The organism is Streptomyces sp. NPDC007095 (assembly GCF_040634475.1).
In the GTDB taxonomy this organism is placed as follows: Bacteria; Actinomycetota; Actinomycetes; order Streptomycetales; family Streptomycetaceae; genus Streptomyces.
In genome coordinates this window covers 1-54,714 of record NZ_JBEYFS010000036.1, presented here as the reverse complement: position 1 = coordinate 54,714, position 54,714 = coordinate 1, and the positions used below count along the sequence as shown (strand labels likewise).

Below are 54,714 nucleotides of genomic sequence, written 5' to 3'. Positions count from 1 at the left end.
TCGGCCTCTCCACCCTCGTACGCCGGACGCTCTCCGTGGACGACGCGCCCGGGGCCGAAACCCTGGAGAGGTACGCCGGGGCAAAAACCCCCTCTCCCGTCCGGCTGCATCCGCGCGAGCCCGCCCTGATCACCCACAGCTCGGGCACCACCGGCCTGCCCAAGCTCGCCGTGCACTGCGCGAACACCATGTGGAACCGGCTCGTCCCGCAGAAGGCGATGGGCTGGCCCACCCGCGGCGAGACCGCCGCGCTGCACATGTCGTTCGTGCATTCGCGCTTCTACCATCTGCTCGGCGTCCTGCTGCACTTCGGCAGCCCGCTCGTGCTCATCACCGACCCGGACCCGGCCACGGTGGGACCGCTGCTGACCCGGCACCGCCCCGGCATCGTCGAGACCCACCCCAACACCTTCGTGCTGTGGGAGGAGCTGGCCGACGCGCCCGGAGCGCCGTTGTCCCGGGTCCGCTCGTACGGCTCCACGTTCGACGCGATCCATCCGCGCACCGTACGGCGGCTGCTGGACGCCTCGAAGCGGCGCACGCCGTGGCTGATCCAGCTGTACGGGCAGAGCGAGACGGGTCCGGTGGCCTTCCAGTGGTTCACCCGGCGCAGCGCCGCCCGCGCGGACGGGCGCCGGGTCGGGATCGGGATCCCCGGCTTCACCCGGGTCCGGGTCACTGACGACTCCGGCGGGCGTGCCAGGCCCGGCACGCCCGGCCGCATCGAGGCCCGCACCCGCGGGCGGATCCTCACCTACCTCGGCGCCCGGGAGCAGTACCTGCGCCAGCTCGACCGCGGCGGCTGGTGGCAGATGGGCGACATGGGGTACCAGGGACGGCTGGGCGGGCTGTATCTGATCGACCGTGAGATCGATCAGATCGACTCGGTGCACAGCAATCTGGAGGTCGAGGACGCCCTGATGGACCGGCTGGAGGAGCTGCGTGAGGTGGTCATCGTGCCCGGCGCGGACCGGGAACCGGTGCCGGTGGTGTGCGTACGGGGCGAACGGCCGCTGGACCCGGCGCGCTGGCGGGAGGCCACGGCCGATCTGCCGCCCATGGCCGAGCCCCGTCAGTGGCGCTTCGAGGAGCTGCCGATGACCGCGACCTGGAAGGTGAAGCGGGTGGAGATCACCCGCATGCTGGCCGAGGGCGCGCGCACGTGAGCGGCGCCTTTGGCCATCCGGTCCTCGTGGTGGGTGCCGGGCCCGTGGGGCTGTCGGCGGCGCTCGCGCTGCGCGCGCACGGGCTGCCGGTCGTGCTCCTGGAGGCGGACCCCCAGGAGCGCGAACGCCCGGGCAGCCGGGCCCTGTTCGTACACCGGGAGACTCTGCGGCTGCTCGACGGGATGCGCCCGGGGCTGGCCGCCGAGATCACGGCGTACGGGCGCACCTGGCACACCAGACGGACCCTGTACCGGGGCCGTGAGGTGTACGCCCGCACCTTCCCGCCGCCGTCAACGCCCGGCTTCCCGCCCTTCACCAGCCTGCGTCAGGTGGACACCGAGCGCTTCCTGCGCACCGCGTGCGAGTCGGCCGGAGTGGAGTTCGCGTGGGGGGCGCGGGTGACGGGGGTGCGCGTCGCACCGACGCAGGTCGTGCTCACCGGCGCGGACGGCCGCGTCTGGACCGGAACGTACGCCGTCGCCGCGGACGGGGCACGCTCGGCGGTCCGGGGCGAGCTGGGCATCCCGATGGAGGGGACGCGCGCGGACGGCTTCCACGTCGTCGTTGACGTCGCCGATCTGCCGGGCGCCGAGCTGCCGTTGGAGCGGGTCTTCCACTACGAGCATCCAGGGGTGGGCGGCCGCAGTGTGATGCGGGTGCCGTTCACCGGGGGCTTCCAGGTCGACCTGCAGTGCCGTGACGACGACACGCAGGAGGCGTACGGGACCGAGGAGGCCGTACGGGAATGGCTGCCCGCGGTGGTGGGCGACGGGTACGCCGAGCGCGTCCTGTGGGTGTCGACGTACCGCTTCCTGCGCAAGGTCGCCGCCTCGTTCAGCGACCCGCAGCGGCGGGTGCTGCTCGTCGGCGAGGCCGCCCACCTGTTCCCGCCGTTCGGCGCGCGCGGGATGAACAGCGGGATCGCGGACGCGGCGGCGGCCGCGCGGGCGATCGCCGACGGGACGGCCGCCGCGGTCGCCGGGTTCGCCGAGGTCCGGCGGGCTGCGGCCCTCTTCAACAGCGCGGCCGCCGGCAGCGCGCTGGACCATCTACGACCGCACCGCCGGATCGTCCGCGTCAAGCAACGGGCGGCGGCGGCGCTCGCACCCGTGCTGCCGTGGTGCGGTTCCTGGCTGGAGCACGCGCCGTACGGGCCACGGAACGGTTCGCCCGCTGTCGCGGGCCGCAAGTACTGAGACCGAGAGGGGTACGCAGTGACACAACCGGCCATCGCGGAGGAGCTGTTGGCGTGGTCACCCGGCCGTGGGCTGACCTCCGGACCGGCCCCCGGCACGTCGCCGGGCGGGCGGCTGCTCGTCGCGGACTCGTGGCTGCTGCGCGACGGCCGGATGCGCGGCTTCGACCGGCACCGGGAACGCTTCCTGCGGGCCTGTGGCGACTGCGGCGGCCCACCGCTGGACCGGCTCGTCGCGTTCTGGCGGGACATGACCGCCGCGCTGCCGCGCACCGGGGAGTGGTTCCCCCGGGTCGAACTCGCCTCGGGCTCCATGGAGTTGCGGCTGCTGCTGCGGCACGCGCCGCCGCTCGGCACGGGCGTGCGGGTCTGGGCGGCGGGGCAGAGCGATCCACGGACCGTCCCCCGCCGCAAGGGGCCCGACCTGGACACCCTGGCCCGGGTGAGGCGGCGGGCCTCCGGGGAGGGCGCGGAAGAAGCGGTGCTGATCGCGTCCTCCGGTGTGGTGCTTGAGGCGGCCACGGCCAGCGTGCTGTGGTGGGAGGACGACACCCTGTGTTCGCCCTCGCCGCAGCTGCCCGTCCTGGCCGGAGTGACGGCCGGCCTCGTCCAGGAGCGGGCCCACCGGACCGGGATCCGTGTCGCCCACCGCGAACGGACCGTGGCCGAGCTCGACGGCCGTGAGGTGTGGCTCGTGAACGCGCTGCACGGGATCCGGCCGGTGACCGCCTGGACGGCGCGGCCGATGAGCCCGGCGCCGGCCGTGCGCGCCCCGGAATGGCGGCAGTGGCTGGACGACGTCATGGAACCGCTGCCGGTGGACTGAATTCCGGAGTCGACTGGATTCCGGTCGGGATCGCCGGAACAAAAGACGGGATCGCCGGGACAAAAAGCGCCGGGTCGAATTCAATTCGACCCGGCGCTCTCCCCCGTACCCGAATTCAGCTTTTCTTCTGGGCGGGCTGGTAGGCGCCCGGCACCATACGGGTCGCAATCGCGATCCGGTTGTACGCGTTGATGACGGTGGCCGCCCAGATCAGCGCCGCGATCTGGGCCTCGTCGAAGACCTCCGCCGCCGCGGCGTAGACCGCGTCCGGCACGTGTCCGTCGTGGACCAGCGTCACCGCCTCGGTCAACGCCAGTGCGGCACGCTCCCGTTCGGTGAAGAACGGGGTCTCCCGCCAGGCGTTCAGGGCGTAGATCCGCTGCTCGGTCTCACCCCCGGCGCGGGCGTCCTTGGTGTGCATGTCGAGGCAGAACGCGCAGCCGTTGAGCTGCGAGGCGCGAATCCTGATCAGCTCCAGGAGTTCCGGTTCGACCTTGGCGTCCTGGGCCGCGGAAACGGCGGCTCCGTGCAGGGCGCCCATGGCGCCGGACGCCTCGGGAGTAATCTTCTTCAGGGCCACACGGGACAGGGCTTCACTATTGCTCATGAGGCGACTCTATTCCATGAAAAGGGCCGCCGACTCCCTCGTTGTGGAAAGTACCGTTGAAAGTGCCGTCGAAAGCTCTGTTGAAGGTTCCGTTGAAAGTGCTGTCGAAAGGCAGTGCCGCGCACAATGCGTCCAGCGCCCCCGACCACCCGTGGTCCGGCGGTGTCCCGTACCCCACCACCAGCGCGTCGGTCCGCTCGGCGGACGACTCCGGGTGGCGGTAGCGGTCGAGTCCGTGCACCGCGAGGCCCTGCCAGGCCGCCGCCCGCAGCGTCGACTGCTCGGTGCCGGGCGGCAGGCGCAGCACCACGTGCAGGCCCGCCGCGATGCCCGTGGCCCGGACTCCGGGGGCCTGTTCGGCGAGCCGCGCCACCAGGGCGTCCCGGCGGCGCCGGTAACGCAGCCGGGACGCGCGGACGTGGCGGTCGTAGGCGCCCGACGTGATGAACTCCGCCAGGGTGAGCTGGTCCAGCACCCCGCACGACCAGTCCACCCCGCCCTTCGCCGCGACCACCTCCGGGGCGAGCGACGGCGGCAGCACCAGCCAGCCCACCCGCAGACCGGGGGCCAGGGACTTGCTGACCGTGCCCACATGGACCACGTGATCGGGGTCGAGGCCCTGGAGGGCGCCGACCGGCTGGCGGTCGTAGCGGAACTCCCCGTCGTAGTCGTCCTCCAGGATCAGACCGCCGCCACGGCGCGCCCAGTCCACCACCTGCGCCCGCCGGTCGGGGTGCAGCGGTACGCCCATCGGGAACTGGTGGGCGGGTGTCATCAGCACCGCCCGTACGCCTCCCAGTGCATCCCCGCCCTGCGAACCGGCCGCCAACTCCTCTGTACGCGTGCCGAGTTCGTCGAATCCGAGCGGCACCGTCCGCAGCCCGGCCCGCTCCAGCAGCCGCCAGTGGACGTCGAGCCCGTACGACTCCACGGCCAGCGAGGTCAGTCCCCGCCCGCGCAGCACCTGGCCGAGCAGCATCAGGCCGTGCACGAAGCCTGAGCAGATGACGATGTGCTCCGGCTCCGTGCGGACGCCCCGGGCACGGGCCAGATAGCCGGCCAGGGCGGTGCGCAGTTCCACCCTGCCGCGCGGGTCGCCGTAGTCGAGGGCCTCGTTCGGGGCGGCGGCCAGGGCGCGGCGGGAGGCCTTCAGCCAGGCCGCGCGGGGGAAGGAGGACAGGTCGGGGGAGCCGGGGACCAGGTCGTACGCCGGGCGGGCGTGGGCCGGGCTGCCGGGCGCGGAGGTGGTGGAGGGGGCCTGCACCGGGCGGCGTGCGACGCTCGTGCCCGAGCCTTGGCGGGCGGTGAGCCAGCCCTCCGCCACCAGGTCCGCGTACGCCTCCGCGACCGTGTTGCGGGCGATACCCAGGTCGGCGGCGAGGGAGCGGGAGGAGGGCAGCCGGGTGCCGGGGGCGAGGCGGCCGCTGCGGACCGCCTCGCGGAGGGCTTCCGTCAGACCTCTGCGGACACCGGGTCCGGTCGGCTCGACGTGCAGGTCGACTCCGAAAGTGGCCCAAGGTTTCACCATGTAAATGGACCATACTCCTGGGCTGCTTCGCTCGTAGGGTCGAGAACATGACGACGAACGACACCACCGCCGACACGACCGCCGCCACCGCCGATCGCGCCCCCGAGCACAGCCCCCGCCTGAACTGGGCCAAGCACGCCCCCGAGGTCTACAAGGCCATGCTCCGGCTGGAGACGGCCGCACAGCGGGGGCTGGAGCCGAAGCTGCGCGAGCTGGTGAAGATCCGGGCCTCGCAGCTCAACCACTGCGCGTTCTGCCTCGACATGCACACCAAGGACGCGCTGGCGGCCGGGGAGAGCGTGCAGCGGATCGTCCAGCTCAGCGCGTGGGAGGAGTCGAAGCACTTCTACACGGAGAAGGAACTCGCGGCGATCGAGCTGACCGAGGCCGTCACCGTCCTCACCGAAGGGTTCGTACCGGACGAGGTGTACGAGAAGGCGGCACAGCACTTCGAGGAGGCCGAGCTGGCGCAGCTGATCGCCGCGATCACGGTGATCAACGCGTGGAACCGGTTCGGCGTGAGCACGCGGATGGTCCCGGGCCACTACGAGGCGGGCCGGCACCAGTGACGGAGCGCGCCGAACTCACGGGGGAGCGCACGAAGGTGCTCGACCCGGCGGTCGGGCGGGCCCTGTCCGCGTTGAGCTCCGCCGCGAAGAAGGGGCTCGGCGAGCCCGCGCTCGCCGAACTCGTCATGATCCGCGCCTCCCAGCTCAACCACTGCGCGTTCTGCCTCGACATGCACCTCGAACTGGCCCGCGAGAACGGCGAGTCCGAGGACCGCATCCAGCTCCTCAACGCCTGGGAGGAAGCGGAGGGCCTCTACAGCGGGCGCGAGCGGGCGGCGCTGGCGCTGACGGAGGCGGTGACCGTCCTGACGGAGGGTTTCGTGCCGGACGAGGTGTACGCGCGGGCGGCCGAGCACTTCGACGACGTCCGGCTCGCGCACCTCATCGCCCTGATCACCGCGATCAACGGCTGGAACCGGGTGATGGTGAGCCGTCGGATCCCGCCGGGGGGATACGCGCCGTGAGCGGGGTCGAGGTCTTACGGGCACTGCATCGCCATCGCCTCCCCGACGATCCCCTCGTCCTGCCCGGCCCCTGGGACGCCGTCTCCGCGCGGGTGTGCGTGGACGCCGGGTTTCCCGCGCTCGCCACGCCCAGCGCGGGGATCGCCGCCTCGCTCGGGTACGAGGACGGGGCCACGCCCGCCGCCGAGATGTTCGCGGCGGTCGCGCGGATCGCGCGGGCCGTGGAGGTGCCGGTGTCGGCGGACGTCGAGGACGGGTACGGGCTCGCGCCGAAGGAGCTGGTGGAACGCCTGCTGGAGGCGGGAGCCGTGGGTTGCAACCTTGAGGACTCCCACGGCGGAGCCCTCAAGGACCCGGCCCGGCACGCCGACTGGCTGGCCGAGGTGCGCTCCGCCGCGGGCGACCGGCTCTTCGTCAACGCCCGCGTCGACACCTTCGCCCGCGGGGACGGTGATCCGGAGCGGGCGATCGAGCGGGCCGCGCTGTACGTCGCCGCGGGCGCCGACTGCGTGTATCCGATCGGCGCCCCCGTCGACGTACTGCCGCTGCTGCGGGCGGGGATCCAGGGCCCGATCAACGTGTTCGCACGGCTCGACGGCCCCCGGGCCGCCGAACTCGGCGAGCTGGGGGCCACCCGGATCACCTTCGGGCCGGGCCTCCAGCGCCGCGCGACCGGGGCACTGCGGGAGATCGCCGCGCACCTGAGGTAGCCGGGGTCACGACAGCCACGCGCGCCACGTCGACGCGTGGCTGTCGACCCACTTCTTCGCCGCGTCCTGCGGCGACAGCTTGTCGTTCGCGATCATCAGGGAGACCTCGTTCTGGTCCTCGGTGGTCCACTTGAACTTCTTCAGGAAGGCGGCCGCCTTGCCGCCGCTCCTCGCGAAGTCGGCGTTCAGGTACTTCTGGAGCGGTGTGTGCGGGTAGGCGCAGGCGACCTTGGCCGCGTCGGCGTCGCAGCCCTCCTTGTACGGCGGCAGCTTCACCTCCGTCATGGGGACCTTCTTGAAGAGCCACTGGGGCGAGTACCAGTAGGTGAGGAAGGGCTTCTTCTCCTTGGCGAACTGCTTCATCTGGGTGATCTGCGCGGCCTCCGAACCGGCGAAAACCACCTGGTAGTTCAGCTTCAGGTTGGTCACCAGGGCCTTGTCGTTGGTGACGTAGGAGGGTGAGCCGTCCATGAGCTGGCCCTTGCCGCCGCTCTCCGCGGTGCGCAGTTGGTCGGCGTACTTGTTGAGGTTCTTCCAGTCGGTCACGTCGGGGTGCTGCTCGGCGAAGTACGTCGGGACGTACCAGCCGATGTGCCCGGTGACGCCCAGGTCCCCGCCGGGGACGATCGTCTTCTTGTCCTCGACGTACCGCTTCTCCTGGTCGGGGTGGCCCCAGTCCTCCAGGATGGCGTCGACCCGGCCCTGGCTGAGCGCGTCCCACGCGGGGACCTCGTCGACCTGGACGGTGTCGACGCGATAGCCGAGCTCGTGCTCCAGCAGGTACTGAGCGACGGCCACGTCCGCCTGCGCCCCCACCCAGGACTGGACGGAGAGGGTCAGGCTCTTCGAGCCCCGCGCGTTCGCGAAGGGCGAGGCCTGCTTGGTCATGTCGACGGCGCCGCAACCGGTCAGCGTCAGCAGCGCGGCCGCACCGGCCATCACCGAAGTCGTACGAAGGCGCATGTCACGCTCCCTTCTTCGTGGTCCGCGCAGTCGGCTGGGTCACCCGGTCGAGCATCAGGCCGAGGCAGACGATCGCCGCGCCGGCGACGAGACCGGTCGCCAGGTCGCCCTGCGCGAGGCCGAACACGACGTCGTAACCGAGCGCGCCACCGCCGACCAGACCGCCGATGATGACCACGGCGAGGACGAGCACGACGCCCTGGTTCACGGCGAGGAGCAGCGACTGGCGGGCCAGCGGCAGCTGGACCTGGCGCAGTTGCTGGGCGCCGGTGGCGCCCAGCGAGCAGGCCGACTCCAGCGCGGCCGGGTCGACGGCGCGCAGGCCCTGGGTGGTGATGCGGACGACGGCGGGCAGCGCGTAGACGACCGCGGCGGCCACGGCGGGCGCGCGGCCCACGCCGAACAGCGCCACCACCGGGATCAGGTAGACGAACTGCGGCATCGTCTGGAAGACGTCCAGCACCGGCCGCAGCAGCCGCTCGACGCGCTCGCTGCGCGCCGCCGCGATGCCGGTCGCGAAGCCGAGCACGAGGGTCACGGCGACCGCCGCGAGGACCTGCGACAGCGTGTCCAGGGACGGCTTCCACACGCCGAGCACCCCGATCGCGGCCATCGCGAGGACCGCGGTGAGGGCGGTGCGCCAGGTGCCGATCAGCCAGGCCAGGGCGGCGACGATCAGCATGACCGACCACCAGGGCAGCCACTGGAGGCCGTCCCGGACGGGGTCCAGGACCCAGGTGGTGAAGTGGCCCGCCCAGTCGGCGGTGCCGCCGATGTAGGGGACGCCCGAGTAGAGGTGGTTGGTCATCCAGTCGACGACGCGGTTCACGGGCTCGGCGATGGAGAGGGTCCAGGAGGCGGGCCAGTCGAGACGGCCGGTGAGGTGTCCGGCCAGCGCCACGACGAGGGCCACGGCAGCGGCGTACACCCAGCGCATTGCCGTCGCCCCGGAGTCCGAGCCGAGCCGCTCCCCGGCCGCTCCCGTCACCCGGTCCAGGACCACCGCGAGCAGCACGATCGGGACACCGGCGGCGAGTGCGGCGCCCACGTCCACGGAGGCCAGGGCCTGGTAGACGCGGTCGCCGAGGCCGCCCGCGCCGATCACGGAGGCGATGACCGCCATGGACAGGGCCATCATGATCGTCTGATTGAGGCCGAGGAGGAGTTCCTTGCGGGCCAGTGGGAGGCGGGCGGTCAGCAGGCGCTGACGGGCGGTGGCGCCGAGCGAGGTGACGGCCTCCATCACCCCGGCGTCGGCGTCACGCAGGCCGAGCGCGGTGAGGCGGGCCATGGGCGGGGCGGCGTAGACGACGGTGGCGAGGACGGCGGCGGGGACACCGATGCCGAAGACGAGGACGACGGGGAGGAGGTACGCGAACGCCGGGAGCACCTGCATGGTGTCCAGGACGGGGCGCAGCGCGCGGTAGGTGCGGTCGGAGAGCCCGGCGGCGAGGCCGAGCAGCGCGCCCAGCAGGACGGACGCGAGGACGGCGACCACCATGAGCGCGAGGGTCTGCATGGTCGGCACCCACATGCCGAGCAGTCCGCAGGCGAGGAACCCGGCGGCCGTGCCGAGCGCGAGCCGTACGCCCGCCGTGCGCCAGGCGACGAGTGCCGCGACGGCTGTCACACCGGCCCAGCCCGCCGCGAGCAGCACCACGTAGACGGCGCGCACGGAGAGGACGACGGCGCTGCTGACGTACCCGAAGAAGTACAGGAACAGGGGGTGGCTGTCCCGGTTGTCGATGATCCACGCGCTGGCCCGGCCGAGGGGTGCGGAGAGGTCGACGGTGAGGGCGCCCGGCCAGGTGCCGCTCGCCCAGTGGGAGTCGAGGACCGGGACGACCACGGCCGCCGCGACGGCGAGCAGCAGCAGCTTGCCGACGGCCCGGTGTCTGCCGAGGTTCTTGAGCAGCGCGGCGACGCCGGAGTGACCGACGGTCGCGGTGACGGTGGCCATCAGGCGGCCTCCCCACGGGGGCCGTCCGGCGCCCCGACGGCGGGCGTGTCCGCGCCGACGGGCGTGTCCGCGCCGACGGGCGTGTCCGCGCCGGCCACCACGCCGAGCAGCGCCGCCGGGTCCACGACGCCGACGCAGCGTCCATGGTCCATCACGCGGGCGGGGTCGCCCGAGCGGGCCACCGCCTCGATGGCCTCGGATACGGTCGCGTCGGGAGCGAGCGCCGGGCCCCGGGCTGCCTCCGCGGCGGACGCGGCCCGCATGGCCGTACGGACGGTCATGACCTGTTCGCGCGGTACGTCCCGGACGAACTCGCGGACGTAGTCGTCGGCGGGCGAGCCGACGATCTCCTCGGGGGTGCCGAGCTGGACGACACGGCCGTCGCGCATGAGCGCGATGCGGTCGCCGAGGCGCAGCGCCTCGTTGAGGTCGTGGGTGATGAAGACCATCGTGCGGCCCTCGTCGTGGTGCAGCCGGATGACCTCCTCCTGCATGTCGCGCCGGATCAGCGGGTCGAGCGCGCTGAACGGCTCGTCGAAGAGCAGGACTTCGGGGTCGACGGCGAGCGCGCGGGCGAGCCCGACGCGCTGCTGCTGGCCGCCGGACAGCTGGCCGGGCCTGCGCTGCTCCATGCCCTCGAGGCCGACCTTGGCGACGACCTCGGCGGCCTTCTCGCGGCGCTCCGCCTTGCCGACACCCTGGATCTCCAGGCCGTAGGCCACGTTGTCGAGCACCGAGCGGTGCGGGAGCAGGCCGAAGTGCTGGAAGACCATCGCGGCGCGGTGGCGGCGCAGTTCCCGCAGCCGGTTCTTGTCCATGGCGCGTACGTCCTCGCCGTCGATGACGATCGCGCCCGCGGTCGGCTCGATCAGCCGGGTGAGACAGCGGACCAGCGTGGACTTGCCGGAGCCGGACAGGCCCATGACGACGAAGACCTCGCCCTTGCGGACGTCGAAGCTCACGTCCCGGACCGCGGCCGTGCAGCCGGTGCGGGAGCGGAGTTCGGCGGGGGTGAGGGCGGCGAGCTCGGGGTCGGCGGGGACGCGCTCGGCCTTCGGCCCGAACACCTTCCACAGGCCGTCGACAGAGAAGACGGAGGAGGCGGAGGAGGCGGAGGAGGCGGAGGAGGCGGAACCAGTGGTACTGGCGGGGGTGCCGGTGGTCGTACTCATCACGCACCGCCCCCGATCAGCTCGGCGCATTTCTCCCCGACCATGAGCACTCCGATCATCGGGTTCACGGCGGGCATCGTCGGGAAGACGGACGCGTCGGCGATCCGCAGGCCGTCGAGGCCGCGCACCCTCAACTCGGGGTCGACCACTGCCAGTTGATCATCAGTGGCGCCCATCCGGCAGGTGCCCGCCGGGTGGTAGACGGTGTGCGCGACCTGACGGGCGTACGCGCTCAGCTCCTCGTCGTCGGTGACCTCGGGCCCGGGGCACACCTCGCGCTTGAGCCAGCCGGCGAGCGGCTCGGTGCGGGCGATCCGGCGGGCGATGCGGATGCCGTCGACGAGGGTGCGGCCGTCGTAGTCGTCCTCGTCCGTGAAGTAGCGGAAGTCGAGGGCGGGCTTGACCGATGGATCGGCGCTGGTCAGGTAGAGCCGGCCGCGGCTGCGCGGCTTGGGGATGTTGGGGGTCATGGAGACGCCGTGCGCCGGGCGTTCGTAGCCCAGCCGCTCCGGGTTGTCCGTGAAGGGGATCTGGTAGAAGTGGAACATCAGGTCGGGGCCCGCCTGTTCGGGGTCGCGGCGCACGAACAGGCCCGCGTCGGAGTCCATCGCCGAGTTCTCCGGGATCGGCCCGTTGGTCTCCCAGACGATGACCGACTCGGGGTGGTCGAGCAGGTTCTCGCCGACGCCGGGCAGGTCGTGGGCGACGGGTATGCCGAGCTCCGCCAGGTCGTGGGCGGGTCCGATCCCGGAGTGCAGCAGCAGCCGCGGCGAGTCGACCGCGCCCGCGCACAGCAGGACCTCGCGCCGGGCCCGTACGAGGCTCTCCGTGCCGTCCTTGGCGCGTACGCGCACGCCCGTGGCGCGCGTCCCCTCCAGCTCGAGCCGGTACGCCCAGGTCTCCAGCAGCAGCGTGAGGTTGGGCCGTTCGTCCATCACCGGGTGCAGATACGCGACCGACGCGCTGGAGCGCTTGTTGTTCTCGGGGTGGTAGGCGAGGTCGAAGAAGCCGGTGCCCTCGGTGAACGGCTTCTTGTTGAAGCCCTCGACGCGGGGCACGCCCAGCGCGCCCTGGGCGGCCTCGACGAAGTCGCGGGCGATGGCGTTGCGGTCCTTCTCGTCGACCGGGACGATGTTGTTGAGGAGCCGCGCGAAGTACGCCTCCATCGGCACCGCGCCCCAGCCCTTGGCGCCCGCCGTCTCCCACTCGTCCCAGTCGGACGGCAACGGCTTGAACGCGATCAGCGTGTTGTGGGACGAACAGCCGCCGAGGACGCGGGCCCGGCTGTGCCGGATGTGCGAGTTGCCGCGCGGCTGCACGGTCGTCGGGTAGTCGTAGTCCAGTTCGCCGCCGAGCAGGCCCATCCAGCGGCGCAGGGTGAGGACGTCCTCACGGCCGACGTCACTGGGACCGCCCTCGATGACGGCGACCGTCACGTCGGCGTTCTCGGTGAGACGGGAGGCGATGACGGAGCCTGCCGTGCCGCCGCCGATGACGACGTAGTCGTACGTGTTCTCGGACGCGTTCTCGTGCGTGCTTTCGTGCATGGGGGTGCTCCAGGGTGCAAGGGGCAAGTGCTGTGTGGGGTGGTGGGGTTACGTCACTGGGGTCGGCCCGCGAACCAGCGGACCGGCTTCGGCGCCAGGTTCTGGTAGACGTGCTTGGTCTCGCGGTACTCGGCGAGTCCCGCCGGGCCCAGTTCGCGCCCCACGCCGCTCTTCCCGAAGCCGCCCCACTCCGCCTGCGGGAGGTAGGGGTGGAAGTCGTTGATCCAGACGGTGCCGTGCCGCAGCCGTCCCGCGACGCGGCGGGCGCGGCCCGCGTCGGTGGTCCAGACGGCGCCCGCGAGCCCGTACTCGGTGTCGTTGGCGAGCGCGACGGCCTCGTCCTCGGTGCGGAAGGTCTCCACGGTCAGGACGGGCCCGAAGACCTCCTCGCGGACCACCTTCATCTCCCGGTGGCACTGGTCGAGGACGGTCGGCTCGTAGAAGTACCCGGTGGCGGGCCGTTCGGCGGACGGCTCGGGGCGCCGGCCGCCCGCCCGCAGCACCGCGCCCTCCGCGAGCGCGGAGGCGACGTACGCCTCGGTCTTCTCGCGCTGTCCTTCCGACACGAGGGGGCCGCACTCGACGCCGTCCTCGGTGCCGCGTCCGAGCCTGATCCTGCTTGCCCTGCGGGCCAGTTCGGCGACGAAGCGCTCGCGCACGGACTCCTCGACGATGAGCCGGGATCCGGCCGAGCAGACCTGGCCGCTGTGGATGAAGGCGGCGTTGAGAGCCTGGTCGACGGCGGTGTCGAAGTCCTCGTCCGTGGCGCAGGCGTCGGCGAAGACGACGTTGGGGTTCTTGCCGCCGAGCTCCAGGGCGACCTTCTTGACGCTCTCCGCTGCGGCCCGCGCCACCTTCGTGCCGCTGACCAGGCCGCCGGTGAAGGAGACGAGGTCGACGTCGGGGTGCTCGGCCAGGCGGGCGCCCACCGTGTGCCCAGGACCGGTCACGAGGCCCGCGACCCCGGCGGGGAGTCCGGCCTCGGTGAGCAGCCGTATCAGCGCGATCGTCGTCAGCGGGGTGATCTCGCTCGGCTTGACCACGAAGGCGTTCCCGGCCGCGAGGGCGGGCGCGATCTTCCAACTGGCCTGCAGAAGCGGATAGTTCCAGGGGGTGATCAACGCGCAGACACCGACGGGCTCGTGCACGACGACGCTGTGGATGTCGTCGGACCCGGCGTCGACGACCCGGCCGCCGCCCTCCCCCACGACGAGGTCGGCGAAGTACCGGAAGGCGTCCGCGACACAGTCGATGTCGACGCGCCCTTCTTCGAGGGTCTTGCCCGCGTCCCGGCTCTCCAGCAGCCCGAGCTCTTCCCGGTCCCGGACGAGGAGGTCGGCGACACGGCGCAGCAGCGCGGCGCGCTCGGCGACGGGGGTGCGGGGCCACTCCCCCGTGTCGAAGGCGAGGCGGGCGGCGGCGACGGCCGCGTCCGCGTCCCGCTCGTCACCCTCCGCGACCACGGCGAACGGCTCGGCATCCGCGGGATCGAGGATCTCGCGGGTGGCACGGGAGACGGACTCCCGCCACTCTCCACCCACATGAAGCGTCTGTTGTGCCTGCTGAGCCTGGTGCGCCTGGTGTCCGGCCATGGTCGGTGTTGCCTTCCGTTCCTGTTCCGTGCCCCTGCGTGTCCGTATGTGACACGCGTGTCGCTCTCGGGGACCGGGAGCGCATGCCCCTCGACCCGGAATGCATGCACAACCAGTGACCAAAAGTGCCCGGCGTCACTGAAAAATAGGAAGAAATACGACCAGAAACTGCAAAACGCGGGCTGAGAGTGATCGGCACCCCGGAGGTGGCTTTCTTTGACTAGAGTCAAAGGATGACTCTGTCAGTGTCAGCGGAGGATGTGCGGGCGCTGCGGCGCTTCAACCGGTACTTCACCCGGCGCATCGGAGCCCTCGACGACCACTACCTCGGACAGGACCGGCCGCTCGGCGAGGCGCGGCTGCTGTTCGAGATCGGGGACGGGGCCTCGCTGCGGGAGCTGCGCGGCCGGCTCGGCCTGGACGCCGGGTACTTGAGCCGGATGGTCCGGGCGCTTCAGGCGCAGGGGCTGGTGCGGGTGAGCGTGCCGGCCGAGGACAGCCGGCTGCGGGTCGCGAAGCTGACGCAGGCCGGGCGGGTCGAGGTCGAGGAGCAGAACCGGCGGGCCGACGCGCTGGCCGAGGGACTGCTCGGCTCCCTCGACGAGCGCCGGCGCGGCGAACTCACCGCCGCCATCACTGCCGCCGAACGGCTGCTACGGCTGGCCGCGATCACCGTCGAGCCCGTCGGCGGTGCCTCGCGCGACGCGCGCGACTGCCTCGCCGGGTACGCCGCCGACATCGACGCGCGGTTCCCGGAGGGTTTCGACCCCGCCGCCCTCGTACGGCCCGACGAGGTGTCCGGGGACTCGGGCGCCTTCCTGGTCGCGTACGAGGAAGGGCGTCCCGTGGGGTGCGGGGCGCTGCGGCGGCTCACACCGGACACCGGCGAGATCCGGCATGTGTGGGTGCGGCCCGAGGCCCGGCGGCTCGGCCTCGCCCGCCGGATCCTCGACGGACTGGAACGGGCGGCCGTCGCGCGCGGGTACGGCGTCGTACGCCTCGACACCCACGCGGTGCTCACCGAGGCACGGGCGATGTACCGGGCGTGCGGCTACACCGAGATCCCGCGCTACGACGACAACGTCTACGCCGCCCACTGGTTCGAGAAGCGGCTGCCCCGCCCGTCGGAGGATCCGAACGACAGGCCCTAGGTGTATTGATCACGAGCGTTGTTGACACCGCACTCGGCGGCCGCCCGCCAATCAGCCGCGTCGACAACGCTGCGGGTCAGTACACCTAGGTACTGCTCGCGCAGTTCGTGCCGGTGGGGCAGAAGGAGTTCAGGGCCGTGGTGAGCGGGCCGGTCATGTCCACGCCCTCGGGGCCGCTCGCGTTGATCGCGTAGAGCGTGCCGTCGGCGGCGCGGAAGCGGTGGTCGACCACGTGCGTGGCGCCCTTCTGCGGGCTGTCGTAGCGGTAGGTGACCTCCGTCCAGTCGGACCCGTTCTGCCGCTCGATGAGCCGGTACCCCGGGAGCTTCTGTGAGATCTCCTCGGCCTGGGACGACGACTCGGCCAGGGAGCTCTCCTTGACCTCGAACAGCATGAGCCTGCTGCTGCCCCCGGGGGCCGTGTACGTGACGACCGGCGCCAGCTTGCCCTGCACCTCCTCGCGCACCCAGCCGTCCGGCACGTCCACCGTGTAGCCGACCGAATCCACCGACCTGCTGTAGCCGGGCAGCGGCTCCGGGGTCGTGGGCTGCGTCGCCGGGTCGCTGGACTCGCCGGGGCCGGCGTAGGTGTCCGGACTCCCGGAGGTGTACCCGGTGTCCGGGGAAGGAACGCTCTGGGTCGCCGTGACGGTCACCGCCGGGCGCGACGGGTCCGCGCCGGTGTGCCCGGACGAGTCGTCCCTGGTCAGCGCCCACACCGCGCCTCCGACACCGCCCGCGAGGACGGCGACGGCCACGATCACCACCAGCAGCCGGCGCGAGTCCGTGGGGGCCGGCCCCCGGCCGCCGCCGGGACTCCCTCCGGGCCCGGACCACGACGGCGGCGGCAGAGGCGTCTCGGGCGGGCGCGGCGCCCCCGCCTGGGTCGCCGTCGCCCACCACTGCTGCTCCGCGTCCGGCGGCACCCCGCCACCGCCGGCCCCGCCCCTGCCCTGCCCGCCCGCACCGTCGTCGTCGACCCACCGCTGGCGGTCCTCGTCCCACCGTTGCGCCACCTCGTCACCCCGTTCCCACTAGGTCCTGTCGTCAAATTCCCGTCGTCGCCCGGAGGGCGGCTCCGCGGCGTCAGGTGCGTGCTCTCGGCGTGCCGGGCCCTGACCCTCGTACTGGATGTACTCGGGTCTGGGCCCGGTGCGGCGAGAGTGCGTGCATGGCGTCGCGGGGCAGGCGGGAATTTGACGACAGGGCCTAGACCGATCCCGCCCCGACCGCTGGGACCTGTCGTTCGGATCAGGCCTGGGCCGCGGGGTCTGGCACGCACACCGGCACCGATCAAGCCCCGTCTCCTGAAACGACCTGATCCAAACGACAGGCCCTATCCGGCCAGCTGCGCGATCACCTGCACCACGGCCGCCGTCGACGCCAGCCCCGCCACGGCCGCGGCGGCGGTCTCCAGGCGCATCCGCAGCCGGCCGAGCCGCGCCTGGTCCGCCTGGCCCGATCTCTCGATCTCCCCCTGCACCACGGCCAGTTCGCCGTCGAGCCCGGTCGTGTCGTCGGTCTCCGTGAGCAGCCGCAGATGCTCACGCAGTGTGCGGACGGCCTCCAGGAGCGCCACGGTCGTCTCGTCGGCGCCGGCCGCGGGCGGCGCCTCGTGATAGTTCGCGGTGCCGTGGTCGCCGAAGTTCACCGCACTGCGCGTGATCCGGTCGACCCGCCCGCCCGAGCCCTCAGTCATCCCTGTTCCCCTCGTTGTACGACGCGCCCCCACTGCCCATGGAGACGGCGCTCTTGCTGATCCGGCCCACCGCGGTGCCACCGCTCATCTGCCCGATGAACTGGCCGCCCGCGGCCACGTTGAAGATGTTCTGCTCGAAGCTGCCCGTCTCGCAGCCGCTGCGCCGCAGCGCCTCACGCACCCCGCTCGCGATGCGGTCCTCGACGGTCTTGATGTAACGGCTGACGTCCATCTCCTGGAACAGGGACAGCCGGTCGGTGCTGCCCATCTCCCGCACGGACACCAACGGGGCGTCCGGCGGGGCCTGTTCGGGCCGGGCCAGCCAGGTGCGCAGGCACTGGGCGAGGGTGCGCAGCATGGAGAACCCGGCCACCACACCCGTCGACGGGGCGGACAGCACCGTCCGCAGCACCTCGCGCCCCGTCGCGCCTTCGCCGGAGGCCGCGATGAAGTCGACGCGCCGGTACTCCTCGAAGATCGGCCCCAGCACGTGCGGTACGACTTCCAGGACCAGCATCCCGCCCTGCGTGTGGACGCGGACCAGCACCGAGACCACGACCTGCTCGTCCCAGGCACCGACCCTGACGCGCAGGAAGTGACGGCGCGCCTCGCCGCCCTCGTCCACCGCCCCGTCCAGGTGCAGCCGGGCCGACGACGGCTCGTACACGCCCTGGTTGCGGCCCACGCCGTACGGCAGGTAGACGAACTCCTCGACCTCCAGGTCCTTGAGCCGGTCCCGGCTGGTGCGCGCGGCGGACTCCCGCAGCGCCTCCAGCTTCGGTACGACCAGGTCGAGGATCTGCCGGTTGGTCAACTGCACCGGCGGGCGGTGCCCGTTCGCCGAACCGTCGCCTGTCTGCTCGGGCAGCTTGCCGTTCAGGCCGTCGAACGGCTTCTTGGCGGGGGTGATCTCCATCGCGAACGACCAGGGCTCGTACGGCTTTCCCGCGCCGACGAACGGCCGGTGGGCGTCGTAGAGCGCCACGGACGCGTGCTGCTCCCAGGTGACGGCCCGCGCGACCCGGAGCTGACGCTCACTGCCCATGGGCAGTGCCACGGACGTACGGGCGAAGGCGTCCCTGGAGAGTTCGACGCTCATGACCGCGGCCACCTGGGAGCGGTGGGCACCGATCACGAAGGTGAGCAGGAGCGGGAAGATCACCAGAAAGGGGTCGTGCAGCAACTGGGTGAGGGCGTAGACCCAGTAGGCGATCTCCGCGGCGCGCGCCATGAAGGTGAGTCCCCAGGCGGTCGCCCTGCGCGGCAGACGCAGCCGGGCGGACTCGTCCCGGCTCGCGGCGTACATGCTCATGCCCCACCCGGACGCGGCCCGCGCGGACCACAGCAGAAAGCAGACGGCGGCGTAGAAGAACACCGCGAGGGCGCCGAACGCCTGCGCGAAGCCCTGGGCCCCCGCGTCCGCGACGCCGGTGGCCGCCCGGACCATCTCCACCAGGAAGAACACGATCCAGATGGCCAGCAGCCCGAGCCCGGTCAGGGCCTCCCTGCGGCGCGCCCGCAGCGCGTGCGCCAGCACGGCGACGACGTCGACACCGAGGGACGGCGCCGCGGGCCGCTCCTCGTGCCCTATGAGTTCGTCGATGACCCGTGCCCGGAACACGGTGTCCAGATGTACTCCGGCACACAACAGCCGTGTCGCCTCGCTGTGTGCGTACCGTCTCTCCGATTCCGTCACTGGGACCACCCCCGTGTGTCTCCCCCGGTCGCGCCCCAGCTCTCTTGAGCAGCCCTGCGCTCCCCTACCGGACCGTACGTCACGACGATAGCGAGAGTTACTCCCCGTGCACCCTCGCATACAGCGAGAAAGCACGTACGTTCGATGCGTACTTTCTGTACGCATGCGTCGGCCCCGCCCGGGACACTTCCCGGACGGGGCCGATGAGTTGCGAGTGACTCAGGTGAGTCGGGTACGTCAGATCAGACCGAGACCGCGGACCGCGTCGCGCTCCTCCTCGAGCTCCTTGACGGAGGCGTCGATACGGGCGCGGGAGAACTCGTTGATGTCCAGGCCCTGGACGATCTCGTACTGCCCGTCCTTGGTGGTGACGGGGAAGGAGGAGATGATCCCCTCGGGCACGCCGTAGGAACCGTCCGACGGGATACCCATGGAGGTCCAGTCACCGTCGGCGGTGCCGTTGACCCAGGTGTACACGTGGTCGATGGCGGCGTTGGCGGCGGAGGCGGCGGAGGACGCGCCGCGGGCCTCGATGATCGCGGCACCGCGCTTGGCGACGGTCGGGATGAAGTCCTCGGCGAGCCACTTCTCGTCGTTCACGACCTCGGCGGCGTTCTTGCCGGCGACCGTGGCGTGGAAGATGTCCGGGTACTGGGTGGCGGAGTGGTTGCCCCAGATGGTGAGGCGCTTGATGTCCGCGACCGTGGTACCGGTCTTCTTCGCGAGCTGGGTCAGCGCGCGGTTGTGGTCCAGGCGGGTCATCGCGGTGAAGCGCTCTGCCGGTACGTCCGGGGCGGCGGCCTGGGCGATGAGGGCGTTGGTGTTGGCCGGGTTGCCCACGACGAGGACCTTGATGTCGTCCGCGGCGTTGTCGTTGATGGCCTTGCCCTGCGGCTTGAAGATGCCACCGTTGGCGGAGAGCAGGTCACCGCGCTCCATGCCCTTGGTACGGGGGCGGGCGCCGACGAGCAGACCGACGTTGGTGCCGTCGAAGGCGACGTTCGGGTCGTCAGTGATGTCGATGCCCGCGAGCAGCGGGAAGGCGCAGTCGTCGAGCTCCATCGCGGTGCCCTCGGCGGCCTTCAGCGCCGGCGTGATCTCCAGGAGGCGCAGCTTGACCGGCACGTCCGCGCCGAGCAGCTGGCCGGAGGCGATGCGGAAGAGCAGGGCGTAACCGATCTGGCCGGCCGCGCCGGTGACGGTGACGTTCACGGGAGTGCGGGTCATGGCGTTCTCCGTATGACAGCAGGCGGTGGGGCGTCCCTGCCCCGGGGTGCAGGATCGTCCCCTGCGTCCACCGCAATGATCGATCAAAGGAACCGATGATCGATCTCTCGGCGTCAAGAGAGATCCGCCGTCAGGCTATCGCGCATCCAGGATCCCGGACGGCCGGGTCCCGTGTGGCCCAGCCCACAACCCCCCGGCCGGGCGGCCGCCGGTCCGGAAGAGGATGACACGACGGCCGCCGTCGGGGTGACCGGCCGGGGCCGGATCCCGTGGGGGTACGGTGCGCCTGCCCCAACGGCGCCGGAACATTCCTGGGGCTCGGATTTCGGGGGTGGGTTCTCCGACTGCGGGTGAGCGGGGGTTGCCCGCGCAGTTCCTCGCGCCCCTGAGGCGGGGCTACGCCCCGAAACCCCGCCCGCCTGTTGTCTTTTGGCCGACGGTTGGTGGGGGCTGGGCGCGCAGTTCCTCGCGCCCCTGAGGGGCGCGGCCCGTCCGGCGTTCGAGGACGAGGCCGGAGACCGAACCCCCACCCACCCCGCCTACCCCGGCCACGCCTTCAACCCGCCCGACGCCTGAGGACAAGGCCAGAGACCGACACCCCACCCACCCCGACCGCGCCTTCAACCCGACCGACGCCAGAGGACAAGGCCAGACACCGACACCCCACCCACCCCGACCGCGCCTCCAGCCCGACCGACGCCAGAGGACAAGGCCAGACACCGACACCCCACCCCACCCCGACCGCGCCTCCAGCCCGACCGACGCCAGAGGACAAGGCCAGACACCGACACCCCACCCACCCCGACCGCGCCTTCAACCCGACCGACGCCAGAGGACAAGGCCAGACACCGACACCCCACCCACCCCGACCGCGCCTTCAGCCCGTTCGGCGTTTGAGGACGAGGCCGTTCAGGCCGACAGGGGGTCTGGGGGCGGAGCCCCCTGGGATGGGGCGGGGAGGGACGGCGGGGGCGAGAGACCGTGTTGTACGTGCCCACCCGCCCCAGCCGAGTCCCCGGGCTAATTCACTTCGTGCAGCCCTTCTGGCCCGATTTCAACGTGACGCACGCCTTCGCCTCGGCGGCGTCCTTGACGGCGATCATCGGGGTGTACGCATCGGTGGCATTGCCGACGGTCCCGGTCTGCTTGGCAGCGGTACCGGCCGCCACCTGCACCGAGTCACCGATCACGGCCTGGGTGATGCGGGCCCAGGCCGCGGCACAGGTCTTGCTGTAGCGCACCTCGACGAGGGTCGTACCGACGGTGATGCTGGTGCTGGTCGTCGCCAGTTGCCCACCGCACCCCATGTTCTCCGGGTCCTTGCCCGTGCAGCCGGCGCCACTGCACTTCACCCCCGCCGGCAGATCGGGATTGGCCGAGGCGGACGTCGAGGGTGTCCTGGGCGCACTCTGCGCCTTCTTGCTGTCGCCGCCCCCGGTGAAGTACACGGCCGCGGCTATCACCACGAGCGCACCCACAACCCCCGCGAGGAACATCGCCAGCCGCCGCTTACGCCGCGCCGCCGCGTCCGCGGATCCCCCCACGGGCGCCCCCGGCCCACCGGTATCGACAGGCCCGGCCGGACCCGCAGAACCACCCGGCCCCGCAGAACCCGCCGGACCCGAAGGACCCGCAGAACCCCCCGATCCCGCAGCCCCCGCCGGACCCGAAGGACCCGCAGAACCCCCCGATCCCGCAGCCCCCGCCGGAGTCGACGGCCCGTACCGCCCCCCGTCACCGGACGGCGTGGCGACGACCCCCCAGCCCCCGCCACGCGAGCCCCCACCGGACGAAGGTCCACCCGAAGGCCCGCCCGAAGAGGACCCGCCGTACCCGGCACCCTCGCGCGCCCCACCCCCGAGCGACGACGAAGAGCCGTACGACGAGTCCTCCACCTCCGTGGCGGACGGCTGCGGCGGCACCGTCGGCGACACCCCCGCGGGCCCGGCGATCCCCGGCGTGATGCCGGGCGTCGCGGTCGCGCTGCCGCCCTTGCGGGCCTGCTTGCCGTTGCTCCCCTTCGCCGGGGACGCCCCGAACTCCCCCAGCGCGGCGCGCGCCTGGGAGATCCGGATCGCTTCCATGGTCATGTCGTGGCGCATCTCCGAGCGGCTCCACGCACGCTCGGCCAGCTCCCACATGGTCGTCAGATGGATGGGATTGGTCCCGGTCACCTCGGCCAGGGCGACGATCGCGCCCTTGGGCGCGAGCAGCCGACCGTTGAGGTACCGCTCCCAGGACGTCTTGCTGTAGCCCGTACGGTCGGCCACCGCGGCGATGCCCAGCCCGCTCCGGTCGACCAGCCGACGCAGCTGGCTGGCGAACTCCCTGACCTGCGGATCGAGTTCATCCGGCAAGTCCCTCCAACGAGGCATTACTGCTCCCCCCTGCTTCTTTCCCCCCGTACGTGCCTGACTGTTCCCCCGCGTGTTCGGCACCCCTGCGCCGAGTCCCCCCGGCCCCCGACGGTCCCCGTTCTGGCTACCCACAGGGATGCGATCGGTCAGGATCTCAGTTCCCGGGATGGGGGCGCACGGGAGCATTCGGGCCCGGGCATGCACCGTTGCACGCCCCGCGGGCTGCGGCCCATTGTCCCATCGACGTCATGGCCGCCAATCGGACCCTCGTCCTCCGCAACAGGACGTCCGGTACCGTCCCGATTGGCCACGCTAACCGGGTTGTTGGGACGGATCAGGGTAAATCCTTGAACTTGTCAAGACATCGACACAACGGGAACACAGGCGTGACCTCACCCGTCACGAGAACACTCAGCTCACCCGAGGGTGACGGCACCCACGACGGCGGCGAGGAGGAGGACGACGGCGAGCAGGGCCGCGTAGAGGAGGAGGCGGGGCGTACGGGACACGGGGGGCCGCCGGGACGATTCCTCGTCGAGCAGGTCCCACCACGGGAGCGTGGGGTCCTCCTCGTAGCCGTCACGGCCGCGCGCGGTGGGAACGGCGTACGCGGCGGGGACGGCGGCTTCGGCGCCGGGAGCAGGTTCACCGCCGGGGACGGAGACGGGACCGGTGACGGGACCGCCCGCCGGTACCCGTACGGGCGGCACGGGCGGCACGGGCGGCACTAACGGAACGGGCGGCACGAACGGAACGGGCTCGGATCCCGGGACGACCCAGCCGACGCCGTCCGGCGGCGCGTCGTCCGGCAGCGCCTCGCCGTCCGACAGCGGCACCGGTTCGGGTGCCCCTACGGACACCGCCACCCCCACAGCCACGAAAACCGCCACACCCACAGACACCCCACCAGACACGAGCGGCGGCACGGGCGGCGGCACGACTTCGACCCCGCCGCACACCTCTCCGCCCGGTTCACCGACGAGCGGTGCCCCGACCACCGCCTCGGCCACTGCCCCGACCGTGCCGACGACCGAACCGACCTCGCACGAACCGACCTCGGCCAAACCCACCGTCAGCAGCGCGCCGCCGACGAGTGAGCCCGTGTCGAGCACACCGCCCGCCCCGGCCGACCCGGGTACGAGCGACTCCGCGCCCGGTGCGCCCACCGAGAGCGCGGTCTGACCCGCGTACGGCAACGCAGAACCCGGGGGCAACCGGATGACAGCAGGATCAGCGCAGTCGGGAGTGGGCCGGATCATCAACGGCCGGTATCTGCTTCTGAAGCAGGTCGGCTCCGGCGGGATGGGCCATGTCTGGCTCGCCCACGACCAGCGGCTCGACTGCGACGTGGCGCTCAAGGAGATCAGGTTCCGCGATGTCCGGGAAGGGAGCGAGGAGCGCGAGTCGCGGATCGCGCGCGCCCGCGCCGAGGCCCGGCACGCGGCGGTGCTGCGCGGCCATCCGCACGTGGTGACGGTCCACGACGTCCTGGAGCACGACGGCCTGCCGTGGATCGTGATGGAGTACGTGGCGGGTGCGGAGGACCTGCGGGCCTGGCTCGCCCGGCGCGGCCCGCTGGCCCCCGACGAGTGCGCCCGCGTCGGCCTCGCGGTGCTGGACGCGCTGACCGCCGGGCACGAGCGCGGCATCATGCACCGGGACGTCAAACCGGCCAACATCCTGCTCGCCCCTGACCGCGCGGGCACCCCCGGCGCGCGCATCCTCCTCACCGACTACGGCGTCTCGGTCCAGCCGGACTCCCCCGAGACCCGCTGGACCCGTACCTCCGTCCTGGTCGGCACGGCCGGCTATCTGGCCCCGGAGCGGGCGCAGGGCGGGCAGCCGACCGCGGCATCCGACCTGTTCTCGCTGGGCTGCACCCTGTACTTCGGTCTTGAGGGCCACGGCCCCTTCGACCGCGACAGCCACCTCGGAGCGCTCGCCGCGGTGGTCGCGGAGGAGGCACCGCCGTCCCGGCGAGCCGGCGCGCTGGGGCCGATCATCGACGCGCTGCTGGTCAAGGACCCCGCCCTGCGGATCTCCGCGGAGCGGACGGCGGCGGCCCTGGCCCGGATCATCCTGCCCGAGCCCCATCCGCCGACCCAGGTCGACACCGGCTCGCAGCCTGCGTGGGCGGGGCTCGTCACCTCCGACGGGCCCGGGGGTCCGGCGCCACCGGGACGGACCCCCGGTGGCCTGTCCCGGGACCACGACTACGCGCCGCCCGCACACGACCAGAGCCCGTCCCCCGCCCGGGGCCAGGGCCTGGCACCGCCCGCCCAGGATCCGGGGCCGGCCGCCCCCGGCCGGGAGCAGAGCTCGGTGGGACAGGACCGGGACCAGGGTTTCGCGGCGCCGGGTTCGTACGTCCCCACGGCCCAGGCCTCTACCGCCCCGGCGCAGCACGCGGCGTACGCACCCATGGCGCAGGCAGCCGGCAGCCGTGCCGGTGCCCCGGCCGCGTACGCCCCTCGCCCGGGCCAGGGTTTCGGTCCGCCGACCCCGCACCCCCCGCGGCCCGGCGCCGGTTTCGGTCCGCCCAGCTACATGGGACCCGCCGCACCCGCCCCGGACCGCGGTGGGCGGCGCGGCAAGCGGACGCTGCTTCTCCAGGTGGGCGCGGCGCTGCTCCTCGCGCTGTCGCTGACGGCGGGAGTGCTCTGGGGCGTGGCCCGGTACGGCAGGACGCAGACGCCCATAGCCCCGTACGGCGCCCAGGTCGGGCTCTCCGCACCTCTCAAGAAGGGCGACTGCGTACTGAGCGACCCGTCCCCCGCACCGTCCTCGGGTACCCCGCGTCTGCAACTGGATCCGAGCTGTGGAGCGCTGCGCCCCGACGGGCAGGTGATGGAGCTGTACAAGGCCCGCTCCTTCGAGGAGGCCGGCAGCGACGGACCGGACCGGTGCGCGGAGCGGACGAAGGCGACCGCCGACAAACTCGCCTGGCACGTCCAGAGCCTGGCCGTGGTGCCCACCCGCGAGGGCTTCGACGCCACCGGCGGCAACGTCGCATGCCTGCTGGTCGGGAAGCACGGTCCGGTGTACGGCAGGCTCGGCGGCCTCCGCCCGTACGGGATGGTGTTCGAGGACGCGACCCAGATGCAGCAGGGCGACTGCCTCGGCCATGCCCGCGGGGACGCGAGCGAATACACCCACTACGAGCTCGTCTCCTGCGACCAGGACCATGTGGGCCGGGTCTTCCGGATCACGCACCTCACCACCCTCATGCCCAAGAAGGAGGCCGATGAGCAGGCGAACGCGCGGTGCGGGGCCGACGCCCCGCCGCAGCGACTCGGCTATCCCGCCGACACCTATGTGAGTCATGGCCTGCGCAGCACAGGACTGTGGAGGAAGGGGTACTACCTGGTGGTCTGCAGCATCGAGCGTCTGGACAAGGCCCTCATGCACGGAGGCGAGTAGCCCACCCGGCTCTGGCGAACCTCGTCCCTTCGGGTGAAAATGGGCGCAGGCCACGGCCCGCGTCGCGGACCCCGCCGGGAGAAGGGTGTAATGCGATGCCCGGTTCGACGAAGGCGATGGGGGTGCTCACCGTCGGCGGGCTCGTCATGGTGACGGCCTATACGGTGGCGCTCGGCAGCAACGGCTGGCTGTGGTTCGGCTGGGTGGTGCTCGGCCTGCTCACGATCGCGATGGTGGCCTCGCGCAACGCCTGACGTGCGCGCGGGTCACTCCCTGGGGAGCCGTCCCGCCGAGTGCACCCCCGGCTGGTACTTCGGCAGCCGGGCGGTGATCTTCATGCCCGCTCCCACGGCGGTCTCGATGACGAGGCCGTACTCGTCCCCGTACACCTGGCGCAGCCGGTCGTCGACGTTGGACAGCCCGATGCCGCCGGAGGGGCTCACCTCCCCGGCGAGGATGCGGCGCAGCCGGTCGGGGTCCATTCCGGTGCCGTTGTCCTCGATCACGACCAGCGCCTCGGCGCCCGCGTCCTGGGCGGTGATGCTGATGTGGCTCTTGTCGGTCTTGCCCTCCAGCCCGTGTTTGACGGCGTTCTCCACGAGTGGTTGGAGGCACAGGAAGGGCAGCGCGACCGGCAGTACCTCGGGGGCGATCTGCAGGGTGACCGAGAGACGGTCCCCGAAGCGGGCTCTGACCAGTGCCAAGTAGTGGTCGATGGCGTGCAGTTCGTCGGCGAGCGTGGTGAAATCGCCGTGCCTGCGGAACGAGTAGCGGGTGAAGTCGGCGAATTCCAGGAGCAGTTCGCGGGCGCGCTCGGGGTCGGTGCGGACGAACGAGGCGATCACCGCGAGCGAGTTGAAGATGAAGTGCGGGGATATCTGGGCGCGCAGGGCCTTGATCTCGGCCTCGATCAGACGGGTGCGGGACTGGTCGAGGTCGGCGAGTTCCAGTTGCACGGAGACCCAGCGGGCGACCTCGCCCGCGGCCCGGACGAGGACGGCGGACTCACGGGGCGCGCAGGCGACGAGCGCTCCGTGGACGCGGTCGTCGACGGTGAGCGGTGCGACGACGGCCCAGCGCAAAGAGCAGTCGGGCTCGTCGCACTTCAGCCGGAAGGCCTCCCCGCGGCCGGTCTCCAAGGGGCCGCCGAGCCGTTCCATGATCTCGGTGCGGTGGTGCTCCCCCAGGCCGTCCCAGGCGAGGACGGTGTCCTGGTCGGTGAGGCACAGGGCGTCCGTGCCGAGCAGGGTGCGCAGTCGGCGGGCGGACTTGCGGGCGGTCTCCCCGGTCAGACCCGCGCGCAGTGGGGGCGCGGCCAGCGAGGCGGTGTGCAGGGTCTCGAAGGTGGCGTGTTCGACGGGGGTGCCGAGGCCGCCGAGGTTCTCAGGCCGCGCGGTGCGCCTGCCGAGCCAGAACCCGGCGGCGAGCAGCGGAAGCACGGCGACGCAGAGGCCCGCCAGGAATCCGCTCACGCCGTCACCGCCCCGCTCGACGATCCGCTCACGCCCTGGCCTCCCCGCGTGCGTCGGCGTCCGCGCGCCTGTCTCCTCCGGCCAGTTCTTCCGGCAGGTGGAACCGGGCCAGGATCGCCGCCGTCCCGGCCGGCACCCGTCCGGCCGTGGCCAGCGACACCAGGACCATGGTGAGGAACCCGAGCGGCACCGACCAGAGCGCTGGCCAGGCGAGCAGTGCGTGCAGCGCGCCCGAGCCCGGGTAGCCCGCCATGGTCGCCGCGACGGCGACGAAGGCCCCGCCGCCGCCGACGAGCATTCCGGCCGCCGCGCCCGGCGGGGTCAGCCGCCGCCACCAGATGCCGAGGACCAGCAGCGGGCAGAAGGAGGACGCGGACACGGCGAAGGCGAGTCCGACGGCGTCGGCGACGGGCAGTCCGCCGACGATCACGCTCGCCGCGAGCGGCACCACCATGGCGAGTACGGTGCCCAGCCGGAAGTGGCGTACACCGCGCGAGGGCAGCACGTCCTGGGTGAGCACCCCGGCCACCGCCATGGTCAGTCCGGACGCGGTCGACAGGAACGCCGCGAAGGCCCCGCCCGCCACCAGCGCGCCCAGGAGATCCGCGCCGAGCCCGCCGATCACGCGGTCGGGCAGCAGCAGGACGGCGGCGTCGGCGTTCCCGGTGAGGCTCAGTTCGGGGGCGTACAGGCGGCCGAGCGCCCCGTAGACGGGCGGCAGCAGGTAGAACGCGCCGATCAGGCCGAGGACGGCGACCGTGGTGCGGCGGGCCGCGACGCCGTGCGGGCTGGTGTAGAAGCGGACGACGACGTGCGGCAGTCCCATCGTGCCGAGGAAGGTGGCGAGGATCAGTCCGTACGTGGCGTACAGCGGGCGTTCCTCGCGGCCCGCCGCCAGCGAGGTCGACATGCCGCCGTTGCTGCCCCGGTCGGCGGCCGGGACGGGGTCGCCCTTGGCGAAGGTCAGCCGGGTGCCGCGCTCGATGTGGTGGACGCCCGCTGGGAGTCGGAGCCGCTCGCCGTCATAGCGGTGGCCGTCGACCGTGCCGGTGGCCGTGACGCCCAGCGGGTCCGAGAGCTTCAGGTCGAGGCTGTCGTCGACGCGGACGACGCGCTGCTCGCGGAAGGTCGCGGGTTCGGCGAAGGCCTGGCGCGGGGCGCCGTCGGCCTGCCAGGCGAGGACCAGGAAGAGTGCGGGGACCAGCAGGGCTGTGAGTTTCAGCCAGTACTGGAAGGCCTGCACGAAGGTGATGCTGCGCATGCCTCCGGCGGCGACGGTGGCGACCACGACGACCGCGACGAGCACCCCGCCGAACCAGTCGGGCGCGTCGGTCAGTACGGCCAACGTCAGCCCGGCGCCCTGTAGTTGGGGCAGCAGGTACAGCCAGCCGACCCCGACCACGAAGGCACCGGCGAGGCGTCGCACGGCCGGTGAGCCGAGGCGCGCCTCCGCGAAGTCGGGCAGGGTGTACGCGCCGGAGCGGCGCAGCGGGGCCGCGACGAACAGGAGCAGTACGAGATAGCCGGCCGTGTAGCCGACGGGGTACCAGAGCATGTCGGGGCCCTGGACGAGGACGAGGCCCGCGATGCCGAGGAAGGAGGCGGCGGAGAGGTACTCGCCGCTGATCGCGGCCGCGTTGAGCCGGGGGCCCACGGTGCGTGAGGCGACGTAGAAGTCGGAGGTGGTCCGGGAGATGCGCAGGCCGAACGCGCCGACCAGGACGGTCGCCACGACGACGAGGGCGACGGCGGGGACGGCGTAGTTCTGATTCACGGCTCAGCGGTCCTCGTTCTCGGCTCAGCGGTCCTCGACCAGGCGCACGAAGTCCTTCTCGTTGCGCTCCACTCGCCGCACGTACCAGCGGGCGAGCAGGACCAGGGGCGGGTAGACGCAGAAGCCGAGCACGGCCCACTCCAGGCTCGCGCCGTCCGGCATCGCGGCGAAGACCAGGGGAAGTGGCCCGACCAGCAGGACGAGCACGGCGAACACCACCATTGCCGCACGGAGTTGACTGCGCATCAGGGAGCGGACGTACGTGTGGCCGAGCGTGGTCTGTTCGTCGATCTCGGTCCTGGGCCGGTAGTAGCCGGAGGTGCGGCGGGTGCGCCGGGGCACTCCCGTGACGACCACCCGGCGTTCGGTCGGGTCCTGCGGCACGCCGTTTCCCCCTCTCAGCTCGTGGTCCGGCGCATCAGCAGATCGCGCAGTTCGCGGGCGTGCCGGCGGCTGACCTGGAGTTCGACGGAGTCGACGAGGACGCTCACGGTGCCCGCGTCCAGGCGGAGTTCGCCGATGTGGCGCAGGGCGACGAGATGGCGCCGGTGGATGCGGACGAAGCCGCGTGAACGCCAGCGTTCCTCCAGGGTGGAGAGCGGGATGCGGACGAGATGGCTGCCCTGGGCGGTGTGCAGGCGTGCGTAGTCGCCGTGTGCTTCGACGTGGGTGATGTCCTCGACGGCCACGAAGCGGGTGACGCCGCCGAGTTCGACGGATATGTGGTCCGGGTCGGGCTCGTGGACGGGTATCCGCGGTGCGGCTTCCTGGAGTTGGGCGGCCCGCCGGACGGCTTCGGCCAGCCGCTCCCGCCGTACCGGCTTGAGGACGTAGTCGACGGCCTTGAGGTCGAAGGCCTGGACGGCGAAGCCCTCGTGGGCGGTGACGAACACGACGAGCGGCGGCGAGGCGAAGCCGGTGAGCAGCCGGGCGAGGTCGAGTCCGTCGAGTCCGGGCATGTGGATGTCGAGGAAGACGACATCGATGGCTTCGGGCCCGTCGGGTCCGGATTCCAGGGCCCGGTTGATCCGGCGCAGCGCCTCGGTCGCGTCGCTCGCTCCCTCGGCGCTGGAGATCCGGGGATCGGTGTTCAGGAGGTAGAGGAGTTCCTCGAGGGACGGTTGTTCGTCGTCGACGGCGAGCGCGCGCAGCATGAGAGTGGAGTGTAGGAGCGATCGGCATGCCTGGACATGTGCGGGACGTGGACGGCGTCGCCGGACATGCGGACGTTCTCGCTGGTTGCGTGGACGTCGTCGCTGGATACAGTGCCGCCATGAACAGCAAGCCCGCGATGTTCGACGAACTCGACCGCAAGATCATCACGGCCCTGATGGCCAACGCCCGGTCGAGCTTCGCCGAGATCGGCACGGCGATCGGACTGTCGGCCACCGCGGTCAAGCGCCGTGTCGACCGGCTCCGCGAGACCGGGGTGATCACCGGGTTCACGGCCACGGTGAAGCCGACGGCGCTCGGCTGGCGCACGGAGGCGTACGTCGAGGTGTACTGCGAGGGCGCGGCGCCGCCCCGACGGCTCGCGGAGGTGGTCCGCAACCATCCGGAGATCACCGCGGCCATGACCGTGACGGGCGGCGCGGACGCGTTGCTCCATGTGCGCGCCACGGATGTGGACCACTTCGAGGAGGTGCTGGAGCGGATCCGCACCGAGCCCTTCATCCGGAAGACGATCAGCTACATGGTGCTGTCGCATCTGCTGCCGGAGGCCCCGGAGGCGGGCGCCACCCACGCGGCCCCACAGGATGCACTGGACGCATCAAACCTGCGTTGACCTGAGTGATTACGCAGCGATGCTGCGCACACACGCAGCTCTCGTCTCTTGTCGCCCGTATCCCCTGTTTCCTACCTTGGAGGCACCCCCCGTCGACACCGCAGGAAGCGGAGGAACCTCTCTGTGCCCGACAGCCGTGTGCCGCGCCCTCGGCGCTTTCTCGTCTGTGAACCCAGACACTTCGCCGTGCAGTACGCGATCAATCCCTGGATGCATCCCGACGCCCAAGTGGACGTCGATCTGGCCCGTGACCAGTGGGCGGCGCTGATCGGCGCCTACCGGGCCCACGGCCACACCGTGGACACCGTGGAGCCCGTGGCGGATCTCCCGGACATGGTGTTCGCGGCGAACTCCGCGCTCGTCCTGGCGGGCCGGGTCTTCGGCTCGTACTTCCACGCACCGCAGCGCCGCCCCGAGTCCACCGCGTACGAGACCTGGTTCAAGGCGGCCGGTTTCGACGTCTACCGTCCCGAATCCGTCTGCGAGGGCGAGGGCGACCTCGTCCCGGTGGGCCGGTACGTACTGGCCGGCACCGGATTCCGGACTACCCCCGAGGCGCACCGCGAGGTGCAGGAGTTCTTCGGCGTCCCGGTGGTCAGCCTCCAACTGGTGGACCCGCGCTTCTACCATCTGGACACGGCGCTCTTCGTCCTGGACGACGGGCCCGAGGCGAACATCGCGTACTACCCGGAGGCGTTCTCGCCCGGCAGTCGCGAGGTTCTGGCCCGGCTCTTCCCGGACGCGGTGCTCGCGACCCGTGAGGACGCGTTCACCTTCGGCCTGAACTCCGTCTCCGACGGTCGTCACGTGTTCATCGCGCCGCGCGCCGAGGCCCTCGCCGACCGGCTCGCCCGCCACGACTACGTCCCCGTCCCCGTCGACCTCTCCGAGTTCCACAAGGCCGGCGGTGGCATCAAGTGCTGCACCCAGGAGATCCGCTCATGACCGCTCCCGCCCGTACGCTCGCGTCCTCCGCCGTCGGTCCGCGCTCCTCCGCCGACCTGATCCGCGCCGAGGAGCCCGTCCTCGCGCACAACTACCACCCGCTTCCCGTGGTCGTCGCCCACGCCGAGGGCACCTGGGTCGAGGACGTCGAGGGCCGCCGCTACCTCGACATGCTGGCGGGCTACTCGGCCCTCAACTTCGGCCACCGCAACCCGGTGCTGATCGACGCGGCCCACCGTCAGCTGGACCGGCTGACGCTCACCTCGCGCGCCTTCCACAACGACCGGCTGGCCCAGTTCGCCGAGTCGCTGGCCGAGTTGACCGGCCTGGACATGGTCCTGCCCATGAACACGGGCGCGGAGGCGGTGGAGAGCGCCATCAAGGTGGCCCGCAAGTGGGCGTACGAGGTGAAGGGCGTCGCACCGGACCGGGCGACGATCGTGGTGGCCGCGGACAACTTCCACGGCCGTACGACGACGATCGTGAGCTTCTCGACGGACGAGACGGCCCGCGCCGGTTTCGGCCCCTTCACCCCGGGCTTCCGTGTCGTCCCGTACAACGACCTCGCCGCGCTGGAAGCGGCCGTCGACGAGACGACCGCGGCCGTGCTGATCGAGCCCATCCAGGGCGAGGCGGGCGTCGTCATCCCGGACGACGGTTACCTGACCGGTGTCCGCGAGCTGACCCGGCGCGCCGGCTGTCTGTTCATCGCGGACGAGATCCAGTCGGGTCTGGGCCGCACGGGCACCACGCTCGCCGTGGAGCACGAGGACGTCGTGCCCGACCTGCTCCTGCTGGGCAAGGCACTCGGCGGCGGCATCGTGCCGGTGTCGGCGGTGGTCGGCCGCCGGGACGTGCTCGGGGTGCTGCGGCCCGGTGAGCACGGCTCGACGTTCGGCGGCAATCCGCTGGCCGCGGCGGTCGGCTCCGCGGTCGTCGGACTCCTGGAGACCGGTGAATACCAGAGCAGGGCGGCCGAGTTGGGCGAGGTCCTGCGGGGCGGTCTGACGGCGCTCGTGGGCCGGGGCGTGGAGGGCTTCCGCTCTCGCGGACTGTGGGCGGGCGTCGACATCGACCCGGCCATCGGCACCGGGCGCGAGATCAGCGAGGGCCTGATGCGCGAGGGAGTCCTGGTCAAGGACACCCACGGATCGACGATCCGACTGGCCCCGCCGCTGACCATCACCGGCGAGGAACTCCAGTCCGCCCTGGGCGCCTTGGAGAAGGTGCTGACACAGGGGGTCTGACACCGGCGCCGACAGCCGCCGGCGCCTTGGTGGGCACGCCGCGATCCCATCGCCCGGCCGCGCCGCTCTGCCCGGACAAGGCGGTGGAGGCCGAGGAGATGCAGGGTCCGAATGAGAAGGTCGCCGATGTCGACCGGCTGATCGAGGCCAGATCGACATCGACCTGTCGAGGAGTGCAGGCAGGCGATCATTCGGCGGTGAGCTCTGCGAGTTGCTCGGCCGCGGCCATGTTGCCCTGGTCGGCGAGGCGTCGCAGCTCGTCCATGTTGTCCTGCTCGGTGGCGAGTTCGATCAGCTGGTCGGTGGCCGTGGCATTGCCTCTGTCCGAAAGGCGGCGCAGTTCTTCGAGGTTGCCTTGCTCTGCGGCGAGTTGGACGAGCTCGTCGGCTGCGGTGGGGTTGTCCGCGTCCGCGAGGCGGCGCAGTTCGTTCAGGTCGCCGAGTTCGGCGGCGAGTTCGATCAGCTGGTCGGTGGCCGTGGCATTGCCTCTGTCCGAAAGGCGGCGCAGTTCTTCGAGGTTGCCTTGCTCTGCGGCGAGTTGGACGAGCTCGTCGGCTGCGGTGGGGTTGTCCGCGTCCGCGAGGCGGCGCAGTTCGTTCAGGTCGCCGAGTTCGGCGGCGAGTTCGATCAGCTCGTCGATTGCAGAGGCGTCGCCGCGCTCGGCGCGTTCCCGCAACGCAGACAGCTCGGGCTCGGTCATGACGGGCAACCTCTCCATGGTTTCGCTCCTGGACCGGCCGGCCCTGGACCTTGTGCGGCTATGCGCCGGGGCTGGGCAGCTTTCCCGAGGCGCGCAGCGTGTCGCGGTGTGTGTGCCACTCGTCCACCAGCTTGGGCAGGCGTTCGGCCAAGAACTCGGCCAGTGCGACCATCTCCTCGAGTGGCGCGCGCCGCTCCGGCGGAGCGGCGGCGAGCAGTGCCAGCCCCTCCCTGAACAGCGCCGCATGCTCCTCATGGATGGCGGAATCGAAGTTCTGCGGCTGCCGGCTGGCCGGATCCAGGCTCACCCGGTCCATACGCTCGCCGGCAGCGCGCGTTCGCCGCGCCATCCCGTAGCTCTCAAGCAGCTTCACCGCACCGGTGATGGCACTCCGGCTCGCCAGCAGCGCCTCACTCAGCTCGTCGATCGTCTCCTGAGGCGGATCACAGACGAGCAGGTACCCCAACAGGCGCCCGGCCATCGGCGGAAACCCGTACTGGCGGGCATGGAACCGCCCCACGTGGTCGGCGAAGATCAGCTGGCTGTCATTCGGCACACCACCAAAGCTAGCACCAATGACTGAGATGACACAGATTTGTGTCATCTCAGTTCTGATCAGTCGATGATCGCGCCAAGCCGGTCAAGGGCATGCTCACCGGCCCTCTCGCCATGCTCGCCTGGTCCTTCGTCCGCGACGGCCAGCCCCTCGCCGACACCACCAGACATCCACTCCCCGCGTGTACCCGGCGCGGACGAGGCGGCGGCGCTACTGTGCAAGGGACTTGAGGCCATCCCCGTCGAGCGGCTGCGGGCCGGCCCCGACTGCGGCCTGAAGACCCGCGCCTGGCCCGAGACCCGCGCATCGCTGGAGAACCTGGTCACGGCGGCCCGGACCGTCCGCGCGCAGCCGTCCGCGCACTGAGCCCGTACGGCGGGCCGGGAGAGCACGACCAGCGCTTTCCCGGCCCGTCGGCGGCCCACCACACCACCAGCCCCGCGCCCCCATGGAGGCCGGTGGCTCACGGTCGCCAGTACAGCGCGGGGTCGGGGTGGTCGGTGAAGCCGAGTTCGCGGTACAACGGTTCACCCTCGGCGGAGGCGTACAGGTCCACTCGGGCGACCTCACGTTCCCTGAACCAGTCGAGCAGGCCCCGCATGATCGAGCGGCTGTGCCCGCGGCGCCGGTACGACGGGTCGGTGACCACGCCGATCACATGCCCGATCCGGCCGTTGCGCAGGTGCGGACCGGGCAGCCGCTGCTCGATGGTGGCGATGCCACAAGCGGCCAGGCCACGGTCGTCGGCGCCGTCGGCGCCGTCCACCACGAGGATCCGCACGGCATCCGCGGTCAGCTGTTCCTTCAGCACCACGGCCAGGGCGTCCAGCCAGTCGTCGTCCGCCGCCGCGGGGCTGAAGAAGTGACCGCCGAGGTCCTCGAACAGCAAGGCCCGCAGACGTACGAGCTCCACCAGGTCGTACTCCACCGCCTGTCGTACGGCCGGCCCGTTTCCCTTGCGTTGTCCCATGCCGACCAGACTGATGTAATGGCCTTATGCACCTCAACCCTTACGGCGAGGACGCCGTGAACCTGGCCGCCGATCTGGCCAACCGGCGCCCGGCCGGCGCCGAGGAGCTCGCGGACCGCTGCCGCGCCGCCGGGCTGGTGCTGGAGAACCCGGTCACCCCCCAAGACCTCGACCGCACCCAGGACGCACTGGCGGCGTGGGAGAAAGTCGTCGATGCCACCGACGAGCACGAACGCGCCGAGCTGCTCAACCGGATGCTGGCGGCGGCCGCCGCCCACCCGCGGATGACCAACCACGCCGGCAGCGGCTGGCACCTGCACTTCCGCGACGACCGGCAGACACTCGGCTCCGTACTGTTCTCACTCATCGCCGTGGGTACCGCACTGCACCTGACCGGACGAGGCATGCACCGCCTCAGACGCTGCGCCGTGAGCGAGTGCACCACGATCTTCGCCGACACATCCCGCACCGGACGACAGCGGTACTGCACCCCACGCTGCGCCAACCGCGACGCGGTACGCCGCCACCGGGCACGCGGCGTTTGATGTGCGTCACGAGCCGCCCCTATCCCCCGCGTGGCCAGTAGAGCATCCTCAGGGATGACCAAGTCTGGAAGAACGCGGCCCCAGAGCCGACCCGGTAGAGTTGGAGAGATACCGTGTTCTACTACGTGCTCAAGTATGTGCTTCTGGGTCCACTGTTGAGGCTGGTGTTCCGGCCCCGGATCGAGGGCCTTGAGCACATACCGGCGTCGGGCCCCGCCATCGTGGCCGGCAACCATCTCTCGTTCTCGGACCACTTCCTGATGCCCGCGATCCTGAAGCGGCGGATCACCTTCCTGGCGAAGGCCGAGTACTTCACGGGGCCCGGTATCAAGGGGCGGCTGACGGCCGCCTTCTTCCGCAGCGCCGGACAGATCCCGGTGGACCGCTCCGGCAAGGACGCGGGCCAGGCCGCGATCCGCGAGGGACTGGGCGTGCTGCGCAGGGACGAACTGCTCGGCATCTACCCGGAGGGGACGCGTTCGCACGACGGCCGCCTCTACAAGGGCAAGGTCGGCGTCGCGGTGATGGCGCTCAAGGCCGGGGTTCCGGTCATCCCCTGCGCCATGATCGGCACCTTCGAGGCACAGCCGCCGGGTCAGAAGATCCCGAGCCTCCACCCCGTGGTGATCCGCTTCGGAAAGCCCCTCGACTTCTCCCGCTACGCCGGAATGGAGAACGAGAAGGCCATCCTGCGCGCCGTCACCGACGAGATCATGTACGCCATCCTCACCCTCTCCGAGCAGGAGTACGTCGACCGGTACGCGGCTGTCGTCAAGGCGGAAAAGGCGGCCGAGGTCGCGGCACAGGCCCGCAAGTTCCCGCGGATGCCTCTGAGTTGAGAGGCGCACGACAGGCAGAAGGGGCGGCCGGAGATCCGGCCGCCCCTCTGTTGTGCGTGGGGTGTTACGGAATCGGCGTGGCGTGCGGGGTGCACGTCACATCGGCCGCGTCCGTCTTGCCGGTGAGCAAGTAGGAGTCCACCCGGGTGTTGATGCACGGGTTGACCAGGCCGGTCACACCGTGCGAGCCCGCACCGTTCTCGGTGATCAGGCGGGAGCCCTTGAAGCGCTTGTGCAGTTCGACGGCGCCGGGGTACGGGGTGGCGGCGTCACGCGTGGACTGCACGATCAGGACGGCGGGCAGACCCTTGCCGGTCTTGACGTTCACCGGGGTCTGCTGCTTGACCGGCCAGGTCGCGCAGGGCAGGTTCATCCACGCGTTGGCCCACGTCATGAACGGGTAGCTCTTGTGGAGCTTCGTGTTGTCCTTGTCCCACTTCGACCAGCTGGTGGGCCACTTGGCGTCGGCGCACTCGACGGCCGTGTAGACGGCGTTACCGTTCTCCGAGGCGATGTTGCCCACGGTGTCGGACATGTCGGGGGCGGCGGCGTCGACGAGCGCCTGGGTGTCACCGGCGACGTACTTGCTGAACGCCGTCGCGACCGGCACCCACGACGAGTCGTAGTACGGGGCGCTCTGGAAGAAGGAGATCAGTTCGGCGGGGCCGACGACGCCACCGAGCGGGCTCTTCTTCGCGGTGGCCCGCAGCTTCAGCCACTGGTCCTGGACCTTGGCGCGGGTGTCGCCGAGGTGGAAGGCGGCGTCGTTGTTGGCGACCCAGTCCTCCCAGTCCTTCCAGCGGCCCTCGAAGGCGATGTCCTGCTCCAGGTTGGCCTGGTACCAGATGTTCTCCTTCGCCGGGTTGACGACACTGTCGACGACCATGCGGCGGACGTGGCCCGGGAACAGGGTGCCGTAGACGGCGCCGAGGTACGTGCCGTAGGAGACGCCCAGGTAGTTGAGCTTCTTCTCACCGAGTGCGGCCCGGATGACATCCAGGTCGCGGGCAGTGTTGGGCGTGGTCATCTGCGCCAGCATCGCCTTGCCGCTGCGCTTGGCACAGCCGTCCGCGTACGCGGCGGCGAGCCCCCGCTGGACGCGCTTGTCGGCCTCGGAGTCCGGCACCGGGTCGGCCTTGGGCGCCTTCACGAACTCCTGAGGGTCAATGCAGGAGATCGGGGCCGAGTGGCCGACACCGCGCGGGTCGAAGCCCACGAAGTCGTACGCCTTCGAAGTGTTCACCCAGAGGGGGTTCTTGGTGGTGACGCGGCGCGGGAAGCGCATGCCCGAACCACCGGGACCGCCCGGGTTGTAGACGAGCGCGCCCTGGCGCTCCGCCTTGGTCCCGGTGTTCCCGATGCGGTCGACGGCGAGCTTGATCTGCTTGCCGTACGGGTGGGCGTAGTCGAGCGGGACGGACACCCAGCCGCACTGGATCGGCTTCTCGAAGCCCCAGTCCGCGGGGCAGTCCTGCCAGTTGATCCCGGCCTTCGAGGCTCGGGCGGCGGCGATCGCCGCGCCGCGGGCCTCACGGTCCTGACCATGGCGCGAGTCGGCGGTGGCCGACGGCGCCGCGACGGCTCCGGCTATCAGGGTCGCCGTGACGAGTGCTCCGGCCGAAGCGAACGCGGTCAGGCGTCTCGTCGGTCTCTTAGCCCTCAAGTGGGACCTCCCCGTACATCGTTGCGATTGGTACGGGGATCCTTTCGGCTGTGAGGTCCCTGAGAACAGGGGTGACCGGCCTTCTTTACCATTCCGATAACCGGAGTACCAAGTCCCGTTGAGCGGAGAGTACTTATCGACTTATCGGTCGAGTGCGCGCAAGGCCTCGTCCAGTACCCGCCGCAGCCGCAGCGCGTCCGGTGCCAGGGCGCTCACCAGGACCGCGGGCCCGGCGAGCGGCATGAGGGCCGCGTACTCCCCCAACAGCCGCGCCTGCGGCGGCTCGGGCTCGAACTCCGGCCGTACGACGACGAGCTGGCCCAGAGCCCGATGTCCCCCGAGTACCGCGGGACCGTCCCAGCCGCCGGGTGCGCCGGGGCCGCACGAGAGCTCCTGGTCCAGCAGCGGCCGTCCGTCGAGCCGCACGACAAGACGACTGGCGAGCCGTCCGGGTTGCTCGCCGACGCGGCCGAGCACCTGCTCCTCCCGGAAGACGAGCCGAGCGCCCGACCGGAGCTCGACGCGCGAGGACACATACAGGTCACTCTCCTGGGCGGAGATCAACTGCTCGGGCAGCCAGCGCAGTTCACCCCCGCCGGACACGTCGAGCCGCACATCGTAACGAGCCTCGCCTTTGGCCTGTCCCGGCAGAGCGATGGTCGCGGCGGCCGATCCGACGTGCAGCCGGGCCCCCTCCCCCACCTCCGCCTCCACGGCGAAGCGGTCACCGCCGAGCGGCCCGCTCATCGCCCCGACGAGCATGACGCGTGCCTCGTCCCCGCTCGCCCGGGTGCGCCGCAGCGCGAGCGGCCCCTCTCCCTCCAGCACGGGCAGCGCGGTACCGCCGCGCCCGTCGGCCCGTGCCCCGATCCGTGCGGTGGCCCGCACTCCCGCTGTGGTCATGCCGTCCACGCGGCCAGCCGTTCCCGCACCCAGTCCGCGACGGCCGTCACCCCGGCCTCGGTCCGCAGCGACTGGAAGACGACGGGCAGCTCGGCCCGCTGCGCCTTGGCGTCGGCGGCCATCCGCCCCAGGTCGGACCCCACGTACGGCGCGAGGTCGGTCTTGTTGACGACGAGCAGGTCGGCGGTGGTGACACCGGGCCCGCCCTTGCGCGGAATGTCGTCCCCGCCCGCCACGTCGATGACGAAGACCTGCGCGTCCACCAGTCCCTTGGAGAACGTCGCGGTGAGGTTGTCACCCCCGGACTCGACGAGGATGAGGTCCAGCGGCCCCACCTCGTCCTCCAGGTCCTCCACCGCTTCGAGGTTCGCGGAGATGTCGTCCCGGATCGCGGTGTGCGGGCACGCCCCCGTCTCCACGGCGGTGATCCGCTCCGGCGGCAGCACGGCCTCCCGCAGCAGGAACTCGGCGTCCTCCCGCGTGTAGATGTCGTTCGTGACGACCGCGAGGGACAGCTCGTCCCGCAGCGCCCGGCAGAGCGCGGCGACGGTCGCCGTCTTCCCGGACCCGACGGGCCCACCGAGCCCGATGCGCAGAGCGCGCCGCGAGCCGTCGGGCCGACGAGCGTCGGCACTGACGGCGGAGGCGCCGTCGTGGGAGTGATCGTGGTCGAGATGCATGATGGCGGCTCCGAGGTTTTGTCTTTCGGCCCGATACGGGGGTCTGGGGGGGCGGAGCCCCCGGAGGACATGGCAGAGGCGGCGGAGGCGATCCGCCTACGACGCGAAGAGCCGTACGGCCCAGGCGGCATGCGCCTGCGCACTGATCTCCAAGAGCGGAGCGGACACCGCGGGCAACGCGTCGACCCCACCGTCGGCCACGTTGCGCGCCGCGTCGGCCGCCGCACACGCCACGACGTCCAGCTCGGGCGCGAGCCTGGCCAGCACCCCGGTGGCATCGAACGGATCAAGGCTCAGCAACCGCACGGTCGCGGTCGCCGGACCGCTGACGCTCTCGTACGCGGAGCAGTACGCGGCGTCCTCGGGCCCGAGCCCGGCGGCCCGCGCCGCCAGCCCCAGTACGACCGGCTGATGCGCTCCCTTGGGAAAGGTCCGCGCCAGCGCGTCGAGTTCCCCGGACGGCCAGGTCGCCCGAGCCGCCCGCATCAACTGCCGCCCGAGCCGCCGCGCGGCGATCCTAAGGGCCGGCGACGGCGTACGCGCGTCCGCGGCCGAGTCCAGCAGCGCCGGATCGACCCCGAGCGCGGCCGCCGCGGCCAGGGCCGCCGACACCAGCCCCGCCGTGTGCAGTCGTCCCCGGCAGAAGTCCTCCAGGCTCTCCGCCCCGCTGATCCGCCCGGCCTTGACGGCCGCCTCGGCCCCGCCGGAGTGGGCGTGCCCGCCGGCGGGGAAGCGGCCGTCGGCCAGGACGAGTAGTGCCGCGCGGGACATCAGAAGAGGAAGTAACGCTGGGCCATGGGCAGTTCGGAGGCCGGTGTGGCCTCGACCAGCTCCCCGTCGATGTGCACGGCGAAGCTGTCGGGATCGACCCGCACCCGCGGCCGGGCGTCGTTCTCCCGCATGTCGGCCTTGGTCACCCCACGCGTCGACTCGATCGCCACGAACCGCTTCCCCAGCGAGAGCCGCTCCGGCAGCCCGTCCTCGATGGCGAGCGGCGCAACGAAGTTGAACGAGTTCGAGGCCGGAGCCCGTCCGATCGCCCCGAACATCGGCCGGGGCAGGATCGGCTGCGGTGTCGGGATGGACGCGTTGGCGTCGCCCATCTGCGCGTACGCGATCTGCCCGCCCTTGATGACGAGTTGCGGCTTGACCCCGAAGAACGCGGGCTCCCACAGCACGAGGTCGGCGAGCTTGCCGGTCTCGACGGAGCCGATCTCGCGGGCGAGGCCCTGCGCGAGCGCCGGGTTGATCGTGTACTTGGCGACATAGCGACGTACGCGGTGGTTGTCCGCGCGCCCGTCACCGGGGAGGGCGCCGCGCCGCCGCTTCATCACATGGGCCGTCTGCCAGGTCCGCATGATGACCTCGCCGACCCGGCCCATCGCCTGGGCGTCGGAGGAGATGATCGAGATGGCGCCCAGGTCGTGCAGGATGTCCTCGGCCCCGATGGTGGAGGGCCGGATGCGGGACTCGGCGAAGGCCAGGTCCTCCGGGACGGCCGCGTTGAGGTGGTGGCAGACCATCAGCATGTCGAGGTGTTCCTCGGCGGTGTTGACGGTGTACGGCCGGGTCGGGTTGGTGGAGCTGGGCAGTATGTGCGGCTCGGAGACCACGGTCATGATGTCCGGCGCGTGCCCTCCGCCCGCGCCCTCGGTGTGGTAAGCGTGGATGCCGCGGCCGGCGATCGCGGCGAGCGTGTCGCCGACGAACCCGGCCTCGTTCAGGGTGTCCGTGTGGATGGCGACCTGGATGCCGGTGCGGTCGGCGACGGTCAGCGCGGCGTCGATGACGGCGGGCGTCGAGCCCCAGTCCTCGTGCAGCTTGAGACCGAGCGCCCCGCCCCGGATCTGCGACAGCATCGCGTCGCGCGAGACGGTGTTGCCCTTGCCGAGCAGACCGAAGTTGAGCGGGTACTGCTCCATCGCCTCCAGCATCCGGGCGAGGTGCCAGGGGCCGGGAGTGACCGTCGTCGCCTTCGAGCCCTCGGCGGGACCGGTGCCGCCGCCGACCAGCGTCGTGATGCCGGAGGCGAGCGCCTCGTCGGCGATCTGCGGACAGATCAGGTGGACGTGCGCGTCGATGGCGCCCGCGGTGACGATCCGTCCGTTGCCCGCGATGATCTCGGTCTCGGGGCCGATGACGAGGTCAGGGTGGACCCCGTCCATGGTGTCCGGGTTGCCGGCCTTGCCGATGCCGGTGATCCGGCCGTCGCGGATGCCGATGTCGGCCTTGACGATCCCCCAGTGGTCGACGATCACGACACCCGTGATGACCGTGTCCGGAGTGCCGTCTGCGCGCGTAGCGCGCGCCTGGCCCATGGATTCGCGAATGACCTTGCCACCGCCGAAGACGGCCTCGTCACCGGCGAGCCCGGGGCCGCCGGAACGATCCTCTTCGATCTCGATCAGCAGGTCGGTGTCGGCGAGCCGGATGCGGTCGCCGGTGGTGGGGCCGAACAGGTCGGCATACGCGGCGCGCGAGAGCTCAGGCATCGAGGGCACCTCCGGTCTCCCCGCGCAGGCCGGGCACGACACGGGCGCCGGTGAGCGGAACGAGTTCGACGTCGACGGGGATCCCGGGCTCGAAGCGCACGGCCGTGCCGGCTGCGACGTTGAGCCGCTTGCCGCGCGCGGCGGCGCGGTCGAAGTCCAGACCGGGGTTGGCCTCGGCGAAGTGGTAGTGGGAGCCGACCTGGACGGGCCGGTCGGCGGCGTTGAGGACGGTCAGCCGGGTGACCTCGCGGCCCTCGTTGAAGGCGACGGTTCCGTCGGCGAACAGGATCTCTCCGGGAATCACGGCTCTCGCTCCCCCGTCAGACGATCGGGTCGTGGACGGTGACGAGCTTGGTGCCGTCCGGGAAGGTCGCCTCGACCTGGACGTCGTGGATCATCTCGGGGATGCCCTCCATGACGTCGTCCCGGGTGAGGATCTTGCGCCCGGAGGACATCAGCTCGGCGACCGTGCGGCCGTCGCGCGCGCCTTCGAGGATGTGCGACGTGATGAGGGCGACCGCCTCGGGGTGGTTCAGTCTGAGCCCGCGGGCCCGTCGCTTCTCGGCCACGTCGGCGGCCACATGGATCAGCAGCCTCTCTTGCTCGTGCGGGGTCAGTTGCACGGCGTCCCACCTCACAGTCCTCGCTCCGGACCGTGCGGGGTCCGGTGGCCGCAGCCACCAAAACCCCTGGTGGCATGGATGGGCACGCTAGTTGGCCGTCGTTTCAAGGACGTTAACCCGGCTGTGATCCACTCATGACCGACGTGGACGCTCCTGGGCCGTCGTCGGGGCCGCCGCCCGGGACGAGGCCGTGGCTGCGACCGTATACGGCGCGATGGCCGCCTGCCCTGCGGCGCGGCCGTCGCCGTCGCAGGGGCCCTACGAGGCGCCGTGCCCCCGGTGCTCGGCCGCGATGCCGAAGCGCTGGCGCTCACGCGGGGCGGACGCGACCTCGCGGACGCTGGAGAGGGAGCTGACCACCTGTTCCTCGGCGGACTCCGGGAGTTCCTCGAGCCGCTCCAGGTCGGCGGCGGAGACCAGGGCGACGAGGGGCTTGCCGTGTCGCGTCACGACGACGCGCTCGCCTCCGTACACCACCCGGTTGATCAGATCGGCGAGCTCAGCCCTGGCTTGCGTCACCGGAATCTCGTAGGCCATGCCCACCAGCTTAGACCGGGCCCCCGGCACCCCCGCAGAGCGGACGATCTCGTCCGGCTCCACCGAAAGCGTTCCGTTCGCACGACCGAGCGGCCGTCTCCACCGGCGGCACACGGGATTTTCGCTGTCAGCCGAGCAGTCTTCCCGGACTCTGTACGTCCTGTACATTTTTTACAGAATCCCTCAGAGGAGGCGCGTGCCATGAATGAACCGTCCGCCCGTCATGTCCTGCCCGAGTTCACCGAGCCGACGAGCATGGGGCACCGGACCCTGGATCCGTACTCGAAGCTGCTCGACGAGCGGATCGTGTTCCTGGGGACGCCGATCGACGACACCTCGGCGAACGACGTGATGGCGCAGTTCATGCACCTCGAATACCTGGCGCCGGACCAGGACATCGCGCTGTACATCAACTCTCCCGGCGGCTCGTTCAGCGCGATGACGGCGATCTACGACACGATGCAGTTCGTCAGCTGCGACGTGGAGACCACCTGCCTGGGGCAGGCCGCGTCGGCCGCCGCCGTGCTCCTGGCCGGCGGCACGCCGGGCAAGCGGTTCGCGCTGCCGGGGGCCCGGGTGCTGATCCACCAGCCGTCACTTGCCGAGCCGGTACAGGGACAGGCGAGCGATCTGGCCCTCCAGGCCGAGGAGTTGATGCGCACTCGCAGGCTGCTGGAGGACATGCTCGTACGGCACACGGGGCAGAGTCCTGAACAAGTCGCCGCCGACATCGAGCGGGACAAGATCCTGGACGCACAGGCCGCGTTGGCGTACGGACTGGTGGACGGGATCATCCCCAGCCGCAAGACCTCGCGCACCGCGCCCGGTGCGAGGAACGCCACACCCGACGCGAGGTGATCCGCCGATGGTGCCCGAACTGCCCCCGCTGCCTGCGCTGACGCGAGCCGAGGCCGAGTTGATCGACCGTTACCTCGACGTGGTCGACCTGCTCGGCCGTATCAACCCGGCCAGGCCCGGAGACACCTACCGCGGGCTGCGCGCCGCCCAGGCGCTGGTCGCCAAGGCCGGCGAGCTGCGGGACGCCCTCGCGCTGATGCACCAGCGCGGCGAGAGCGAGGTGCACGCGCCGACGCTGGCACAGGCCCTGCGCGTCCTCGACGGCGAGCGACGGGCGGCCCGCGTCACTCTGCCGCCCGACGCCGACAATTGACACATCCACACCCGGGCCGCCGTGCGCGCCGAGTCGACGAGGCGTCCGGCCCGGGGTTCAAACGGACCAGATGGAGTACCCCCTGATGGAGTAGTCACAGGTCCCTTCGAGGAACCCGAAAAGTTGCGCAACGCGCGTAGCGGAAAGGCGGAATAAGACGCTCCGGTGCAGGTACGAGCGTCGTAGGTGTCCCCAACATCGCCCGAACAGAGGGTCGTCCACCCGAACGGGTGAGTGGTGAGTAACCCCACAAATCGCCGGTTCCGCTCGGATTTTCTGACTGCCATGCGTGAAGATCCCTTCCGACGACAAGCCCCCGCCACAGCGGCGGGGCGGTCCGGGCGGACGCCGAGTCCTGCCGCTGCCCGGATGACCGGTCGACAGAAGTGCATCGGCAGGAGTGGAGGACCCAGCAAGACGGGTCGCCGGAGAGATCCGGGCGGTCCTTGGGGTGAAGCCGCGCAAGCGGCCGGGCTACTTCGCCAGCCCGAATCCGACAGGTCATCCTTCACAGGCGGCTGACGAAGGGTTGCGCATGACTGCGCTCAATCGTGTCCCGTCGATGTGGACCCGGGCCGGTACGGCCTCGGCCCTCACTCTCGCCGCCGTGGGCGGCAGCCTTGTGGTTCCTGGCGTCGCATCCGACGCCGAAGCGGCCACCTTGGCGACGAAGGCACTTCAGGTCGCGGCTTCCAAGAAGGGCTCCCCGTACCAGTACGGCGCCGCCGGGCCACGCCGCTTCGACTGCTCCGGGCTCACGCTCTACTCGTACAAGAAGGCGGGCAAGACGCTGCCTCGTACGGCCGCGGCGCAGTACAACAAGACGCACCACATCTCCGCGTCCCACCGCAAGGCCGGAGACCTGGTGTTCTTCCACTCGGGCCGGAACGTGTACCACGTCGGCATCTACGCCGGGAAGGGAAAGATCTGGCACTCCCCGAAGACCGGGGAGGTCGTGAAGCTGCAGAAGATCTGGACGAAGAGCGTCTGGTACGGCCGGGTCAGCTGACCTGCCCGAGGGGGTGCCGCCGGCCGGCACCCCCTCGGGGTCCCACCCCCCGGGGGCGTGAAAAGCGGACGGACCGGTTACTCGTTCACCATGGCTGAACGACCTCCCCCCGAGGAACGGAACGAGACGCCCCTCGAGCGTGCCGATCGCAACTTCGGCGAGCTGCTCCAGGAGCTGCGCGTCACGCAGACCGGTGTGCAGATCCTCTTCGCTTTCCTGCTGACACTGGCGTTCACCCCGCGCTTCCCGTCCCTCGACACGGTGCAGCGCGCCACGTACGTCACCACGCTCCTGCTGGCCGTGGTGGCCGCCGCGCTCTTCACGGCGCCGGCCGCACTGCACAGGTCGCTGTTCCGGCAGGGCGCGAAGCCGACCATCGTGCGGGTCTCCTCCGTCCTGGCCACGATCGGGATGGGCGTGCTCATGGTGGCGCTGACGGGATCGGTGCTGCTCGTCGTGGACGTGGCACTGGGACGCGCCGCCGGGATCGCCTCGGGCGCGGGCACCCTGCTCGTCTGCGTGGCGCTGTGGGGCGTCCTGCCCCGCGTGGTGCAACGTACGGTCGTCAGCGCGGCAACGGCTCCGAAAGAAGCACCGGACCGAGAACCGTGAGCGCGCTCCCCGTGACCGCCTCCAGGGCGCGGCCCGCGCGGCCGCCGGCCGAGCCGGTCCACGAGCAGCGCCACGCCGGCAGCCACACCAGGGCGAGGACGACCACGATCACCGCCGGCGGCAGAGGTCGGTACGACGCTGCTGGTGCGATCCCGTCGCGGGGCGCGGCCGACGGACGCGGGTGAGCTGCTCGTGGTCCGGGCGTGCCGGATCCTCGACGTACTGGAGCAGGCCCGGCACGAACTCGCGGGCGGCACCCTGCGGCTCGGCACCTTCCAGACGGCGGGCCGAGGCCTTCCGGGCCCTGCTGCGCGGCGCCTTCGGACACGCCGGGCAGCGCAGACACGACAACTGAGCCGCTCCTCAGGGCTCTTGCGGGCCGCCGGCCGTCACCGGCTGGGCCGGCACCGTCCAGGGCAGCTCGATGGCGACCGTCTTGCCGCCCTCGCGGGTGGGCCGGACGACGAGTCTGCCGCCGCATTCGGCGGTCAGCCAGCGGATGATCACCATGCCGCGCCCGTTGTCCTGCTGGACGGCGGCAGGAAGACGTTTCGGAAAGCGCGGATGGCTGTCGGTGACGCCGATCCGCAGGTGTTCGTCTCGGTCGAGCCGGACGTCCACGGTGAAGGTGGGCGACTGCCCGAACGTGTGCTGGACGGCGTTGGTGGCTAGTTCTGACACGATCAGGCGTACGGTGTCCGCGACTTCCGCGTCGCACGGCAGGCCCCATTCGGCCAGCACATCGGCGACGAAATTCCGGGCCGCGGAGACCGAGGCGGGATCGCTCGGCAGAGTGACGGATGCTTCCTGGTGATCTGCCATGGCGACGTCGTCCCTTTCCCACGGGACCGGAGTCCGACACGGAGCGGATGGTTCGAGGTACGGTCCCGGACTGGTGCTTCGCGCCAGACTGCCATCACTGGGCCGGTCACGGGTGCGATCCACCGAGATATGCATATATCTGTCGCTCGATGCGGTGAACTCTGCGACGGCGGAGCTTATTTGGGCGGCCCGGAAGGAGTAAGGAGTACGGCCATGCAGCACGGTCCCGCGGTGCGCCGCCGCAAGCTCGGCGCCGAACTGCGCGCGCTGCGCGCCGGTGTGGGCCTCACCAGTGGTGAGGCGGCCCGTCTCGTCGGCTGGCACCAGTCGAAGGTGAGCCGGATCGAGACCGGTGTCAGTGGGGTGAAACCGGCCGACGTGGAGCGCCTGTTGGACGCCTACGCCGTCGCGGAGCCCGAGTTACGGGAGCTCCTGGTCGGCCTCGCGGGCTCCGAGGGCAACGGGCGCCACCACTGGTGGCACGCCTACCGCGGGGTCCTGCCGCCCGCGTACCGCGACTTCATCAGTCTGGAGTCCCAGGCCAGCGGGATGCGCACGCTGGAGACCTCGGTGGTACCCGGACTGCTCCAAACACCCGAGTACGCGCGGGAGGTGACCCGGGTCGCCGTCGGCGGCCTGGAGGACGACAAGCTCGACGCGCTCGTCGAGGTGCGCCTCGCCCGGCAGGACGTCCTGCGTTCGAATCCGCCGCTGGAACTGACCGCGGTCCTGGACGAGGCCGTGTTAAAACGCGAGGTCGGCGGCCCGGAGGTGATGGCTCGGCAACTGAAGCGCCTGCGGGAGGCCGCCGCCCTGCCTCAAGTGCGGCTTCAGGTACTGCCGTTCGCCGCGGGGGCCCATATCGGCGTCACCGGGCCTTTCGTTATCTTCTCATTTCCGAACACAACTGATCTGGATGTGGTTGTTCTCGACCACTTGACGAGTAGCCTCTATCTCGAACGGAAAGAAGACCTTCAGGCCTACACCGAGGCCTTCAACGCCCTTCAGTTCCACGCCCTTTCGCCCGAGGACTCGTTGGACTACATCGCCGGGATAGGTGACGGCGCGTAAGGAGGCACCCCCATGACTGCACTGCCTCGGTACGTACGTTCCAGTACTTCACTCCGCGAGGTGCGATGGCTGCGCAGCAGCCGCAGTACGGGAATGAACAACTGCGTCGAGACGGCCCGACCCGGCCCAGGGCCCTGGGCCGGACTGGTCGCGGTGCGCGATTCCAAGAACAAGGCGGGCCCCGCCCTGCTGTTCACTCCCGCCAGTTGGGAGGGCTTTGTCGCCGGACTGAGCTGATCACGCCGACAGCGTGCTCGATCTGCGCGTCGGTGAGGTCCGCGCGGGCGGTCAGCCGCAGCCGTGAGATGCCGTCCGGCACGGACGGGGGGCGGAAGCAGCCGACGGCGAGTCCCGCCTCGCGGCAGTCGGCGGCCCACCGCACGGCCTGTTCGGGGGACGGCGCGCGCACGGAGACCACGGCGGCGTCCGGTCGTACGGCTTCCAGGCCCTCGGCGGTCAGCCGGGTGTGCAGCGCCGTCGCCACCTCACGGGCCCGGGCGGCGCGCTCCGGCTCACGGCGCAGCAGCCTGAGCGCCGCGAGGGCCGCGCCCGCCGCCGCGGGCGCGAGACCGGTGTCGAAGATGAAGGTGCGCGCCGCGTTGACCAGGTGGTCGATGACCGCGGCGGGGCCCAGGACGGCGCCGCCCTGGCTGCCGAACGACTTGGAGAGCGTGGCGGTCACGACCACGTCCGGGGCGCCCGCGAGCCCCGCGGCCTGCGGGGCGCCCCGGCCGCCGTCGCCCAGGACGCCCAGCCCGTGCGCATCGTCGACCAGCAGCGCCGCGCCGTGCTCGCGGCAGGCGGTGGCGAGTTCGGTCAGCGGGGCCGCGTCGCCGTCCACCGAGAAGACCGTGTCGGACACGGCGACGGCGGGACCCTCGTGCGTGCCCAGCGCCTTGCGCACGGCTTCGGGGTCGGCGTGCGCCACGACCTGGGTCGCACCCCGGGCGAGCCGGCAGCCGTCGATGAGGGAGGCGTGGTTGCCCGCGTCCGAGACGACCAGCGAGCCGTGCGGCGCGAGCGTGGTCACTGCGGCGAGGTTGGCCGCGTAGCCGGAGGAGAGGACGAGCGCGGACTCGAAGCCGCAGAAGTCGGCAAGCTCGCGTTCGAGTTCGCCGTGAAGTTCGGTCGTGCCGGAGACGAGCCGCGAGCCGGTCGCGCCGGCGCCCCAGCGGCGGGCGGCCGCCGCGGCGGCCTCCGTGATCTCGGGGTGGCGGGCCAGCCCGAGGTAGTCGTTGCTCGCCAGATCGAGAAGGGGTGAGTCGGCGGCGCGGGGGCGCAGGGTACGGACGAGTCCGGCCTGGCGACGCTGGTACGCCTGCTCGTCGATCCACGCGAACGGCGATCCGGCCATGCTGGTGCCTCCGGGCCCTGGGAGTGGTCGTGAGGGGTCGTGAAGGTGGTCGTTTTGTAGGCAGTGCACAGACCCTAGCGGGACGACGCGGCGCCCATGATGTGGCAATACCCACACGTCGAACCGTCTCTGTTGTGCAAACTCTCCTTGGCCGCAGCGGCTCGCATACGTCAGGATCGGATCTCATGGACCTGCTGAACACGCTGGTGGACAAGGGGCTTCGGCGCGAGCTGCCGACCCGTGACGAGGCGCTGGCCGTGCTGGCCACGTCCGACGACGACGTGCTCGACGTGGTGGCCGCTGCCGGAAAAGTCCGCCGGCACTGGTTCGGCCGTCGAGTGAAACTCAACTATCTGGTCAATCTGAAGTCCGGTCTGTGCCCCGAGGACTGCTCGTACTGCTCGCAGCGCCTCGGTTCCAAGGCCGACATCCTCAAGTACACCTGGCTCAAGCCCGACCAGGCCTCGCAGGCCGCGGCGGCCGGGCTCGCCGGGGGCGCCAAGCGGGTCTGCCTGGTGGCCAGCGGCCGCGGTCCGACGGACCGTGACGTGGACCGGGTCTCCGACACCATCAAGGCGATCAAGGACCAGAACGAGAACGTCGAGGTGTGCGCCTGCCTCGGCCTGCTCTCCGACGGCCAGGCCGAGCGGCTGCGCGAGGCGGGCGCGGACGCCTACAACCACAACCTGAACACGTCCGAGGGGACGTACGGGGACATCACGACCACGCACACGTACGCCGACCGGGTGGACACGGTCCAGAAGGCGCACGCGGCCGGCCTGTCGGCCTGCTCGGGTCTGATCGCGGGCATGGGCGAGTCGGACGAGGACCTCGTCGACGTCGTCTACTCGCTGCGCGAGCTCGACCCGGACTCCGTTCCGGTGAACTTCCTGATCCCCTTCGAGGGCACCCCGCTCGCCAAGGAGTGGAACCTCACCCCGCAGCGGTGCCTGCGCATCCTGGCCATGGTCCGTTTCGTCTGCCCGGACGTGGAGGTCCGCATCGCGGGCGGCCGCGAGGTCCACCTCCGGACGATGCAGCCGCTCGCCCTGAACCTGGCCAACTCGATCTTCCTCGGCGACTACCTCACCAGCGAGGGCCAGGCGGGCAAGGCCGACCTGGAGATGATCGCGGACGCCGGGTTCGAGGTGGAGGGCGCGGGCGAGGTGACCCTGCCGGAGCACCGCGTGACGGCGGGCGGAGGCTGCGGTGCCCACGCCGAGGCCGGGTGCGGCTCGCACGCGGACGCCGGGTGCGGCTCGCACGAGGGCGGCGGCGTCTGCGGTTCCGTGCGGGTGCAGGCCAAGGAGGAGCAGCCCTCCGAGGCGCGTACGGATCTCGTCGCCGTACGCCGCCGAGGTGCCGGAACGGACCTCGCCCCCAATGCCTGACCGGTCCGAGCCGTCCACGCTGCCCGTGCGCGACCTGCTGGAGCTGGACCGGCGGCACGTCTGGCATCCGTACGGCCCCATGCCCGGCCGCCAGGAGCCGCTCGTCGTGGAGTCGGCGAGCGGCGTACGGCTGCGACTGGCGGACGGCTCGGGCGAACTGGTCGACGGCATGTCGTCCTGGTGGTCGGCCATCCACGGCTACAACCACCCGGTCCTCAACGACGCGGCGCGCGACCAGCTGGAGCGCATGAGCCATGTCATGTTCGGCGGGCTCACGCACGAGCCCGCCGTACGGCTGGCGAAGCGCCTGGTCGACATCACGCCCGAGGGCCTGGAGCACGTCTTTCTCGCCGACTCCGGCTCGGTGTCGGTCGAGGTCGCCGTCAAGATGTGCCTCCAGCACTGGCGCTCGCTCGGCCGCCCGGGCAAGCAGCGGCTGCTGACCTGGCGCGGCGGTTACCACGGGGACACCTGGCAGCCGATGTCGGTGTGCGACCCCGAGGGCGGGATGCACGAGCTGTGGCAGGGCGTGCTCCAGCGCCAGGTGTTCGCCGACGCCCCGCCGGTCGAGTACGAGGAGTCGTACGCCGACCATCTGCGCGAGCTGATCGGGCGGCATGCCGACGAGCTCGCCGCGGTGATCGTGGAGCCGGTCGTACAGGGCGCGGGCGGGATGCGGTTCCACTCCCCCGCGCATCTGCGGGTGCTGCGGGAGGCGTGCGACGCGCACGACGTGCTTCTCGTCCTCGACGAGATCGCGACCGGCTTCGGCCGTACGGGCGCTCTGTTCGCCGCGGAGCACGCCGGCGTCACGCCGGACGTGATGTGCGTCGGCAAGGCGCTGACCGGCGGCTATATGACGATGGCGGCGACACTGTGCACGGCGCGGGTGGCCGAGGGCATCTCACGCGGTGAGGTCCCGGTCCTGGCTCACGGCCCGACCTTCATGGGCAATCCGCTGGCCGCCGCGGTGGCCTGCGCCTCGATCGACCTGCTGCTCGGACAGGACTGGCAGACCGAGGTCAAGCGGATCGAGACGGGTCTGCGGGACGGGCTGGCGGAGGCGTCCTCGCTGCCGGGTGTCCGGGACGTACGTGTCCTGGGCGCGATCGGCGTCGTCCAGCTCGACCACGAGGTCGACATGAGGGCGGCCACGGCGGCGGCCGTGCGCGAGGGCGTGTGGCTGCGCCCGTTCCGCGACCTCGTGTACACGATGCCGCCGTACGTCACGGGTGACGCGGACTTGGCACGGATCGCGCGCGCGGTGTGCGCGGCGGCGCGGGAGGGATGACATGGCGGTTCTGGTGATCACGGGGACGGGCACGGAGGTCGGCAAGACGGTCACGACGGCCGCCGTCGCCGCCACGGCCGTCGCGGCCGGACGCTCCGTGGCCGTCCTCAAGCCGGCGCAGACGGGTGTACGCCCGCACGAGCGCGGGGACGCCGACGAGGTGGCCCGGCTCGCGGGCACCGTGACGACGCTCGAACTCGCCCGCTATCCGGAGCCGCTGGCCCCCGCGACGGCCGCGCGGCGGGCCTCCCTGCCCCCGGTGCGCCCGGTCGCGGTGGCGGAGGCGGCGGCGAAACTGGCCACCGAGCACGACCTCGTGCTGGTCGAGGGAGCGGGCGGTCTCCTCGTCCGCTTCGACGACGAGGGCGGCACGCTGGCGGACGCGGCGAGCCTGCTGAACGCGCCGGTGCTGGTGGTGGCATCAGCGGGCCTCGGCACCCTGAACACCACCGAGCTGACGGCTCGTGAACTACGGCGCCGTGGCCTTGACTTGGCGGGAATCGTCATCGGCAGCTGGCCCGACTCCCCCGACCTGGCATCGTGTTGCAACCTCGCGGACCTGCCCCTCGTGGCCGAAGCCCCGCTGCTGGGTGCGCTGCCCGCGGGGGCCGGTGCCTACGACGTCACCGACTTCCGTGCAGACGCGCCGAGCTGGCTGGCGCCACGGCTCGGGGGAAGCTGGGATACGCGCACTTTCCATGCGACGCAGGCAGCAGGCGCCCCCTAGGTCCTGTCGTCAAATTCCCGTCGTCCACCCGGAGGGCGGGCCCTGCGGCGTCAGGTGCGTGCTCTCGGCGTGCCGGGCACAGGCTCTCGTACTGGACGTACTTGGATCTGTGCCTGGTGCGGTGAGAGTGCGTGCATGGCGTCGCAGGGCAGACGGGAATTTGACGACAGGGCCTAGGGGCGCGGGGAGCTGCGCGCCCAGCCACAACCGCCCCGCGGCCGGCCAACGACGCCAACCGTCCCTCACCCCTCCCCCAACAACCGCACCAACTCGATCCGCGACCGGATCCCCAACCGCGCGAACACCCCCCGCAGATGGTGATCAATCGTCCGCGGACTGAGCAGCAACCGCGCCGCGATCTCCCGGTTGGTGGCCCCGTCGGCCGCCATGCGCGCGACCATCAACTGCTGCGCGGTGAGGCGGGCGACGAGGTCGTCGGCGCCCCGCGCCGGGGAGACGGGCTCTCCCAGGACACGGAGTTCGGTCCGAGCCGCCGCCGCACACTGGGGCGAACCGAAGTGCTCGAACGCCTCCAGGGCGCTGTGCAGCCGGTCGCGAGCCTCCGTCCGGTGCCGCAGTCGCCGTAGCGCACCGCCGAACAGCAGCTCCGTGCGGGCGCGTTCGAAGTCACGGGTGCCCGAGGCGTGCAGGTCGAGGGCGGTGCGGTAGTGCTCGACGGCCTCCGAGCCGGAGGCGAGCAGGGCCCGGCAGCGGGCGCTGAGCGCCAGGTCGTCGGGGCTGCGCACGGTACGCGCCCAGCGGTCGTAGTCGGCGTGGGCGGCCCGGGCGACCCGCGTGTCGCCGGTGCGGACGGCGGCCTCGACGTAGTGCGGTGTGGCGATGTGACGGATGGCCCGGTGCCCGTGCCCGGGGCCGAATCCGGCGAGGGCGCGCAGCCGGGCCGCGGAGGCGGCGAAGCGGCCGGTGTTCAGGTCGAGGAAGGCGAGCGCGAACAGGGCCAGCGCGGCGGGCAGGCCGAGCCCGCGTGCGAGGGCGTAGGAGCGGGCGGCCTCGGCGCGCTCCCGGCAGACGTCCTCGTCGCCGGTGACCGCGGCGAACATCGCGAGGGCCGCCTGCAGATGGCAGGCCCCGTTGTCCTGGCCGGTGGTGTACGCCTGGCGAAGGGCCTCCAGGGTGGCGGCCTCGGCGGCCCGTGGCCGACCGGTCCAGAAGTCGGCGTACGCCCGGAACTCCATGGCCTGGGGAACGCTGACCCCGTCTCCCCCGGCCCGGGCGGAGGCGGCGGCACGGACGGTGGCGGTGGCGGCCGCGGTGTGGTCGCCGAGCATGAGTGCCGCGATCCCGGAGTGGATCAGCAGGGTGGGGTCACCCCCGGGACCGCAGCGCCCGGCCGCGGCCTTCAGCAGATCGCGCGCGTCGTCGTACCTGCCCTCGAACGCCGCGGCCAGCCCGCCCAGCGTGCCGGGCGGCACGATCCCGAGCCGGTCGGCGACGGCCGCCGCCTCCCGGCATCGGCGCAGGTCTCCGGTGTAGATCGCGGCTTCGGTGGCGCGGGCGAGGAGGTGGACGGCGGCGTGGTGGGGGTGGTCCGTACGGGCTGGCCCCGGTCCGTCGTCGGCGTAGCGCACCGCGGCTGTCAGCAGCGCGTCGAACGCGTCCGTCGCATTGCCCGCGCGCAGCGCGAGCAGACCGGCCATGGCGTCGTCGTCGGTGGCGGCCACGAGC

General features: G+C 71.5%; 56 protein-coding genes, 2 pseudogenes and 1 riboswitch (1 of these 59 only partly in view). Of the genes and pseudogenes, 27 read left to right on the top strand and 31 right to left on the bottom strand.

Annotation, left to right across the window (positions count from 1 at the left end):
- The 3 genes in view from ABZ656_RS15100 to ABZ656_RS15090 are tightly spaced (at most 18 nt apart) and all read left to right on the top strand, a layout consistent with a single transcriptional unit that may run on beyond the window.
- A protein-coding gene (locus ABZ656_RS15100) for a class I adenylate-forming enzyme family protein (RefSeq protein WP_360268078.1) crosses the window boundary here: on the top strand, positions 1–1,166 show its 3' portion. 406 nt of this gene lie to the left of the window's left edge; the window shows 1,166 of its 1,572 coding nt (coding positions 407–1,572); its start codon lies beyond the left edge, outside the window; the stop codon is at positions 1,164–1,166.
- Positions 1,163–2,362, top strand: a complete 1,200-nt coding sequence (locus ABZ656_RS15095; protein WP_360268075.1) for an FAD-dependent monooxygenase — start codon at positions 1,163–1,165, stop codon at positions 2,360–2,362. Before ABZ656_RS15100 ends, ABZ656_RS15095 begins: the two co-directional genes overlap by 4 nt.
- A gap of 18 nt (positions 2,363–2,380) precedes the next feature.
- Positions 2,381–3,187 carry an aminotransferase class IV gene (locus tag ABZ656_RS15090; protein WP_360268072.1) on the top strand — a complete coding sequence of 269 codons (807 nt, stop codon included), beginning with the start codon at positions 2,381–2,383 and terminating at the stop codon, positions 3,185–3,187.
- A 115-nt stretch (positions 3,188–3,302) separates the two neighbouring features.
- On the opposite strand, the gene ABZ656_RS15085 is transcribed toward ABZ656_RS15090, so the two are convergent.
- Both ABZ656_RS15085 and ABZ656_RS15080 read right to left on the bottom strand, forming a co-directional pair.
- Positions 3,303–3,794 (bottom strand): carboxymuconolactone decarboxylase family protein, encoded by a 492-nt coding sequence (locus ABZ656_RS15085; RefSeq protein ID WP_360268069.1) that lies wholly within the window; start codon positions 3,792–3,794, stop codon positions 3,303–3,305.
- Positions 3,784–5,322, bottom strand: coding sequence for a PLP-dependent aminotransferase family protein (locus ABZ656_RS15080; protein WP_360268066.1), 1,539 nt, complete (start codon positions 5,320–5,322; stop codon positions 3,784–3,786). Before ABZ656_RS15080 ends, ABZ656_RS15085 begins: the two co-directional genes overlap by 11 nt.
- Before the next feature lie 47 nt (positions 5,323–5,369).
- Between ABZ656_RS15080 and ABZ656_RS15075 the strand changes: the two genes are divergently transcribed.
- From ABZ656_RS15075 to ABZ656_RS15065, 3 genes are read left to right on the top strand one after another with little or no spacing between them, the layout of a single operon-like run.
- Positions 5,370–5,891 carry a carboxymuconolactone decarboxylase family protein gene (locus tag ABZ656_RS15075; RefSeq protein ID WP_101400217.1) on the top strand — a complete coding sequence of 174 codons (522 nt, stop codon included), beginning with the start codon at positions 5,370–5,372 and terminating at the stop codon, positions 5,889–5,891.
- On the top strand, positions 5,888–6,355 hold the full coding sequence (locus ABZ656_RS15070) for a carboxymuconolactone decarboxylase family protein (protein ID WP_360268063.1): 468 nt from the start codon (positions 5,888–5,890) through the stop codon (positions 6,353–6,355). The genes ABZ656_RS15075 and ABZ656_RS15070 overlap by 4 nt, the downstream gene beginning before the upstream one ends.
- Positions 6,352–7,065, top strand: a complete 714-nt coding sequence (locus ABZ656_RS15065) for an isocitrate lyase/phosphoenolpyruvate mutase family protein (protein WP_101400215.1) — start codon at positions 6,352–6,354, stop codon at positions 7,063–7,065. The genes ABZ656_RS15070 and ABZ656_RS15065 overlap by 4 nt, the downstream gene beginning before the upstream one ends.
- A gap of 6 nt (positions 7,066–7,071) precedes the next feature.
- Here ABZ656_RS15065 and ABZ656_RS15060 read toward each other — a convergent pair whose 3' ends face one another.
- The 5 genes from ABZ656_RS15060 to ABZ656_RS15040 are packed head-to-tail and all read right to left on the bottom strand — an operon-like array spanning position 7,072 to position 14,299.
- Positions 7,072–8,028: an ABC transporter substrate-binding protein gene (locus ABZ656_RS15060; RefSeq protein WP_101400214.1), complete on the bottom strand. Its 957-nt coding sequence runs from the start codon at positions 8,026–8,028 to the stop codon at positions 7,072–7,074.
- Position 8,029: 1 nt separating this feature from the next.
- Positions 8,030–9,988 carry an ABC transporter permease subunit gene (locus ABZ656_RS15055; RefSeq protein ID WP_360268059.1) on the bottom strand — a complete coding sequence of 653 codons (1,959 nt, stop codon included), beginning with the start codon at positions 9,986–9,988 and terminating at the stop codon, positions 8,030–8,032.
- Positions 9,988–11,160, bottom strand: coding sequence for a glycine betaine/L-proline ABC transporter ATP-binding protein (locus ABZ656_RS15050; protein ID WP_360268056.1), 1,173 nt, complete (start codon positions 11,158–11,160; stop codon positions 9,988–9,990). The genes ABZ656_RS15055 and ABZ656_RS15050 overlap by 1 nt, the downstream gene beginning before the upstream one ends.
- Positions 11,160–12,707, bottom strand: a complete 1,548-nt coding sequence (locus ABZ656_RS15045) for a GMC oxidoreductase (RefSeq protein WP_360268053.1) — start codon at positions 12,705–12,707, stop codon at positions 11,160–11,162. The genes ABZ656_RS15050 and ABZ656_RS15045 overlap by 1 nt, the downstream gene beginning before the upstream one ends.
- Before the next feature lie 53 nt (positions 12,708–12,760).
- On the bottom strand, positions 12,761–14,299 hold the full coding sequence (locus tag ABZ656_RS15040) for an aldehyde dehydrogenase family protein (RefSeq protein WP_360268050.1): 1,539 nt from the start codon (positions 14,297–14,299) through the stop codon (positions 12,761–12,763).
- Positions 14,300–14,532: 233 nt separating this feature from the next.
- Here ABZ656_RS15040 and ABZ656_RS15035 point away from each other — a divergent pair, with 233 nt between their 5' ends.
- A complete protein-coding gene (locus tag ABZ656_RS15035) occupies positions 14,533–15,450 on the top strand; it encodes a helix-turn-helix domain-containing GNAT family N-acetyltransferase (protein ID WP_360268047.1) in 918 nt (305 codons plus the stop codon).
- Between the two features lie 85 nt (positions 15,451–15,535).
- Here ABZ656_RS15035 and ABZ656_RS15030 read toward each other — a convergent pair whose 3' ends face one another.
- The 4 genes from ABZ656_RS15030 to ABZ656_RS15015 all read right to left on the bottom strand — a co-directional run bounded on the left by ABZ656_RS15030 (position 15,536) and on the right by ABZ656_RS15015 (position 20,071).
- Positions 15,536–16,465, bottom strand: a complete 930-nt coding sequence (locus ABZ656_RS15030; RefSeq protein ID WP_360268044.1) for a hypothetical protein — start codon at positions 16,463–16,465, stop codon at positions 15,536–15,538.
- Positions 16,466–16,785: 320 nt separating this feature from the next.
- The gene (locus tag ABZ656_RS15025; protein WP_101400207.1) at positions 16,786–17,148 is read right to left on the bottom strand and encodes a hypothetical protein; all 363 of its coding nucleotides are present in this window, start codon (positions 17,146–17,148) and stop codon (positions 16,786–16,788) included.
- A complete protein-coding gene (locus ABZ656_RS15020) occupies positions 17,141–18,844 on the bottom strand; it encodes a hypothetical protein (RefSeq protein ID WP_360268041.1) in 1,704 nt (567 codons plus the stop codon). The genes ABZ656_RS15025 and ABZ656_RS15020 overlap by 8 nt, the downstream gene beginning before the upstream one ends.
- Before the next feature lie 237 nt (positions 18,845–19,081).
- Entirely contained in the window at positions 19,082–20,071 is a 990-nt protein-coding gene (locus ABZ656_RS15015) for a malate dehydrogenase (RefSeq protein ID WP_101400205.1), read from the bottom strand.
- Between the two features lie 429 nt (positions 20,072–20,500).
- Here ABZ656_RS15015 and ABZ656_RS15010 point away from each other — a divergent pair, with 429 nt between their 5' ends.
- Entirely contained in the window at positions 20,501–20,647 is a 147-nt protein-coding gene (locus ABZ656_RS15010; protein WP_360268038.1) for a hypothetical protein, read from the top strand.
- Between the two features lie 449 nt (positions 20,648–21,096).
- Here ABZ656_RS15010 and ABZ656_RS15005 read toward each other — a convergent pair whose 3' ends face one another.
- Together ABZ656_RS15005 and ABZ656_RS15000 are read right to left on the bottom strand one after the other, a co-directional pair.
- Positions 21,097–22,446 carry an XRE family transcriptional regulator gene (locus ABZ656_RS15005; protein WP_360268035.1) on the bottom strand — a complete coding sequence of 450 codons (1,350 nt, stop codon included), beginning with the start codon at positions 22,444–22,446 and terminating at the stop codon, positions 21,097–21,099.
- Between the two features lie 398 nt (positions 22,447–22,844).
- A complete protein-coding gene (locus tag ABZ656_RS15000; protein ID WP_360268033.1) occupies positions 22,845–23,624 on the bottom strand; it encodes a hypothetical protein in 780 nt (259 codons plus the stop codon).
- 22 nt (positions 23,625–23,646) lie between these two features.
- Here ABZ656_RS15000 and ABZ656_RS14995 point away from each other — a divergent pair, with 22 nt between their 5' ends.
- Entirely contained in the window at positions 23,647–25,848 is a 2,202-nt protein-coding gene (locus ABZ656_RS14995; protein ID WP_360268031.1) for a protein kinase, read from the top strand.
- A 95-nt stretch (positions 25,849–25,943) separates the two neighbouring features.
- Positions 25,944–26,102: a hypothetical protein gene (locus tag ABZ656_RS14990; RefSeq protein WP_101896770.1), complete on the top strand. Its 159-nt coding sequence runs from the start codon at positions 25,944–25,946 to the stop codon at positions 26,100–26,102.
- A gap of 12 nt (positions 26,103–26,114) precedes the next feature.
- Here the strand turns inward: ABZ656_RS14990 and ABZ656_RS14985 are convergent, their stop codons facing one another.
- The 4 genes from ABZ656_RS14985 to ABZ656_RS14970 are packed head-to-tail and all read right to left on the bottom strand — an operon-like array spanning position 26,115 to position 30,248.
- A complete protein-coding gene (locus tag ABZ656_RS14985; RefSeq protein WP_101407830.1) occupies positions 26,115–27,320 on the bottom strand; it encodes a histidine kinase in 1,206 nt (401 codons plus the stop codon).
- Positions 27,321–27,348: 28 nt separating this feature from the next.
- On the bottom strand, positions 27,349–29,094 hold the full coding sequence (locus tag ABZ656_RS14980; RefSeq protein WP_360268027.1) for a cation acetate symporter: 1,746 nt from the start codon (positions 29,092–29,094) through the stop codon (positions 27,349–27,351).
- Positions 29,095–29,118: 24 nt separating this feature from the next.
- Entirely contained in the window at positions 29,119–29,478 is a 360-nt protein-coding gene (locus ABZ656_RS14975; protein WP_101407832.1) for a hypothetical protein, read from the bottom strand.
- Between the two features lie 14 nt (positions 29,479–29,492).
- Positions 29,493–30,248, bottom strand: a complete 756-nt coding sequence (locus tag ABZ656_RS14970; protein WP_101407833.1) for a LytTR family DNA-binding domain-containing protein — start codon at positions 30,246–30,248, stop codon at positions 29,493–29,495.
- A gap of 119 nt (positions 30,249–30,367) precedes the next feature.
- Between ABZ656_RS14970 and ABZ656_RS14965 the strand changes: the two genes are divergently transcribed.
- The 3 genes from ABZ656_RS14965 (at position 30,368) to rocD (ending at position 33,072) form a co-directional block, all read left to right on the top strand.
- Positions 30,368–30,880 carry an Lrp/AsnC family transcriptional regulator gene (locus ABZ656_RS14965; protein WP_101407834.1) on the top strand — a complete coding sequence of 171 codons (513 nt, stop codon included), beginning with the start codon at positions 30,368–30,370 and terminating at the stop codon, positions 30,878–30,880.
- A 123-nt stretch (positions 30,881–31,003) separates the two neighbouring features.
- Entirely contained in the window at positions 31,004–31,825 is an 822-nt protein-coding gene (gene ddaH / locus ABZ656_RS14960; RefSeq protein WP_101407835.1) for a dimethylargininase, read from the top strand.
- Entirely contained in the window at positions 31,822–33,072 is a 1,251-nt protein-coding gene (gene rocD, locus ABZ656_RS14955; protein WP_360268022.1) for an ornithine--oxo-acid transaminase, read from the top strand. Before ddaH ends, rocD begins: the two co-directional genes overlap by 4 nt.
- Before the next feature lie 187 nt (positions 33,073–33,259).
- Here rocD and ABZ656_RS14950 read toward each other — a convergent pair whose 3' ends face one another.
- Together ABZ656_RS14950 and ABZ656_RS14945 are read right to left on the bottom strand one after the other, a co-directional pair.
- Positions 33,260–33,790, bottom strand: a complete 531-nt coding sequence (locus tag ABZ656_RS14950; protein WP_360268019.1) for a hypothetical protein — start codon at positions 33,788–33,790, stop codon at positions 33,260–33,262.
- A gap of 40 nt (positions 33,791–33,830) precedes the next feature.
- Positions 33,831–34,328: a hypothetical protein gene (locus ABZ656_RS14945; RefSeq protein ID WP_360268016.1), complete on the bottom strand. Its 498-nt coding sequence runs from the start codon at positions 34,326–34,328 to the stop codon at positions 33,831–33,833.
- Positions 34,329–34,420: 92 nt separating this feature from the next.
- Here ABZ656_RS14945 and ABZ656_RS14940 point away from each other — a divergent pair, with 92 nt between their 5' ends.
- Both ABZ656_RS14940 and ABZ656_RS14935 read left to right on the top strand, forming a co-directional pair.
- A complete protein-coding gene (locus ABZ656_RS14940) occupies positions 34,421–34,558 on the top strand; it encodes a hypothetical protein (RefSeq protein ID WP_360268092.1) in 138 nt (45 codons plus the stop codon).
- Positions 34,494–34,694: pseudogene (locus tag ABZ656_RS14935) on the top strand (hypothetical protein); the annotation flags it as partial. The gene ABZ656_RS14940 and the pseudogene ABZ656_RS14935, both read left to right, overlap by 65 nt.
- A gap of 97 nt (positions 34,695–34,791) precedes the next feature.
- Here the strand turns inward: ABZ656_RS14935 and ABZ656_RS14930 are convergent.
- On the bottom strand, positions 34,792–35,298 hold the full coding sequence (locus ABZ656_RS14930; RefSeq protein ID WP_101407838.1) for a GNAT family N-acetyltransferase: 507 nt from the start codon (positions 35,296–35,298) through the stop codon (positions 34,792–34,794).
- Positions 35,299–35,324: 26 nt separating this feature from the next.
- Between ABZ656_RS14930 and ABZ656_RS14925 the strand changes: the two genes are divergently transcribed.
- Together ABZ656_RS14925 and ABZ656_RS14920 are read left to right on the top strand one after the other, a co-directional pair.
- Positions 35,325–35,843: a CGNR zinc finger domain-containing protein gene (locus ABZ656_RS14925; RefSeq protein WP_101407839.1), complete on the top strand. Its 519-nt coding sequence runs from the start codon at positions 35,325–35,327 to the stop codon at positions 35,841–35,843.
- A gap of 113 nt (positions 35,844–35,956) precedes the next feature.
- A complete protein-coding gene (locus ABZ656_RS14920) occupies positions 35,957–36,682 on the top strand; it encodes a lysophospholipid acyltransferase family protein (RefSeq protein WP_101407840.1) in 726 nt (241 codons plus the stop codon).
- A 64-nt stretch (positions 36,683–36,746) separates the two neighbouring features.
- Here ABZ656_RS14920 and ABZ656_RS14915 read toward each other — a convergent pair whose 3' ends face one another.
- From ABZ656_RS14915 to ABZ656_RS14880, 8 genes are all read right to left on the bottom strand, one after another.
- Positions 36,747–38,345, bottom strand: a complete 1,599-nt coding sequence (locus tag ABZ656_RS14915) for an alpha/beta hydrolase (protein WP_360268011.1) — start codon at positions 38,343–38,345, stop codon at positions 36,747–36,749.
- Between the two features lie 141 nt (positions 38,346–38,486).
- On the bottom strand, positions 38,487–39,248 hold the full coding sequence (locus ABZ656_RS14910; protein ID WP_360268008.1) for an urease accessory protein UreD: 762 nt from the start codon (positions 39,246–39,248) through the stop codon (positions 38,487–38,489).
- Positions 39,245–39,928 carry an urease accessory protein UreG gene (gene ureG, locus ABZ656_RS14905; protein ID WP_101407842.1) on the bottom strand — a complete coding sequence of 228 codons (684 nt, stop codon included), beginning with the start codon at positions 39,926–39,928 and terminating at the stop codon, positions 39,245–39,247. Before ureG ends, ABZ656_RS14910 begins: the two co-directional genes overlap by 4 nt.
- A gap of 96 nt (positions 39,929–40,024) precedes the next feature.
- A complete protein-coding gene (locus ABZ656_RS14900) occupies positions 40,025–40,699 on the bottom strand; it encodes an urease accessory UreF family protein (RefSeq protein ID WP_101407843.1) in 675 nt (224 codons plus the stop codon).
- On the bottom strand, positions 40,699–42,420 hold the full coding sequence (locus ABZ656_RS14895; protein ID WP_101407844.1) for an urease subunit alpha: 1,722 nt from the start codon (positions 42,418–42,420) through the stop codon (positions 40,699–40,701). The genes ABZ656_RS14900 and ABZ656_RS14895 overlap by 1 nt, the downstream gene beginning before the upstream one ends.
- A complete protein-coding gene (locus ABZ656_RS14890) occupies positions 42,413–42,724 on the bottom strand; it encodes an urease subunit beta (protein WP_101407845.1) in 312 nt (103 codons plus the stop codon). Before ABZ656_RS14890 ends, ABZ656_RS14895 begins: the two co-directional genes overlap by 8 nt.
- 16 nt (positions 42,725–42,740) lie before the next feature.
- Positions 42,741–43,043, bottom strand: a complete 303-nt coding sequence (locus ABZ656_RS14885) for an urease subunit gamma (protein ID WP_101408483.1) — start codon at positions 43,041–43,043, stop codon at positions 42,741–42,743.
- Positions 43,044–43,301: 258 nt separating this feature from the next.
- Positions 43,302–43,580: a type II toxin-antitoxin system Phd/YefM family antitoxin gene (locus ABZ656_RS14880; protein WP_101407846.1), complete on the bottom strand. Its 279-nt coding sequence runs from the start codon at positions 43,578–43,580 to the stop codon at positions 43,302–43,304.
- 201 nt (positions 43,581–43,781) lie between these two features.
- Here ABZ656_RS14880 and ABZ656_RS14875 point away from each other — a divergent pair, with 201 nt between their 5' ends.
- The 5 genes and pseudogenes from ABZ656_RS14875 to ABZ656_RS14855 all read left to right on the top strand — a co-directional run.
- Positions 43,782–44,438 (top strand): ATP-dependent Clp protease proteolytic subunit, encoded by a 657-nt coding sequence (locus tag ABZ656_RS14875; protein WP_101407847.1) that lies wholly within the window; start codon positions 43,782–43,784, stop codon positions 44,436–44,438.
- 7 nt (positions 44,439–44,445) lie between these two features.
- Positions 44,446–44,751 carry a hypothetical protein gene (locus tag ABZ656_RS14870; protein WP_101407848.1) on the top strand — a complete coding sequence of 102 codons (306 nt, stop codon included), beginning with the start codon at positions 44,446–44,448 and terminating at the stop codon, positions 44,749–44,751.
- Positions 44,752–45,097: 346 nt separating this feature from the next.
- Positions 45,098–45,283, top strand: a riboswitch (cyclic di-AMP (ydaO/yuaA leader).
- A gap of 3 nt (positions 45,284–45,286) precedes the next feature.
- Entirely contained in the window at positions 45,287–45,760 is a 474-nt protein-coding gene (locus ABZ656_RS14865) for a C40 family peptidase (protein ID WP_101407849.1), read from the top strand.
- A 90-nt stretch (positions 45,761–45,850) separates the two neighbouring features.
- The gene (locus tag ABZ656_RS14860; protein WP_360268000.1) at positions 45,851–46,372 is read left to right on the top strand and encodes a DUF6328 family protein; all 522 of its coding nucleotides are present in this window, start codon (positions 45,851–45,853) and stop codon (positions 46,370–46,372) included.
- Between the two features lie 138 nt (positions 46,373–46,510).
- Positions 46,511–46,660: pseudogene (locus ABZ656_RS14855) on the top strand (LysR family transcriptional regulator); the annotation flags it as partial.
- Between the two features lie 75 nt (positions 46,661–46,735).
- On the opposite strand, the gene ABZ656_RS14850 reads toward ABZ656_RS14855, so the two are convergent.
- Complete coding sequence (locus ABZ656_RS14850) at positions 46,736–47,194, bottom strand: ATP-binding protein (RefSeq protein WP_054228985.1); 459 nt, start codon at positions 47,192–47,194, stop codon at positions 46,736–46,738.
- A 213-nt stretch (positions 47,195–47,407) separates the two neighbouring features.
- Here ABZ656_RS14850 and ABZ656_RS14845 point away from each other — a divergent pair, with 213 nt between their 5' ends.
- Positions 47,408–48,265 carry a Scr1 family TA system antitoxin-like transcriptional regulator gene (locus tag ABZ656_RS14845; protein WP_101407851.1) on the top strand — a complete coding sequence of 286 codons (858 nt, stop codon included), beginning with the start codon at positions 47,408–47,410 and terminating at the stop codon, positions 48,263–48,265.
- Positions 48,266–48,277: 12 nt separating this feature from the next.
- The gene (locus tag ABZ656_RS14840) at positions 48,278–48,502 is read left to right on the top strand and encodes a DUF397 domain-containing protein (protein ID WP_101407852.1); all 225 of its coding nucleotides are present in this window, start codon (positions 48,278–48,280) and stop codon (positions 48,500–48,502) included.
- Here the strand turns inward: ABZ656_RS14840 and ABZ656_RS14835 are convergent.
- Complete coding sequence (locus ABZ656_RS14835; RefSeq protein ID WP_360267995.1) at positions 48,459–49,619, bottom strand: 8-amino-7-oxononanoate synthase; 1,161 nt, start codon at positions 49,617–49,619, stop codon at positions 48,459–48,461. The genes ABZ656_RS14840 and ABZ656_RS14835 overlap by 44 nt on opposite strands.
- Before the next feature lie 185 nt (positions 49,620–49,804).
- Here ABZ656_RS14835 and bioB point away from each other — a divergent pair, with 185 nt between their 5' ends.
- Genes bioB through bioD form a run of 3 tightly spaced genes read left to right on the top strand, consistent with a single transcriptional unit; the run spans position 49,805 to position 53,028 of the window.
- A complete protein-coding gene (gene bioB / locus ABZ656_RS14830; RefSeq protein WP_101407854.1) occupies positions 49,805–51,010 on the top strand; it encodes a biotin synthase BioB in 1,206 nt (401 codons plus the stop codon).
- Entirely contained in the window at positions 51,003–52,301 is a 1,299-nt protein-coding gene (locus ABZ656_RS14825; protein ID WP_360267992.1) for an adenosylmethionine--8-amino-7-oxononanoate transaminase, read from the top strand. Before bioB ends, ABZ656_RS14825 begins: the two co-directional genes overlap by 8 nt.
- A 1-nt stretch (position 52,302) precedes the next feature.
- Positions 52,303–53,028 carry a dethiobiotin synthase gene (gene bioD / locus ABZ656_RS14820; RefSeq protein WP_360267989.1) on the top strand — a complete coding sequence of 242 codons (726 nt, stop codon included), beginning with the start codon at positions 52,303–52,305 and terminating at the stop codon, positions 53,026–53,028.
- Between the two features lie 242 nt (positions 53,029–53,270).
- Here the strand turns inward: bioD and ABZ656_RS14815 are convergent.
- Positions 53,271–54,714, bottom strand: a 1,444-nt coding sequence (locus ABZ656_RS14815) for a LuxR C-terminal-related transcriptional regulator (RefSeq protein WP_360267986.1), incomplete at its 5' end; no start/stop codon positions are given.

Excerpts from the sequence above, each read along its gene's own strand:
- ABZ656_RS15085 (WP_360268069.1), bottom strand. The coding sequence starts at position 3,794 with ATGAGCAATAGTGAAGCCCTGTCCCGTGTGGCCCTGAAGAAGATTACT.
- ABZ656_RS15080 (WP_360268066.1), bottom strand. The coding sequence starts at position 5,322 with ATGGTGAAACCTTGGGCCACTTTCGGAGTCGACCTGCACGTCGAGCCG.
- ABZ656_RS15075 (WP_101400217.1), top strand. The coding sequence starts at position 5,370 with ATGACGACGAACGACACCACCGCCGACACGACCGCCGCCACCGCCGAT.
- ABZ656_RS15060 (WP_101400214.1), bottom strand. The coding sequence starts at position 8,028 with ATGCGCCTTCGTACGACTTCGGTGATGGCCGGTGCGGCCGCGCTGCTG.
- ABZ656_RS15055 (WP_360268059.1), bottom strand. The coding sequence starts at position 9,988 with ATGGCCACCGTCACCGCGACCGTCGGTCACTCCGGCGTCGCCGCGCTG.
- ABZ656_RS15050 (WP_360268056.1), bottom strand. The coding sequence starts at position 11,160 with ATGAGTACGACCACCGGCACCCCCGCCAGTACCACTGGTTCCGCCTCC.
- ABZ656_RS15045 (WP_360268053.1), bottom strand. The coding sequence starts at position 12,707 with ATGCACGAAAGCACGCACGAGAACGCGTCCGAGAACACGTACGACTAC.
- ABZ656_RS15040 (WP_360268050.1), bottom strand. The coding sequence starts at position 14,299 with ATGGCCGGACACCAGGCGCACCAGGCTCAGCAGGCACAACAGACGCTT.
- ABZ656_RS15035 (WP_360268047.1), top strand. The coding sequence starts at position 14,533 with ATGACTCTGTCAGTGTCAGCGGAGGATGTGCGGGCGCTGCGGCGCTTC.
- ABZ656_RS15025 (WP_101400207.1), bottom strand. The coding sequence starts at position 17,148 with ATGACTGAGGGCTCGGGCGGGCGGGTCGACCGGATCACGCGCAGTGCG.
- ABZ656_RS15015 (WP_101400205.1), bottom strand. The coding sequence starts at position 20,071 with ATGACCCGCACTCCCGTGAACGTCACCGTCACCGGCGCGGCCGGCCAG.
- ABZ656_RS15005 (WP_360268035.1), bottom strand. The coding sequence starts at position 22,446 with ATGCCTCGTTGGAGGGACTTGCCGGATGAACTCGATCCGCAGGTCAGG.
- ABZ656_RS14995 (WP_360268031.1), top strand. The coding sequence starts at position 23,647 with ATGACAGCAGGATCAGCGCAGTCGGGAGTGGGCCGGATCATCAACGGC.
- ABZ656_RS14990 (WP_101896770.1), top strand. The coding sequence starts at position 25,944 with ATGCCCGGTTCGACGAAGGCGATGGGGGTGCTCACCGTCGGCGGGCTC.
- ABZ656_RS14970 (WP_101407833.1), bottom strand. The coding sequence starts at position 30,248 with ATGCTGCGCGCGCTCGCCGTCGACGACGAACAACCGTCCCTCGAGGAA.
- ABZ656_RS14965 (WP_101407834.1), top strand. The coding sequence starts at position 30,368 with ATGAACAGCAAGCCCGCGATGTTCGACGAACTCGACCGCAAGATCATC.
- rocD (WP_360268022.1), top strand. The coding sequence starts at position 31,822 with ATGACCGCTCCCGCCCGTACGCTCGCGTCCTCCGCCGTCGGTCCGCGC.
- ABZ656_RS14950 (WP_360268019.1), bottom strand. The coding sequence starts at position 33,790 with ATGGAGAGGTTGCCCGTCATGACCGAGCCCGAGCTGTCTGCGTTGCGG.
- ABZ656_RS14940 (WP_360268092.1), top strand. The coding sequence starts at position 34,421 with ATGCTCACCGGCCCTCTCGCCATGCTCGCCTGGTCCTTCGTCCGCGAC.
- ABZ656_RS14930 (WP_101407838.1), bottom strand. The coding sequence starts at position 35,298 with ATGGGACAACGCAAGGGAAACGGGCCGGCCGTACGACAGGCGGTGGAG.
- ABZ656_RS14925 (WP_101407839.1), top strand. The coding sequence starts at position 35,325 with ATGCACCTCAACCCTTACGGCGAGGACGCCGTGAACCTGGCCGCCGAT.
- ABZ656_RS14910 (WP_360268008.1), bottom strand. The coding sequence starts at position 39,248 with ATGACCACAGCGGGAGTGCGGGCCACCGCACGGATCGGGGCACGGGCC.
- ureG (WP_101407842.1), bottom strand. The coding sequence starts at position 39,928 with ATGCATCTCGACCACGATCACTCCCACGACGGCGCCTCCGCCGTCAGT.
- ABZ656_RS14900 (WP_101407843.1), bottom strand. The coding sequence starts at position 40,699 with ATGTCCCGCGCGGCACTACTCGTCCTGGCCGACGGCCGCTTCCCCGCC.
- ABZ656_RS14895 (WP_101407844.1), bottom strand. The coding sequence starts at position 42,420 with ATGCCTGAGCTCTCGCGCGCCGCGTATGCCGACCTGTTCGGCCCCACC.
- ABZ656_RS14880 (WP_101407846.1), bottom strand. The coding sequence starts at position 43,580 with ATGGCCTACGAGATTCCGGTGACGCAAGCCAGGGCTGAGCTCGCCGAT.
- ABZ656_RS14875 (WP_101407847.1), top strand. The coding sequence starts at position 43,782 with ATGAATGAACCGTCCGCCCGTCATGTCCTGCCCGAGTTCACCGAGCCG.
- ABZ656_RS14870 (WP_101407848.1), top strand. The coding sequence starts at position 44,446 with ATGGTGCCCGAACTGCCCCCGCTGCCTGCGCTGACGCGAGCCGAGGCC.
- ABZ656_RS14865 (WP_101407849.1), top strand. The coding sequence starts at position 45,287 with ATGACTGCGCTCAATCGTGTCCCGTCGATGTGGACCCGGGCCGGTACG.
- ABZ656_RS14860 (WP_360268000.1), top strand. The coding sequence starts at position 45,851 with ATGGCTGAACGACCTCCCCCCGAGGAACGGAACGAGACGCCCCTCGAG.
- ABZ656_RS14850 (WP_054228985.1), bottom strand. The coding sequence starts at position 47,194 with ATGGCAGATCACCAGGAAGCATCCGTCACTCTGCCGAGCGATCCCGCC.
- ABZ656_RS14845 (WP_101407851.1), top strand. The coding sequence starts at position 47,408 with ATGCAGCACGGTCCCGCGGTGCGCCGCCGCAAGCTCGGCGCCGAACTG.
- ABZ656_RS14840 (WP_101407852.1), top strand. The coding sequence starts at position 48,278 with ATGACTGCACTGCCTCGGTACGTACGTTCCAGTACTTCACTCCGCGAG.
- ABZ656_RS14835 (WP_360267995.1), bottom strand. The coding sequence starts at position 49,619 with ATGGCCGGATCGCCGTTCGCGTGGATCGACGAGCAGGCGTACCAGCGT.
- bioB (WP_101407854.1), top strand. The coding sequence starts at position 49,805 with ATGGACCTGCTGAACACGCTGGTGGACAAGGGGCTTCGGCGCGAGCTG.
- ABZ656_RS14825 (WP_360267992.1), top strand. The coding sequence starts at position 51,003 with ATGCCTGACCGGTCCGAGCCGTCCACGCTGCCCGTGCGCGACCTGCTG.
- bioD (WP_360267989.1), top strand. The coding sequence starts at position 52,303 with ATGGCGGTTCTGGTGATCACGGGGACGGGCACGGAGGTCGGCAAGACG.